A 56,831-nucleotide genomic window follows, 5' to 3' on the forward strand; every position below is an offset into this window, starting at 1 on the left:
GCGCTTGTCGTCCCTGGAAGCGGAATTGATTGGCTTGACCAGGGACGCTGAAGCGGCGGAATCCCTGAAGAAACGTTCAGTCAGGGACGCTACACAAAAACGACGCGCTGCCGACCAGGCCCAGAGGCGCGTAGACCGGCTGGGCTAGGTCTCTTTCTTGCCGACGGACTCTTTCAGGTGACGGGTTGCGGGCCCTTCCAAGTACTTGCCCTCAGGTGTGAACCGGGAGCCATGCAACGGACAATCCCAGGACTTCTCGGCGTCGTTCCAGCTCAGGAGACCGCCCAGATGCGTGCACAAGGCAGAGACTCTGCAGACCTTCCCCGCCACAGTGGACACGGCGGCCGGATCACCCTTGTACAGTCCGACGACGCCCGTCCCCTCCGGTGGGCGGGTTTCGTCGGTGATCTCGGGGTTTCTCCTGACCTTGGCTTTGTCCTCGATCATCCGGCGGGCAACGTCCGCATTGTGCCGGACACCCTCAACCGCGCCTTTCGGTGAGGTGACGCGATGATGGATGACGGTGGCCCAATCGGACTGGCCTCCCAGGATGTCCGAGGTGATGGACAGTGCTGCCGCCACCCCGTTACTCATCCCCCATTTGTTATAGCCCGTGCCGAAGAAGATCCGTCCGTGTCCGCGGGGAAGTTTGCCAAAGAAAGGCATCAGGTTGGTGGCCCGGTAGTCCTGGGCAGACCAGGTGTGGGTGACTTCAGCGCCAGGGTAGTGCCGCGTTGACCATCCGAGCAGGTCATCCAGGTGCGATTGCGGCGATGCGGCCCGGCCACCCGCATGTCCGTGGCCGCCCACCAGGAGCAATTCGCCCTCGGGAGTGGGTTGAGTGCGCTGGGACCGGGTGGGTGAATCGATGGAAAGATACATCCCTTTCGGAATATCTCCAGGTACCTTCAAGGCAGCCGCGTAGGACCGGTTGGGCTCAAGCTTGGCAAAGTACAGGCCGCGATCCAGGATCGGGGTCCCCGTAGCCAGCACCACGGTGTCCGCTGTGAAGGTGCCCTTGGGCGTGGAGACTTCCAAGGGCTGCTCCGAACCTACCTTCTGGACCTGCATGTCCTCGACGATCATGCCGCCATGCCCGCGGAGGTCCCTGGCGAGGTTTTCCAGCACGTCCATGGGGTTGATCTGCACCTGGTTTTCGAGCTCCAGCGCCTCCACCACGGGGAACGGCAGGCCGGCATCACGGCTGAAGTGCACGTCCAAACCTGCGTCGCGTGAAACCGCAGCCTCTTTGCGGAGCCGCTGGCCGCCGTCGTCCGTGGTTGCGAACGTCACCGCGGTTCGGCGCTGGAACGGAGTGCCCTGCTGCTCCATGTACTGCGTCAGCCAGGCTTGGCCGGACTTGTTGGCCTCCACATAGGCCTGCACCACTTTCAGGGGGTACTGGCCACGCAGGGCGGACAGTACACCGCCTTGCAAGAGGCTCAGTTTCCCTGTGGTGTTGCCGGTGGTCACGGCACCCAGCGTTCTGGCCTCGAAAACCACCACGCGCTGGCCCGACCGGGACAACAGCAAGGCCGTCACCATTCCAGTGAGCCCTGCGCCTACCACTATGGTGTCGAAGTGCTTTTCCTCAGGGATGTGGTCGGAGGTGAAGCGCATCTCCCGGTCCAACCAGAGCGATTTCATCGATCAGCCTGCCTCTCACCTCAATGGCATGTGGTGAGGGAAACGCTAGGCGGGTCGCTGGTGCTTATCAAGGGGTGGCGGTGCCTGCCGCCAGGGCCGCGGCGTGCCGTAGCTCCGGATCCGGGTCTGCGGCCCACCGTCCCAGTACGCGTTCAGCGCGTTCCTTCGCCTGCCCCTCCAGGCGTGCCATCAAGGGACGCACCACATCCTTCGCGAGGGGATCCACCAGTTCGCGGGTCCCGGCCTGCCTGATGAAACCTTCAATGCGGGTCAGGTCGGTGTTGACCAGGATGCCGACTTTGGTTTGCAGCAGGACCACTGCTGCAAGGCGCCGTTCAAAGACCGGCTCCGCGTAGAGCTCCGAACCTAAGGCAGTGACGTCGTCATGGTCCAGGTTCTTGTACCGCTTGAGCGTATCCCTCACCGTTCCCCGCACGGCGCCCACGGATGCGCCATACACCTTCAGTGCCCCGCCCAGACGCTCACTGGCCTCTGCAGCTTTCTCCCAGGTGGATTCCATCTGCAGGGTGTGGTCCATGAATTCACCGGCTTCGCTCACCCGTCTATTTTGTCAGTGCCTCCGCTTAGCGTGGTCACACCAGCAACCGACAGGAGCACCATGCCGTCCCAAGAGCTCGCCACCGAAGCATCATTTCCGGGTGTCCCGGCTGCTTCGTCCATGCCCGACTGGTATCCCACCTTGCTTCACACCGTGGCACAAGAGGTCCGCGTTGGCAGGACCCGGGCGATGGCAGCGGCCAACAGTGAGTTGTTGAATTCGTACTGGAGCATTGGCCGACAGCTCGCCGAACGCGAATCCGAGCAAGGATGGGGCGCCAAGGTAGTGACCCGCTTGTCTGCCGACATCCGGACCCGGTTCCCGGAAGCGAAGGGCTTCTCCCCCAGAAACCTGAGGTACATGAAGAGCTTCGCCCAGGCCTGGCCCGATTTCCCAATGTTGCAAGCACCGCTTGCAACATTGCCCTGGTACCACCAGATCGCACTCCTGGAAAAGCTCGACGACGCCGCCACGCGACTCTGGTACGCAGCGGCGGCTGCCCAGCACGGCTGGTCCCGCAACGTGTTGACCCACCAGATCTCGACGCGCTTGCACGAACGCTCGGGGCAGGCCATCACCAACTTTGCCTCCACGATGATCCCAGCCGATTCGGACCTGGCGCAGCAGGCGACCAAGGATCCCTACGTCTTCGACTTTCTGTCCATGAGTGATCGGCACACCGAACGGGACTTGGAGCTGCAGTTGGTGAAACACGTGGAGAAATTCCTGTTGGAGCTGGGCCAGGGGTTCGCCTTTGTCGGCGAGCAGGTCCGATTGGAGATTGCCGGCGACGAGTTCTTCGCAGACCTGCTGTTCTACCACTTGAAGTTGCGCTGCTACATGGTGATTGAACTCAAGGCCGTGAAGTTCGAACCCGGGTTCCTGGGGCAGCTGGGCATGTACATGGCGGCAGTGGACGACCTCATGGCGCACCCCGAGGACAAGCCAACTATCGGACTGCTGCTGTGCAAGGAGAAGAACAGCGTGGTGGCCGAGTACGCACTGCGTGGATTCAACGCTCCTGTGGGCATTGCGGAGTGGAAGACATCCCTCCCGGACTCACTCCCCGACGAGTTGGTGGCGAGCCTGCCGAGCATCGAAATTCTGGAGGCAGAGCTGGCGAGTGAAGCTGCGCGGTTGCAGGGTTAGGTTCCCGCGTGGTGCGGCCTAGACGTTGTCCTTGAACCAGGCCAGGGTGTCGTTCCACGCAGCGGTTGCCTGCGCTTCGACGTATCGGTCGCCGGTGTCGTTGTGGAAGGCGTGATCCACGCCGGGGTACACCTTGAGTTGGTGCTTGACCGTTGAGGCGTTCAAGGCTTCCTGAAGTTGGGGCATAGCGCCGGTGATGCGGGCGTCATTCTCGGCGTAGACACCAAAGACCGCCGGTTTGATGGTGGGAACCTTGGCCAGGTCCGGTGCTGGACCGTAGAACGCGGAGGTGGCTTTGAGACTTTGGATCTCGGTGCTCGCCTGCCAGGTGATGCCTCCGCCGAAGCAGAAGCCGACCATGGCGATCCGGCCCTTCTCCACGAAGTCCTGGCCGTTGAGGTACTCGAACGCGGCTTTGAAGTCGCCCACATGCCTTTGCGCACCAGCCTGCGTCAGTGCACCCGGGACGGCATCCGGGTCCATATTCGCTGTGCCGCCCTCCCTGCTCAGTAAGTCCAGCGCCAACGCCGCGTAGCCTTCCTTGGCGAAGCGCCGGGCGACGTCGTGGATGTGCGGTGTGAGCCCACGGTTTTCGTGGCAGATCAGGACGCCGGGTCCCTTTTGACTGCCCTCGGGCCGGGCCAGGTAAGCGCTGATTTCCGTCCCGTTGGAGTCAAACTTCACGGTTGCTGTCATCAATCCTGCCGCACCCTCAGGGACAGAGAGTGGGCTCTTGGCGTTGGGAACGGCCATTGTAGCGGTCCCTGCAGATCCTGGCTCAGACGCCGACGACGTCGCGGGCGAAGGCGTTGGCATCGGATCGGTTGTCGCGGGAACCTCTTCCGGAGTGCAGCCCACCAGGGTCATGGCAGCCGCAGCCGCCGTCATGCTTCCCATGATGAATGCCACCCGCCGGGTGAAGGTCTTGTGCGACATGTCCCCCGAGCGGTAGTCATCGTAGAACTCTTCGATCAAGTACTTTTCGAACTTCTCCAGCTGCGCCATGGCGAACCTTCCGACGATGTCGCGTATCCTCCCCTGATGTAAAGACGCAGACAAGGGCGGGAGGGTTCAGACCGAGTCCGCCGGCACCTCCCCCGGGCAACCGACCTAATAATGTCAGTGCCCCCTGCGAGAGTTGGGGCATGAAGCAGATCCGGGAAGGGCAAGCGAAGTCGGCGGCGTTGTCTGCTGCGCCGTTTCTTGCTGTTTCCGGGGATGTGGGCCGGACTGGCACCATCAGTGGTGACCTGATCGGTCAGTTGCGGGTGTTGGAGGAAATGAAGTCGGCTATTTCCGGGTTGCAGGCGCAGATTGCTGTGGCGTTTGATCTGGCGCAGCGGGCTGAGCAGGCCGAGGCCGGGATGCCGGCGGCGGAGCGTGGCAAGGGTGTCGGGGCGCAGGTGGCGTTGGCGCGGCGGGAATCACCCAACCGTGGCTCGAGGTTGTTGGGCCTGGCCAAAGCCCTGGTGACGGAGATGCCGCGGACCCTGGCGGCGTTGAACAAAGGCCTGCTCAACGAATGGCGGGCGACGCTGTTGGTGAAGGAAACAGCGTGTTTGTCCGTGGAGGACCGGGCCGCGGTGGACGCCGAACTCGCCCCTGATACCGGGACGTTCGACGGTGTTGGTGACCGGGCCCTGGTCGCCGCCGTGAAAGCGGCCGCGTACCGCCGTGATCCACGGTCAGTTGCCCAGAGGGCCAGCCATGCCGCGACGGAACGGACCGTGAGTCTGAGACCGGCACCGGACACCATGACCTACCTGACCGCGCTGCTCCCGGTCGCCCAGGGCGTGGCAGCCTATGCCGCGTTGACCCGGGCCGCTGATGCCGCCCGTTCCAGTGGTGATCCCCGTGGCCGTGGCCAGGTCATGGCCGACACCCTGACCGAACGCATCACCGGCACCCCGGGCGGGGTCGCCGGGGTTGAACTCCAGCTCGTCATGACCGACCGGACCCTGTTCCAAAGCGACTCCGAACCCGCCCGGCTCCACGGCTACGGCATCGTCCCGGCGGAGTGGGCCAGAACCCTCATCGGTCCGGGAGAACAGACGCAAGGACGCAGGCAGGGGCCAACGGGACAGCGACCGTTACCCCAGCGTGCCCCTTCAGCCAGCCAGGAAGTCCCGGCAAGCCGCGGGTCCTCGCCAGCACGGACAACACCGACGGGCAGTCAGTCGGGCCATGGGCCGGTGCCGGAGGAAGATCACGACTTCGCGGTCTGGGTCCGGCGGCTTTACACCGCACCCGGGAGCGGGGAACTTTTGGCGATGGGCTCCAAGGCCCGGCTCTTCCCGCACCGACATCGGCGGTTCATCCAAGCCCGCGACCATACCTGCAGGACGCCTTACTGCGACGCGCCCATCCGGCACATCGACCACATCGTGCCCTGGCACTTAGGCGGCACCACCACCCTGGACAACGCCGCAGGACTCTGCGAAGCGTGCAACCACACCAAAGAAAACCCCGGCTGGACCGCCACCCCCCTGCCCGCAGAAACCCTCCCCGCAGACACCCACACCCTGCACATCAGCACACCCACCGGACACAGCTACCAATCCAAAGCCCCGCCACTCCCCGGACACCGACCCTCCAGAACGTGAACCAGACAAAAGAAAGGCGGACAGCGATTGCTCGCTGCCCGCCCTGAATTGAACGACTGCTTAGAACTCCCAGTCCTCATCCTCCGTGTTGACAGCCTTGCCAATCACGTAGGAGGAGCCCGAGCCGGAGAAGAAGTCGTGGTTCTCGTCGGCGTTCGGGGACAGGGCCGACAGGATGGCCGGGTTCACGTCGGTGACGGAAGCCGGGAACATGGCCTCGTAGCCGAGGTTCATGAGGGCCTTGTTGGCGTTGTAGTGCAGGAACTTCTTAACGTCTTCGGCCAGGCCGACACCGTCGTAGAGGTCATGTGTGTACTGGACTTCGTTTTCGTACAGCTCGAAGAGCAGTTCGAACGTGTAGTCCATGATTTCCTGCTTGCGGGCGTCGGAAACCTTCTCCAGGCCCTTCTGGAACTTGTAGCCGATGTAGTAACCGTGCACGGCCTCGTCACGGATGATGAGGCGGATGAGGTCGGCCGTGTTCGTGAGCTTGGCGCGCGAGGACCAGTACATGGGCAGGTAGAAGCCCGAGTAGAACAGGAAGCTCTCCAGCAGCGTGGAGGCAACCTTGCGCTTCAGGGGATCGTCGCCCTGGTAGTAGTCCATGACGATCTGCGCCTTCTTCTGCAGGTTCTCGTTCTCGAGGGACCAGCGGAAGGCATCGTCAATCTCCTTGGTGGAGCACAAAGTGGAGAAGATGGACGAGTAGGACTTGGCGTGCACCGACTCCATGAAAGCGATGTTGGTGTACACGGCTTCTTCGTGCGGGGTGATCGCATCAGGGATCAGCGAAACGGCGCCGACGGTGCCCTGGATCGTGTCCAGGAGAGTGAGGCCGGTGAAAACGCGCATGGTGAGCTGCTGCTCATCCGGCGTCAGCGTGTGCCACGACTGGACGTCGTTGGACAACGGCACCTTCTCCGGGAGCCAGAAGTTGTTGACCAGCCGGTTCCAGACTTCCACGTCCTTGTCGTCCTGGATCTTGTTCCAGTTGATGGCCTCGACGTGTGTCAGCAGCTTGACCTTTTCGGTCATTTCATCCCCTTAAAGCGATGGTTTTTCTTGAGATAAGCCTACGACGGCGGGTGGGAACCCGCCGTCGTGCTCTTTAGTTTTGAGTGCAGCCGGGGCCGCAATTAATCGACCGATAAAGGTTGATTACAGCATGCAGCTGACGCAGCCTTCCACCTCAGTGCCCTCCAGCGCGAGCTGGCGGAGACGGATGTAGTAGAGGGTCTTGATGCCCTTGCGCCATGCGTAGATCTGCGCCTTGTTGATGTCGCGCGTGGTGGCGGTGTCCTTGAAGAACAGCGTCAGGGACAGGCCCTGGTCCACGTGCTGCGTGGCAGCGGCGTAGGTGTCGATGATCTTCTCGTAGCCGATTTCGTAGGCATCCTGGTAGTACTCCAGGTTGTCGTTGGTCAGGTACGGAGCCGGGTAGTAGACGCGGCCGATCTTGCCTTCCTTGCGGATTTCGATCTTGGCGGCCACCGGGTGGATGGAGGACGTGGAGTTGTTGATGTAGCTGATGGAACCGGTAGGCGGCACGGCCTGGAGGTTCTGGTTGTAGATACCGTGCTCCATGACCGAAGCCTTCAGCTCGCGCCAGTCATCCTGGGTGGGGATGTGGTGGCCGGCGAAGAGCTCAGAGACCCGTTCCGTTGCCGGAACCCATTCCTGCTCGGTGTACTTGTCGAAGAACTCACCGGATGCGTAAGTGGACTTCTCGAAGCCGCCGAACGTCTGGCCGGTCTCGATGGCAAGGCGGTTGGAGGCGCGCAGAGCGTGGAACAGCACCGTGTAGAAGTAGATGTTGGTGAAGTCCAGGCCCTCTTCGGAACCGTAGTGGACGTGCTCGCGGGCAAGGTAACCGTGGAGGTTCATCTGACCGAGGCCGATGGCGTGGCTCTGGGCGTTGCCCTGTGCGATGGACGGCACCGAGTTGATGTAGGACATGTCGGACACAGCGCTGAGGGCGCGGATGGACGTCTCAATGGAGCGGCCAAAGTCCGGCGAATCCATGGTCTTGGCAATGTTCATGGAACCGAGGTTGCAGGAAATGTCCTTGCCCACGGTCTCGTAGCTGAGGTCTTCGGCGTAGATGGACGGCGAGGAAACCTGCAGGATCTCCGAGCACAGGTTGCTCATGGTGATCTTGCCGTCAATCGGGTTGGCCCGGTTAACGGTGTCTTCGAACATGATGTACGGGTAGCCGGACTCGAACTGGATCTCCGCGAGGGTCTGGAAGAACTCGCGGGCACTGATCTTGGTCTTCTTGATCCGGGAATCGTCAACCATCTCGTAGTACTTCTCGGTCACCGAAATATCGGAGAACGGGACACCGTAGACCTTCTCGACGTCGTACGGGGAGAAGAGGTACATGTCCTCGTTCTTCTTGGCGAGTTCGAACGTGATGTCGGGAACCACAACACCCAAGGAAAGCGTCTTGATACGGATCTTCTCGTCAGCGTTCTCGCGCTTGGTGTCCAGGAAGCGGTGGATGTCCGGGTGGTGGGCGTGCAGGTACACGGCCCCTGCACCCTGGCGGGCACCGAGCTGGTTGGCGTAGGAGAAGCTGTCTTCGAGGAGCTTCATCACGGGGATGACGCCGGAGGACTGGTTTTCAATCTGCTTGATCGGGGCACCGTGCTCGCGGATGTTGGTGAGCGAAAGAGCCACACCGCCGCCACGCTTGGAGAGCTGAAGGGCAGAGTTGATGGCGCGGGCGATCGACTCCATGTTGTCTTCGATGCGGAGCAGGAAGCAGGAGACGAGCTCGCCGCGCTGCGCCTTGCCGGCGTTGAGGAACGTGGGGGTAGCCGGCTGGAAGCGGCCGTCGATGATTTCGTCGACGAGGCGGTTGGCCAGGTCTTCGTCGCCACGTGCCAGGTGCAGGGCAACCATGCAGACGCGGTCTTCGTAGCGCTCCAGGAAACGCTTGCCGTCGAAAGTCTTCAGCGTGTAGGACGTGTAGAACTTGAAGGCGCCGAGGAAGGTCTCGAAGCGGAACTTCTTCTTGTACGCGCGGTTGAAGAGGTCGCGGATGAAGTTCATCGTGTACTGGTCGAGGGTCTCGCGCTCGTAGTACTGGTTCTTCACCAGGTAGTCGAGCTTCTCTTCCAGGTCATGGAAGAACACCGTGTTGTTGTTCACGTGCTGCAGGAAGTACTGGTGCGCAGCTTCACGGTCGGCTTCGAACTGGATCTCGCCGTTGGGGCCATACAGGTTCAGCATGGCGTTGAGCTCGTGATAACCCAAGCCCTTGAAAGCCTCAGGCAGCGGCTTCTTGACCGTGTCCACAGCGCCCCCGGTTACTTCTGTTTCTGCGACAGTTGTGTCCAAAACTTTTCCAGCCCTTCGTTGACCCGTTGAACGTCTTCCGGCGTCCCCATGAGTTCAAATTTGTAAAGATGCGGCACCTTGCACTTAACGGAAATGATGTCCCCCGCTGCGCAGTAGTTGTCCGCGAAATTGGTGTTCCCCGCTCCGATAACACCGCGGATCAGTTCCCTGTTCCCGTGATCGTTGAGAAATCTGATGACCTGCTTCGGCACCGAGCCTTCGCCGTTTGTTCCGCCGTAAGTGGGCAGTACAAGGACGAAGGGTTCGAGGGCCCGCAGCGGAGCATCCTGGGCATACAGCGGAATGCGTGCTGCATCCGTACCCAGTTTCTGGACGAATCGTTTGGTGTTCTCGGAGGTCGAGGAAAAGTAGATGAGGTGACTCCTCGTGGTCACAGCTTCCGCAGCATCGCGTACGGGTGCCGCTGCCAGCGGTGCCATGGGAGTCACCTCGACTACATAGGAATTCTTAGTGTGCTGTGGTGGCGAAGTTTGAATGAAACTTAGGCCACGGAGGAAACGGCCTGGGCCAGTTCCTCGATCTTGTCCGGGCGGAAACCAGACCAGTGGTCCTGCTCGGTGACGACAACCGGAGCCTGCATGTAACCCAGTGCCTTGAGGCGCTCGAGGGCCTCGGCATCCTGGGAGATGTCGACACTCTGGTAGGCAATGCCCTTCTTGTCGAGTGCCCGGTAGGTTGCGTTGCACTGAACACAGGCCGGCTTCGTGTAAACCGTTACGGTCATGATCCCTGTCCCCTTAGTTGAAGTCTGTCGCTCTTCGTATCTGGCGGGCTCAACCGGAACTAGCTACTGAATCCGATACCGGCCCGCGGGCTGCCGTGACAGCCAACACGCTCTGATTTTGTCTTGTGCTGGTTTCCCGCTCAATCCGTAAATCGATACTACATGTAGTGCAAGCGTCGAACTGGAACCCCAAGATGATGTATTACAAGTATGTCATTCAATCCACTGCTCGTCCACAGGCGAGGGCCCTCAAAATGTCCGTGATTCCGCCAAATTGATAGATGTCATCCACACCCTGTGGACTACTTAGCCACATTTAATCTCCAGCGTGTCGCCGGGATACGGCGTGTCGTGACACTTTGAAAATGTGGCGTGGCGAACAGCTAAAATCTGCTGATGGTCAATCTCCTCCACCTCCGGACGCTCATGGAAGTCACCCGTTTGGGTTCCTTTGCTGCCGCCGCCGCCCAGCTTGGCTACACAGCCTCGGCAGTCTCCCAACAGATGGCGGCGCTGGAACGCGATACCGGCGTCGAGCTTTTCCAACGGTCGGCGCGGAGCGTTGTTCCCACGGAGGCTGCCGTGACCATGACCCGGCACGCATCGAAGGTACTGACCGACGTCGAGGCCCTCATGGCTGCGGCTTCACGAACCAACGACTCCCCCGCGCAGGAACTGAGGCTTGGCATCTTCCCCAGCCTTGCCACCTACGTGTTGCCGGAGATCCTCCGGAACGATCGGTGGAACGGGCTGGGCATTGAGCTCCGCGTCTCCGTGGCGGAACCCGCCCAAACCATCCAGGGCCTGCGCAGCGGCGGCGAATTGGATGTGGCGCTGGTCTATCAGGTGGGGCAGTCCGGACTGGCCTGGCCGCATTCCCTGGAACGGCAGTGGATCGGGGACGACGACTTCAGGGTGGTGCTGCCGGCGTCCTGGAAAATCCGGGAGGATGCCGAGATAGAAGCCGCCCATCTGTCCGACATGCCGTGGATCGTCCACCACCCCGGCACCAGCGACGCCCTGGTGATTGAACGCCTGTTTGCCAGCTGCAACCTCCACCCGCGGGTGGTGGCCTACAGCGACGATTTCCACGCCAGCTTGGAGATGACCGCCGCCGGCCTGGGTGCCTCGCTGGTACCCGAACTGGCGCTCCGGAACCGGCCATCCGGCGTCGTGGTCCTTGACGTCCCGGACATTCGCTTGGCGCGTAACGTCTTCGCCCTGCTCATCAACGAAAAGCGGACCGCTCAAGTGCAGTTGTTCACACAACTGCTGGCCGACACCCTCCGGGAAACCTCCGGCAGGAGCGGACTTCACCCCCTGAAAACCGCGCCTGTCAAGGGTCCGCAACGGCGCAGGTGAAATATCCCCAAGTGCTGGAACCCGCCGGTTGATGGGGTTAGATTGATCACATGGGCAAGGTAGCGAGCAAACATTTTGGGGAGATCGAGCTCAATCACGGGCGTGAACATTGCTTCGTCGCGAGACACGAACTCGCCGGCAACCAGTTGGAGCTGGACCTCAATGTCACCGCGCACGACCACTTCGATGAGGCCGCAATGCGCAAGGTGGACTACAGGTTGCGCTTCCTGCCCGAACTGGTGGACCAGGTCAGGGAAATGATTGCCGACGAGCTCGACCAGGACGGCACCAATCCGCAACAGTTCCTGCACTTCCATAGCTCACAGCTCAAGGACGAGCAGCTGGAATCGGTCTTCGGCGTCCGGGACAAGGGCCAACTGACCAATGATGTGTTCCTGAAAGCTCTCAAGCTCGGCCACGTGGCCATCTACCCCGGTCAGCCGGAGCGGTATTTTGTCCTGGACTTCACCCTCGGATCCCATTTCACGGACGAGCTCCTGGTAGTCGCAGCCGACGAAGACGGCGTGGTGGATGACGAAATCCTTTGGGAGTAGCAAGCAACGCTTAACGCGAACGACGGCGGCCGGTCACCTTTTGCGGTGATCGGCCGCCGTCGTTGTTGTCCGCTATGGGTCCAAGGATTCGTGAACTTTGTTCGCCAAAAGGGTCACCATGGTTTGTCAACGCGCGGGCCGTCATCAGGACTGCGCAGGTATTCTCCGCGTTCCTGCCCCTCCGAGCGTTCCCGTTGGGCTTGTTGCGCGCTTTCCTCCAGCCGTTTGAGTTGTTCCTGTGGAGGCGAGGACGGGGATTCGCCGGAAGGCTGCTGCGCCTTGCCGCTTTGCGGCTTTCCCTCGGCGATTTTGTTCGTGAGCCGTTCCTCCGCCGCGTCAAGGGCTGCGCCCTCCCCTGCAGCGTTGGCGGGACCAACAGCATGGCAATGCGGCGGAGATCCTTCCGCGGCAGCAAGTCCTTCCGCAAAAAGCCGGGTCGCAGCGTCACCGCCCCCGGCCGCATCCCCCAATTTCTCGATGCTCAGGACAAGGTTGACCCGGACTTTGCACTCGTCTTCACCGGGACCGAGCCGCAACGCTGTCTCGAAGTCTTCCCGTGCGGCAGCGAAGTCACCCGCCAGCACCCGGGCGTCCCCGGAGGCGAACGGCGCCTTATGCGGCTCCACGAAGTTGACTACATGGAGCCAGGAGGCAGCCCGGGCCACGTCACTTCCCTGACCGGCAGCGTAGGACTCCGCGGCTGCACCACCCAGGAGGCCCACGCTCAGGAGTTTCGCGGCAACTGCGAGCGCCAGCAGGGCCGGTGGCGCGGACCACAGCGCAAGGTGGAGTCGCGGTCGTCGTGCGTTGTGGGTCATGGGGTGCGCTCCTTCGGTGCTGCAGGCCGGAGGTTCAGGAGTGCGGTGAGGTGGCGCAGTGGTTCGTGCAGTGCCAGCAGGAAGGCGGCCAGGGCGAGCAGCCAGTAGAGCTCAATGCGTCCGGGGGTGTCCGCGTCGCTGATGGTGAGGGCACCTGGCTGGGTTTTGCCGAGCATGTCCGATGGCGGCTCTGTCCCGGTCCGGTGTGCGTAGGGGAGGCGGAGTTGCTCGGCGATAGCGCGGAGTTGGTTCTCGTCAATGCGCGAAACGGCTTCCTGTGGGGTGTCGGAGCTGCGGTCCTTGAGGTAGCCGGCGTCCGCATCCGGGGTTTCCTTCATGCGTCCGCCCTGAGGGGTGCCGTATCCAAGGACCGCTCCCCCGGCTACGTTGGCGGCGTCCATGGCCGGCGGCTGCTCTGCGCTGGTGTTTTCGCCATCGCCGGCGTAGAAGACCAGTGCAGGCCGGCCAGGGTGTTGCTCCTTGGTTGCCGCAAGCCGCTCTTTGAGCAGCTGTGCTGCGCCGGTGACGATGCTTCCCTTGGCGTATCGGGGGTTCTGGGGTTGGAGTGTGGTCATGGCAGTCTGCAGCGCGGTGGCGTCTCGGGTGAGGGGCATGCGGACGGTGGCCTTGTTGTCGAACGTGATCAGGGAGAATTTGGCACCGGCGAGCTCCTTGGCTATCGCCATCACGTCGCGTTTGGCCCCCGACAGCCGGGTAGCGGAGCCGTTGTAGTCTTCGGCTGCCATGCTGGTGCTGGTGTCCACCACGAAGAAGACATCCATCTCCGCGGCGGCGGTGTTGGCCTGTCCACCGGGCCAGCCTGGCCTTAGCATGGCGAGGAGCAGAAGCACGACGGCGACGCCCCGCAACGCAGCTGGCCTCGCTTTCCGTGTCAAGGCCAGCACTGTGAATACCAGCACGGCGGCGAGGGCCAGGACCAGCAGGGGCCAAGGAATGACCGGGGCGAAGGTCATGGTTCCAGCCTCCAGCCGAGTACCAGCATGCCCGTTCCGGCAACCAGGGCGATCCCGAGCGGCCAGGCAGGAGCATCGGCTACCACTGCCTGGGGAGCTGCACGGTAGCTTGTGGCTTCTGTTTCCTGCACTTTCCCCACGATGCCCGGCACGGCCTCCGCGCTGTCTACGGTGAAATAGGCGCCCTCGGTACGCTCAGTGGCGGCCCTGAGTTGGGCGCCGGGTTCATCGGGTTGGTTGCCGTAGTCCATGTCGCTGGGGTTCAGTGCATAGACTTTTACTTTTTTGTCGGCGGCCAGTGCTGCCGCTTCCTCCAGGCTGAAGATCGGCTCGCCGGAGAGGAAGTTGTCAGTGGCCAGCACCACGGACCGCGAGCGCTGGGCCCCATCGGTGCCTGTGTCATCGGGAAAGCTCTGCACGCAGGATGCCAGGCCGTCGCCGATCAGTGAGGAGCCTGCGCCGTTCCACGTGCCGTCGAAGAAGGATCCTGCCCCGCTGTCCAGGGCTTCCTTGGCTTCGGCGAGCTGTTCGGCGGCATAGTCGTAGTCATCCGTGAGGGGAAAGAGTTGCACGCTGCTGCTGTCGAAGATGACCATGCCGATCCTTTCGCCGTCGAACTCCTTGGCGAGTTCCTGGAACACGGTGGCTATGGCGGCATCGGTGCTGGTCATGGATCCGGACACGTCCAGGCACAGCACGATGTCCCTGTTCCGGATTTCCGGCTGCTCCGTGGTGCGCAGGATGGGCCTGGCGGCGGCTGTAGCGGTGGCGGCGAGGAACACGGCGCCCAGCACCACCGCCACCATCAGCCGCAGGCGGTACCTGCGTAGTGCGTGCTGGTACTCCGGCAGGTCGGTCAGGCGGTCGCCGTGCGCGACGGGCCGGGTCTGTGGGGGACGACGACGGCGGTACAGCCAGGCGCTGATGGCCACCGCTGCTGCGGCAAGGGGAAGGATCCACCCGTAGCTCAGTTCCATCCGATCACCACCTGTCGCGCAGCCTCTGCTGAGTGCCCCACGGGGTGGAGTGGCACGCGGGCGAATTCGTTGGGGTAGATGCCCGCGATTCCTGCAGCAAGTTCCTCGAATCCTTGGCGGCGGAGATCTTCCAGCGTCATGGACGTGACGGGCAGCCCCGTGGCTGCCCCGGCGAACTCCCGCACGAGGAAGCTGAGTCTTTGGTGGGCGTCGCGCACTGGTATCCGTCCGGCGTCGGCGTCTTCTGCTGTGGCGTTGATGGCCGTCAGGCACGCGGAGCGCAGGGATTCCAGGTCCTGCTGTGGCGGTCCTTGTCCGGCCGGCGGTCTCCGGCGCGGGGGCCGGAAGATCCAGGCGTACCAGGCACCCACCACCAGGACTATCAGCAGGCCGGCCCAGAACCATTGCGGCTGGTACTGCAGCGGCGCGTAGAAGCCGGGATCATCCTGCACGGTGGCCACCCCGAGCGGTACCCCTGGCAGTTGTCGCACCCGAACGGTGCTTCTCAAGGAGTGCAAAGACGGCAGGCAGGACGTCCGCGCTGCCTGAGGTTTGTTCCTCGGCGATGCCCAGTCGGCGGAAGAGGGAGCTGCGGTGTTCTCCGCGTTCGGCCATGGCAGCTTCATAGGCCGCCCGGACCTTGCCGTCGGCGGCCAGCGGGATGGGAATTCCCTGCCCCGTGCCCAGATCCTTACTGTTCGTGGCACCTTTGTCTGCCACCGGTGTGAGGTTCGCGTCCCGGACGGTGAGCCACAGGACTTCGTGCCTGGCTCGAAGCCTGCGCATCAGGCCCTCAGTACGGGAATCGGGCATGAACTCGTCCGCGACGGCTATAACAAGCAGGCGCCCCTTCAGGTATCTCAGGACGTAGTCCAGTTGCTCCGCGAGGGAACTGGCCGGTCCGTCCACGGCGACGCCCGCATCGACCTCCTGCAGCAAGCGTTCCAGGTGCTCCTCGCCGCTGCGGGGCGGGACATACCGGGTTGTGGTCTCGTTCCCGTGCAGGAGGCCGACGTCGTCACCATGGCGGCACGCAAGATACCCCAGCACTCCGGCTGCCTGCACAGCAATGTCCTTCTTGGGTTCACCAGACAAAGCCTGGGCAGCCATGGTCCGTCCGGTGTCCACGAGCAACAGCACCGAGTGCCGGCGAACTGCCACATACCGCTTGACCAGGGGCGATCCGTGCCGTGCGGTGGCTTTCCAGTCAATATCCCTGACTTCATCTCCAGGAACGTAGGCCCGCAGCTCATCAAAGTCCAGGCTGCGGCCTTTGAAAACGGAGCCGTATTCGCCGTCGAGCAGGGTCAGGGTCCTCCGGTGGGCGAAGATGAACATCTTCGACTTAACCCGGCGAAGCAGGCTGGGCACGCGCAGTCCCCGCTACGGTGTCTGGACAGACGCCACGACGGCATCAATGACGGTTTCCACCGGGACACCTTCAACCACAGCATCGAACCCGAGAATGATGCGGTGCCGCAGGATCCGGTGTGCAAGGCTCTTCACGTCCTCGGGAATCACGTGGTCACGGCCGTTCAGCAAGGCCAGGGCCCTGGCTGCCTGGCTGAAGGCAATGCTGGCCCTGGGGCTGGCACCGAACTCCACCAGGTCGGCGAGCCTGGGCTCCAGATATTGGGAAGCATTGCGGGTGACGTAGGCAAGGCCCACGATGTACCTGACGATGGCGGGGTCGATGTAGACCCTTCGCACGAGTTCTTGGACCTGGACCACGGCGTCCAGTGAGGCAGCAGCCGGCGGCTTCTGGTCGGCGTTGAACACCCCGGCGTCAATCCGGCGGATGACTTCGGCTTCCTCGGCCGGGCTCGGGTAGTCCAGAACGTCCTTGAGCATGAAGCGGTCCATTTGGGCTTCGGGGAGCCGGTACGTCCCTTCCTGCTCAATCGGGTTCTGTGTGGCCAGCACCAGGAACGGCTGCGGCAAAGGGTAGGACTCGCCACCGATGGACGTCTGCCGCTCCTGCATGGCCTCCAGCATGGCACTCTGGGTCTTCGCGCTGGATCTGTTGATCTCATCCAGCAGCACAATGTTGGCATGGACCGGGCCCAACTGAGTGACGAATGTTCCCTTGGCTGCGTCGAAAATCTGCGTGCCTGCGATGTCGCTGGGCAACAGGTCCGGAGTGCACTGGATCCGGCGGAACTCCGCGCTGACCGATTCCGCGATCGCCTGGGCCGCCGTGGTCTTGGCAAGGCCCGGCACACTTTCAAGCAGCACGTGGCCGCCCGTCAACAACCCGATGACCAACGTCTCGCGAAGCCTGGCCTGGCCCACCACTTTGTTCTCAAAACTCCGGATGATGCTGCCCACGAGTTGTTGGGCACGGGCCATGTCCGGTGCGTCGATTCCGGCCGTGGCTGTGGTCTGCTGCACTCGTGGTCCCCTCGCTGGCGTCTGGCGTCTCCCGGCAGGCAGCCGGCTAAAAAGCCGGGCATCAGTGCTTACGCCTGCATGGGCCACTCTATCCAAGTCTGACCTGTTCAGGGCAGCAATGGGGACCCCTCCCCATGCAGCCCTCCGAGGTCTATCCTTTTGCCATGCATCAGCTACCAGCCGCCTATCAGAAGTACCTCGCCGCCCAGGACCAGCACGTCATCGACGCCGTTCGGCCCGTCCTCCTGCAATCAGCCGCCGACGAACGCCACGGGGTCCGGATCACCTTTAACCGGGGACCCACCGGACATCAGGCCCACTTGGATGAGTCCATACCGTACGGCGAGATCATCGAGGACATCGACTGAACGCCGGCCACCCCCTTCCCATCTCCAGCTAGCCCTTCATAGCTCCAGACAGGGCAAAGGAGTTCCCCATGCCCCGGGAAACCAGCGCGTAGAGCAGGAGCACCGGGACCGAGTACAGGATGGAAAAAGCAGCCAACTGGCCGTAAGCGATCGCTCCGTGCTGGCCGAAGAAACTGAAGATGGACACTGCCGCCGGTTGCTTGCCCGGCGACAACAACAGGATGAAGGGAACAAAGAAGTTTCCCCACGCCTGGATGAAGACGAAGATGAACACCACACCGAGCCCCGGCCTCATCAGCGGCAGGACAATGGTGCGCAACGCGGTCATGGCCGACGCCCCGTCCATCCAGGCCGCCTCCTCCAGTTCCAAAGGAACCGAGTCCATGAAGTTCTTGGTCATCCAGATCGCCATGGGCAAAGTAGTGGTCGCCATGAAGAAAATGGTCGCCGCCATGGAGTCCAACAGTTGCAGCTGGACGAACAACCCATACACGGGCACCATAATGGCCGTCACCGGCAGCGAGGTGCCGAACAGCACCGTGTACATGAACGGCTTGTTGAACCGGGACTGATACCTGGACAACGGATACGCCGCCAGCACGGCAGCAAGGAGGTTCACTGCAGCCGTACCGGCGGACAACCACAAGCTGTTTGCCAACGGCAGAAACAGCAGCTCAGGAGTCAGCACCGCACTGAAGTTGAGGGTCGACGGCGCCGATGGCACCTTGGTCTGGTATACGGCCTGGGGGTCGACGGCGGCCAGCAGCAACCACAATAATGGCGCCACAAAGCAGACACCGATCGCGGCCAAGGCGATATCCGCACCCAACCTGGCCCTGGAACGGGAGGCGCCACCCGTCGTCGTGACTTGTGCTTTCCCCCGCGCTCGCAGTTCCTTGGTGGTCATGGGCGACGCTCCCTCAGGAGCCGAACGTAGACGGCACCGAACACCATGCCCAACAAGATCAGGACCGACGCCACCGCTGTTCCATAGCCGATGTCGCCAAACTTGAACGCCTCCTGGTATGCCAGCACCGGCAAGGTAGTGCTGGCGTTGGCAGGTCCGCCCGCCGTCATCACCCAGATGAGGGTGAAAACGGCCAATGTCTGGAGCGTAATCAACATCAGGTTGGTGGTGATACTGCTCCGGATCAAAGGCAGGGTAATAAAGGTGAGCCTCTGCCACCCCCGGGCGCCGTCCATGAGCGCGGCCTCGGAAATATCCCGGGGCACGTCCGCCAAAGCCGCCCGGTACACCAGCATGGAGAAAGCGGTGCCGCGCCAGGTGTTCGCCAGGATGATCGCCACAAGGGGGAACGAATACAGCCAGTCCACGCCATGGATACCGACGATGCCCGCCAGTTGGTTCAGCGTTCCGTCCCGGTTGAAGTATGCATACGCGGCAAACGCGGCCACAATTTCCGGAAGCACCCAGGCCGCAACCACAGCTGTACCCACCAATGACGAGACTACTTTCCGTGAACGCGTCATCAGCAGTGCGATCAGCAGGCCCAGCACGTTTTGCCCCAACACCGCCGACGCCGCGACAAAGACAACGGTCAGCCAGGCCGACAGCGGAAACGAGTCATCGCTGAACATCCGGGCGTAGTTGTCGGCGCCCACCCACTGCGGGTCCTGCGCAGCTTTGCCCGTCAACGACGCGTTGGTGAAAGACGCGTAAAACGACCACGCCACCGGGGCCACCAGGAAAAGCAGGAGCAGCAGAATCGACGGAACTACCGGCAGGAGCCGCAGGACGCGGCGGATGGTCATTTCTCCAGGACCTTGTCCTCACCCACAAGCTTCCGGACGGTGGCATCGTATTCTGCTGCGGCGTCCTCGGGGCTTTGCTTGCCGGTTATGACTGACTCCGTGGCCACCTGGACGGCGGTGGAAATCTTGGGATAGTCAGCTGTGGCGGGCCGGTAATGCGTCACGGCCACCAGGTCTGAGACATCCTTGACGAACGGGTTGGCTGCTAAATAATCGGCTTCCGCGGCGACATCGGTCCTGACGGCAATCTGCGAATTGTTGATGTCGTAGGCCAACGCGTTCTTCTTGTTCAGTGCAGTGGTGAGGAACTGGAAGGCAAGGTCGGGGTTCTTGCTCTTGGCACCCACCGCCAGCGTCCAACCACCGGACATGCTGACACCTCCGGGCTCCTGGCCGTTCCTGGTGGGGAACATAGCGACGCCCATGTCCTGCTCATATCCTGCCCACTCGTATGCCCCACCCTTTTGCCAGAACGACGGCGTGTAGGAACCTTCCACGGTGGCCGCCAGTTTCCCTTGCGGGAACCACTCGCCAAAGACCTTCTTCCAGACGTTGGCATCCAAGGCCTCGGCGGGGCTCACTGCGAGTTTTTCGTCGTAGAGGGTCTTCAAGAACGCCAGGGAGTCAGTAAATCCTTGGGAACCGACCACCCACTTCTTAGCGTTCTCGTCATACAACGTACTGTCTGTCCCGTAGAGGAGTTCATAGAAGCCCTGCATGACTGTGCCCTCGCCGGTCCCCTTGCCTGCGTACATGTTGAAGGCGATCACGTTGGGATCGGATGCCTTCACGGCACGGGCCGTGGTCAGGATGTCATCCCAGGTCTTTGGCTGCCAGGGCAATGAAATGCCCGCCTTTTGCAGGACTGCCTTGTTGTACCAAATAGCTCTGGTGTCCGTACCGAGCGGCACCGCATAAATACTGCCGTCATCTGCCCGGCCGGCCGCTTTGGCTGCTTCGTTGAACAGGGACCAGTCGTCCCACTTCTCAAGGTAACCATCGAGCTTAAGGAGGTACCCGGCGTCGACGTCCGAGCGGACCTTGAAGGTGTCCTCGTAGAAGACATCCGGCGCAGTGTCCGTGGAACGCTGCGCCAGGGCAAGCTTGGTTCCGTAATCGTCATCGTTGGCCTGAATGGGCTGAAGCTCAACGGAAATCCCTGAGTTGGCTGCCTCGAACTCCTTCTTGGCGTCCTGCATGACGGCGTCGAGGGCGGTAAAGGCATCCGTTTTCTGATAAACGATCTTCAGCGTCTTATTCCCGGCCGCGTCAAGGCTAGGCGAACAGGAGCTGGCTGCCACAAGGACGGCGGCGGCTGAAGCGAGGGCGGCAAACTTCCCCGCCACGCGCTTCATACTACCTAACTTCATTGGGCGGCCCATGGTGCTCCAATCCGTCAAACGTCGTGCTGAATCAGCCTTCCAGAAGGAGCCGCTGGGCCCGCGGTGCCAGCATGTGCTCCAGGACGAGACACGCGGCACCGATTGCGCCGACGTCCTCGCCCACTCCGGTTCCTACAACTTCGAGGTCATGGATCATGCGGGCAGCGTTGTTCCTGTCCAGCAGTTCGGGAACCCGCTCCAGGAAGTAGGGTGACATCCGGCCCCAGAAGGGACCACCGAAAACCACGCGCTCCACATCCAAGGTATTGGTCACTACGGACACGGCACGGGCCACGAGGGTAGCCGACTTGTCCAGGATGGCAATCGCTTTTTGGTTCCCGGCGTCAGCTTGGTCGCACAGCTCGGCAAAACGCTCTTGGACCTCGGGACCGTCTGCCCCCTCACGGTGACCGTCCAGGACACCGGCTGCCTCGGCCTCAGCCACCAGGACCTGAGGGATGCAGGAGGACTTAACGCATCCGTGCAGTCCGCAATCACATAACGGACCGGAAGGATCAACCACAATGTGGCCGATTTCGCCGGCGTTGCCGGAGGTTCCACGCACTACTTCATCATTGAGCACGATTCCGCAACCGATGCCGGTACCCATGTACATGAAAACAAAGCTGCCGGCGCCGCTCGCGCCACCTGCCCAGGTCTCGGCAACAGCTGCGCTGGTGACGTCCTTGTCAACGAGGGTCTCCAGCCCGGTGGCTTCGCTCAAAGCCTCGCGGATGCGCACCCGGTTCCACCTGGTCAGCAGGGGCGGCTCCACCACGGAGCCTTCATCCAGGTCAATGGGTCCGGGGACGGCAACGCCAAGACCGGCGATCTTGGATGCATCCACTCCCGACTCTTCGACCAGGACCTGGATTTGCGCGGCGATGCTGGTGATCACGTCGGCGGGGTCCCCGCCCGGGGTGGACATCCGGGAATGCCTGACGACGTCGCCCAAGAGGTCAAGAACCACAAAGGTGATAACGGCCGGGTCCAGATGGACACCAACGGCATACATCCCAGCCGGGTTCAACCGCAGGATGGTCCGCGGCTTGCCCGGCCCCGATCCTTCCTTGCCGGCCTCGACGATCAGCTTTTGATCCAGCAGGCGCCGGGAAATATTGGAAATGGTTTGGGGGGAAAGTCCAACAATCTGTGCCAGCTCCACGCGGCTGAGCCCCTGCGCTGACCGCCGGATCGCCTCCAGAATGACGGTCAGATTGAAGTCCCCCATACGGGGTAGATTCGTTCCGCGCCTCGGTGTCGGCTGCCGGATCTCAGTCACTGATGCCCCTCGTCATTCGGAAAAACTTCGTCGAATTTAGTCTCTGTCTGCATCGTACGATACCCACAGCCCCACAGGTACGAGCACACGCTGGCGACGAAGTCAGGGGTTGGTAACGATGCCACTGAATTGTATGCGACAGCTTCCTGGACCGTGCCTTGATGACGGTGAATTCAGGATTTGAGGCTGCGTGTCACCGTGAACTTAGGGTTGCGGCCTTCCTCCGATGTCGGCCCTATGAGCCGTTCCAGCGCACCCCGGTACTGCAAGTGACTGTTGTAGACGGTCCACAACTCCCCACCTGGCGCCAGCATTCGTCCTGCGGCTTGGAACATCTTCAGCGCAGCGCCTGCATGGACGCTGGCCCCTACATGAAACGGCGGGTTCAGCAGGATGAGGTCCGCACTGCCAGGTGCAAGCGTGGACATCGCGTCATCATGAAGGATGGCCACCCGGTCCCCCACCCCATTGGCCTCCGCAGTACCCCGGGCCGAGGCAACAGCAGCCGCTGATTGGTCCGTTGCCACCACGCTCGCCTGCTCATGGCGCCGTGCATACATGGTGGCCAGGATCCCCGTGCCACATCCCAGGTCCACCACCCGCCGGGCAGGCGGCATCCGGTCCAGGAAGGTCAGCAAGAAGCGCGTCCCAATATCCAGACGGGCCCCGGAGAAGACGGCGCCATGTGCGCAGACCGTGATTCCCAATTCCTGCAACGGTTCAACAACGGGGAACGGCGGCGCGTCCCGAACCGGTTGGGGATCCCTGGCAATGAGCACCCTGGACTTCCGGCGGGCAAGTTGTGGTTGGACAGAGGAGAAGTACTTCTCCAGGACTGAATTCATCCCGGTGGACATATGCTTGATGCGGCCGCCTGCCAACACCACCGTATCCGGCGCTGCGAAACGGGCAACGGCGTCGGCGATTTCCTCCAACTCAGCAAGCGACTTCGGCAATTGAACAAGTACCAGCCCTGCATTGCTGAGCAGATCCGGGCCTAGACCATGCTGTGTGAAACGGCCCTCAAGTCCTGCTGTTGCTGCGTTGCGCTCCAACGCGAGCCGTCCCGTGAAAAGATCCTGGTGAACACGGACGTGCCCGACGCCGAGTCCCGCCAGTGCACCCAGCGTCAGGGCACCGTAGCGGTCGCCAATAACGACAACTCCGGTGTGTTGGCCCACCATTTTTGCCGCTGTTTCCAGCAGAATCCGGTCAGTGGCGTCGTAGGCCTGCAAATTCTCCGCTTCGACGTCCGGAAGCCTGCTCAAGGAGCCAAAGAGGGATTCCAGTTCCAATGCCGTCACGATGGAGGTTCTCACTTTCGTTGCGATTTTGACTCGACTTTGTCATTGCTTGGGAGGAACCTGAGAGTGCAGCACGTAAACACCTGGTCGTCCCGTCAGTTTGGTAAAACCCATCACAGAGGCGGCCGGCACACGTCGCGGTGACCAAGGAGCCAGGCACCGGGACCATCCGTCATCCGGCTCCCCCTCCCCTGCGAGAAGCCATGAGTGTCAATGTTGTCACGAACCTTGAAGTAAAGTCCCATAACTCTCCCGACGAGACGCGCCGTCCGGATAAGACCGTCCTGGACCTCGTCACCGTAGGCGAATACACAATCGGCCGTATGACCTTTGAGCCCGGTTGGACGTGGGCTGACTGCATCAAACCTGTAGTGGGCACCGACTCCTGCCAGTTGAGCCATGTTGGATTCTGCGTTTCCGGAAAGCTGGACGTTGAAACCGACGACGGCGGCCAGATCAGTATCGCTGCCGGCGACTCCTACACGATCCCGCCGGGCCATAACGCCCACGTGGTAGGCGACGAACCGTTCCAAGGTGTCGAGTTCGTCAGCGGCGCCGAGTTCGCACGTCCCCCTGGATAATTTGAGCGGCTATCAGGACATGCAAAAAGACCCCGCTCGGATGAGCGGGGTCTTTTTCCGAAGTGGAGCTGAGGGGACTCGAACCCCTGACCCCCTGCATGCCATGCAGGTGCGCTACCAGCTGCGCCACAGCCCCGGATTTGCTGGTTTTCCGAAGAAGTTTTTCTCTTCCCGTCGAAGCAACTCGTCAATACTAACCACAATCCATCGAGAAGCGAAATCGGTCAACCGTGAACTGCGTCACCCCGAGCCGCTCCTATCAGGTATACCCGCGCGTCTAATCCAGTGAACCCGGCAGCCGAGGCGCGCTGGACGAATCCGCCGCGCCTCCCCCCAAACCGGCTGCCTGGGAGCGTGCCGTCATCCAGCACCGCCCCTGATGAAGTCTAAGATCGATACTTCCAGAAACCAAACCGTCCAGTCGGTTTATTTGAGCGACCCGACTTTGCCCGGTGATAGCGTTATGGGGTTCCAGAGGCGCCACAGCCAGCATCCCGTGACAGAACAACCGGCCCCACCACATCGCTCGAAAGGTCAGCCACTACCAATGCAGCAACGTGCGCAGGACACCCGACTGGCAGTCATTGAAGGCGCAGCCCGTGTCTTCGCGGAGATTGGGTACGGAAACGCCAGCCTGGCTGACATCACCAAGCGCGCGGGCGTGACCAAAGGCGCACTTTACTTTCACTTCACGTCCAAGCGTGAGCTTGCCCTGGCTGTCATCGACGAGCAACACGCCCTGGTCCAGTCGGCGGGTTCGGAGATCGCTGCTTCCAACAACACTGCGCTGCAGAAAATCATCGGCCTCTGCAGGATGTTCGGGCAGCAACTATTGGATGAACCGATAGTCCAGGGCGGGATACGGCTCACATTCGAAGCCTCCGCGTTCCAAGCTGACGTTTCCGGCCCTTACCAGGACTGGATCAACACCGTCCACCAGTTATTGGCTCAAGCCCGGACGGAGGGGGATGTCCGCGCCGATCTGGATGCCGCAGCCTTCGCCCGCTACTTGGTGGCATCATTCACCGGGGTCCAGATGGTCTCCGAAGTCCTCACTGCGCGGGAGGATGTCATGGCCAGGATCGAACAAATGTGGGAATTCATGCTGCCGGCCCTGACATCAGGCGCAAGCCACCAGACACAAAGTCCGCCACTCGGTGATGACCCAACCGCTTGAGCCCGGGAACAGCAGCCGAATCAATAAACTCCTGGTACAGCAAAGGGTCCTGCTCTCACTGACGAAAGCAGGACCCTAGGTGGTGGAGCTGAGGGGACTCGAACCCCTGACCCCCTGCATGCCATGCAGGTGCGCTACCAGCTGCGCCACAGCCCCATATTCTTGCTGCTTCACGTCCAGCATTTCAGCCATCCGCGCCGAAGCAACTCAAATATCTTAGAACAGCATTTCCGAAAATTCCAAATCGGGCATATTCGGTTGCCAGTACTGCCTAGCGCTCTGAGTCCTCCGCGGAAACAGCCTTGGCGGAGGCATCGTCACCGAGCTCCAGATCCACCACAGGGCAGTCCTTCCACAGGCGCTCCAGTGCATAGAACACGCGATCTTCGGCGTGCTGGACGTGGATCACGATGTCCGCATAGTCCAGCAAAACCCAGCGGCCTTCGGAGCGGCCTTCACGACGCACGGGCCGAAGATCCTGCTTGAGCAGTTCTTCCTCAATGCCATCGACGATTGCGTTGACCTGGCGCTCAGTGGGAGCAGACGCAATCAGGAAGATGTCAGTGAGCGCCAACCGCTCGCTGACATCAAGTGCAACGATGTCTTCGGCGAGCTTATCGGCCGCTGCACGCGCGGCGTGACGGGCGAGAGTGATGGATTGTTCATGTGCAGACACGGGGACTCCTTGTTGTGGCCTGTGGCCTTGTTGTGGCGTTTGCCGAGATAAAGCGGAACTAGCCGCTGGTGATCATGATGATGCCGACGATGAGCGCAACCAGGCCCAAAGCCAAAACACCGTACTGCAGCAGCCTGTTGCGCTGAGCGCGTGCCAGTCCTGCAGTATTGACGTCCAACGGATCAAGTCCGTAAGCCGTACTGGCAGAAACGGGCGGGCGCTGCGTCTCTTCGCTGCGCTCCACTGGTGGAACAGGCTTCTTCCTGGCGGACCTGGCTACAGCTTCCGCACGGGCAAGAACTCCTGCGCGGCCCCGGGAACCTGGCTTCTTGACCTGCGACGGGTCATCCAGAGTTGGACCTGCCGAGGTGATCAACGGCACGAATGTGGTGCTGGGACGCTTCATGACCGGACGCTCAACACCAGGAACCTTGACGAACTCCAGCGGAGTCACCATGGCCAGGTTGTTGGCCGTGGAAGGACCAGACGTGGCCGCCGGAGACTTTGCCTGCTCTACCTTGCTCTGCTCAGCCTTGTTCTGCTCGGCAAGCTTCTGCTTGGCTGCAGCGCGCTTGTTCAACACCGCCGCACGTTCGGCCAAGGCAATCTGCTCCGCCAACACCGTTGGATCAACAGCCAACGGGTCCTGCTCGGCAATGTGTTCCAGCTTGGACGTCTGGTTTTGAACCTGCGCCGCGATCAACTCACGGACAGCAAGCGCCTGCTCAACGGACATTCCGGACTCCGTGGCAGCATCCGGAGCTTTGTCCATGGGCGTGGACTTGCCTGCGGGAGTTTCGTCATCCGCTGGTGTGCCCTTGTCCTTGGGGATGCCGTTGCCGGCCCCGGCTTTGGCAACCTCGGGCTTTGCTATGCCGGACTTGGCAACTCCAGGCTTTGCATCCGCGGACTTCGGAGCGTCGGCATTTCCGACGCCATCCGACGGAGCACCTGGCTTTGCCGCTTCCTGCGTGGAACCCGGCACTGGAACGATAGGGTTCATTGACGTGGCAACTTCGGCCTGGAGCTGCTGAAGTCGAAGCTGGCGCCGCGTGGGAGGCCCACCTCCGGAGAGCTGTTCTTCCTTGTCCGCAAGCTCCTTGATGGTCCTAAGAGCTGCACGGTCACGCGCCCGGACCTGCGAGGAACGCTCCTGCGCTGCGGTTCCTACGGCATCCACCGGACCATCAGCGGCACGGCGGTTACGGGCGGCGGGACGGTCAGACCCAGCCGGACGGTCAGCACCAGCAGCGGCACTTGTGGCGGGGGCCTCGGGATCCACGCCGGCTTTTGCCGGCACCTTTGGCTCCGCGGCAGGTTTCGGCTGCGCCTTCGGTTCCGCGGTGGCGTCCGGTTGCGCCTTCGGCTCCGCAGGGGCGTCTGCCTGCGCGGTGGTGTCCGGCTGCGCAGTGGTGTCCGGCTGCGCAGTGGCGTCCGACTGCTCTTCCCGGGCGCGGCGAAGCTCACGCCTGCTGCGGATGGGTCGCTGTTCCTGGCTGCTCATTCAAAACTCATTCAGTACGTGCTTGGTCGTCTGATCCGGACAGTACGGGCGTCAGCTCCCCTGCCACGGGCTGGGGCGCGTAAAGACCATATTTGGCGATATATTGCACCACTCCGTCCGGCACCAAGTACCAGACGGGGTTGCCTGCGCCCACGCGGATCCGGCAATCCGTGGAGGAGATCGCCATAGCGGGGACTTCGAGCAAGCTGACGTCGTCAGTCCGTCCGAGGTCGTTCAGTTCATGTCCGGGCCGGGTCACGCCGACGAAGTGCGCCAACGACCACAACTCGTCCACATCTTTCCAGGACAGGATCTGGGCCAGGGCATCCGCACCGGTGATGAAGAACAGGTCCGCGTCAGGACGCTGGGCCCGCAAATCGCGCAGGGTGTCTATGGTGAACGTGGGGCCGGGACGGTCAACGTCCACCCGGCTCACTGTGAACCGCGGGTTGGATGCTGTGGCAATGACTGTCATCAGGTACCGGTGCTCCGGCTCGCTGACAAGTTTGTGCGACTTCTGCCACGGTTGCCCCGTTGGCACGAAAACCACTTCGTCGAGTCCGAACTTGGCTGCTACTTCACTGGCAGCCACAAGGTGGCCGTGATGGATTGGATCGAATGTTCCACCCATCACGCCCAGCCGAAGCCTGCGCCCCGACTCCCCACGTGGTGTTGCGGCAATAATGTTAGTGGCCCTGCCCGTGGGTGTGCTTGTTCGGGTGCTGGCGGTGCGGGTCTGCGTGCTCTTCAACAGCCTCGTGGCGGTTGCCCAGGTTGGTGTAGGAGAGGGTGACGAACAGGAGGACCAGCATGAGGGCAAACATCACGATGCCGAAGACCCACGGCTCTGCCCACAGGGGTGCGAGTTCCTCGTGGCCGCCGCCTTCAGTTTGGGCGGCAATGGACGTGGCGATCTGCTGAAACAGCATCTTCTCCCCTAGTTTGGTTCTCAAATGTTTTGCACGGCGGGGCATCCCGACGTTCCGGACTTCTGTTCTATGTTACAGCGTTGCTAGCTGCGGACTTGGCCTTCGCCCTGGACGATCCACTTGGTGGTGGTCAGCTCCGTGAGCCCCATGGGACCGCGGGCGTGCAACTTTTGCGTCGAAATACCCACCTCGGCGCCGAGGCCCAGTTCGCCGCCGTCGGTAAACCGTGTGGAGGCATTGACGATCACGGCAGCGGAATCAATCTCTGCGATGAACTTCTCGGCGTTGGCCAGGTTGTTGGTGAGGATCGCTTCAGTGTGTCCCGTGGTCCACGTGCGGATGTGGTTGACGGCCTCATCCAGGCTGTCCACCATGGCCACGGCGAGGTCAAGGTCCATGTATTCAGTGGCCCAATCGTCGTCGTCAGCGGGAACGGTTTCAATCTCCGGGCCCAGGGCAGCGGCGATCCTCTCGTCCACATGAAGCGTCACCCCTTGTGCCCGCAATGCCTTGGCAACAGCAGGAAGTGCCGTTGCGCCCGAGTGCACCAGCAGGGTCTCCACGGTGTTGCAAACGCTGGGACGCTGCGTTTTGGCATTGAGGAGAATTTCCACGGCCATTTCTTCGTTCGCCGACTCGTCGATGAAGATATGGACGTTGCCTTCACCGGTTTCAATAACGGGCACGGCAGAGTTGGTGACCACTGTCTGGATGAGGTCCCGCCCGCCCCGCGGAATAAGGACGTCCACGCGTCCGCGGGCACGCATCAGCACGTTGGCACCTTCGCGGCCGTACTGGTCCACGGTCTGGACGGCATCGGCCGGCAGGCCCACCGAGTCCAGTGCTTCCCGAAGGATTCGTACTAAAGCCTCATTGGTATTCGCAGCAGCTGACCCGCCACGAAGAATCACGGCGTTGCCGCTCTTCAGGGCCAAGCCGGCGATATCCACGGTCACGTTCGGGCGAGCCTCGTAAATGGCGGCCACAACGCCCATGGGTACGTTGACTTGCCGCAGACGCAGACCGTTGGGGAGCGTCTGCCCGCGGACGACGTTGCCCACGGGATCCGGCAGGCCCGCCAGGTTCTCCAGGGCCGCAACCAAGCCATCGATGCGTGCAGGAGTCAGTGTGAGGCGGTCCAGGAGTGCAGCGGTGGTACCATTGGCCCGGCCTGCGGCAACGTCCTTGGCGTTGGCCTCCAAGACATGCTTCCGGTTCTCCACCAGGGCTGTTCCGATGGCACGGAGCGCACGATCCTTCCATGCACGGTTCGCCTGGCCCATGCGGCGGGCAGCCTTGCGGGAACGGTCCGCAATGGCATGAACGGCGGCCTGGACATCCTCCGGGGAGAGCGGAACGCCGCCTGCCACAGGGTTCTCCGGCGTGTGTCCGGAAACACCGGAAACGTCGGAGATCACAGGGGCATCAGGGGTCAGCGCTTCAGTCATGCTCCAAGTTTAGATGAGCGGGGCGCCCGCAGGAGCACCAGATCATCAACATGAACAACTTCGCGGTCGTAACCCCGGCCCATTGCCTGGCCGAGCTCCTGGGTAGTGCGTCCCAGCATGCGCGGGAGTTCCTCCGAGGAGTAGTTCACCAGCCCACGCGCCACCACGGTTCCGTCATGGGCAACCATCTCCACAGGATCGCCGGCTTCGAAATCACCACTGATCTCCGAAATGCCCGCAGGAAGGAGTGACCTGTGCCGTTCGCGCACTGCTTTAACCGCGCCGTCGTCGAGCATTAAGCGTCCCTGAACCGTCGCCAGGTGCGCCAGCCACAGGAGGCGGACCGGCTTGCGGTTGCCATTGACGGAGAACCAGGTCCCCACGTCCTCCCCCGCCAAGGCGGCGGCGGCGTTGGCCGTGGACGTTACCAAAGCGTGGATACCGGAGCCGGCAGCGATCGACGCCGCCTCAACCTTGGTCATCATTCCACCGGTTCCGACGCCGGCCTTGCCGGCCTTGCCGATGGTGACGTCCTCAAGGTCCTGAGGACCCTGAACCAACGGAATACGCTTGGCGCCCTGGGAGGGCGGTCCGTCATAGAGGGCGTCGACGTCGGACAGCAGTACCAGCGCATCAGCGCGGACCAGGTGGGCCACCAAAGCGGCCAGTCGGTCGTTGTCGCCAAAGCGGATCTCGTGCGTGGCCACGGTGTCGTTCTCATTGACCACGGGCACCACGCCAAGGTTGAGCAGACGGTCCAGCGCCCTGAAAGCGTTGGTGTGCTGGGTGCGGCGCATGAGGTCGTCCGCGGTTAGCAGCACCTGGCTGACGGTGACGCCGTGGGCACTGAACGCCTGAGTGTAACGGGCCATGAGCAGTCCCTGGCCTACACTCGCGGCAGCCTGCTGCGTGGCCAGGTCCTTGGGCCGTTTGGCCAGACCCAAAGGGGCCAGGCCCGCAGCGATGGCCCCCGAAGAGACCAGAATGATCTCGGTGCCGGCATTGCGCTTGTCCGCCAGGGCGTCCACCAGTCCCGCAAGGGATTTCTCGGAAATACCGCCCTTGATGCTGGTCAAGGAAGAGGACCCTACCTTGACCACAATCCGCTTGGCGGTGGCGAGGGCCTGGCGCTCCAGGCCTTCGGCCATGGCCGGATCGTCGACGGTCCTAGTCGTCATCACCGGCGTCCAGGGTACTCTCCCTCATGGTCTGTGCGCGGCGGCCGCTGACGGATTCAGTCCAGATGCCGGCCTTGCGTTCTGCTTCAAGCTCTGCACGGGCTGCTGCCTTGGCTTCGCGGCGCTCAAGCTGCTCATCGCGCTTCTGCGAACGCGTAGGACGGTCGCCGATGTCCGCAACGCGGATGTCGGTGCCGCGGGGGGTTGCCAGGAGTTCGGCACCGGCCATCATGGTGGGCTCCCAGTCGAACACCACGCCATCGTCTTCACCGATGACCACGGTGTCGCCGGGCTTGGCGCCAACCTTGAAGAGCTCAGTTTCCACGCCCAGCTTGGCCAGACGGTCGGCAAGGTAGCCGATGGCTTCCTCGTTGGTGAAGTCGGTCTGCTTGACCCAGCGCACAGGCTTTTCGCCCAGTACGCGGAAGAGCGGTTCGAGGTTCTTTTCTTCGCGGCGGATCTTGAAACCGGACTCGTTGACTGCACGGGGCCGAAGGACGGGCGGTGCAACCTTGGGAGGTGCGACTGCCACGGCGTCGCGCGCAGCCTTGACGATCTCGGCCATGGCAAATCCGAGCTGGCGCAAGCCCTCGTGGCTGGTTGCCGAGACTTCGAAGACCCGGTATCCCCGCGCTTCCAGGTCCGGACGAACGAACTCGGCCATGTCCTTGCCATCGGGCAGGTCAACCTTGTTGAGGACAACCAGTTTGGGACGCTCGTTCAGGGGAACAACTTCGCCGTCAACACCGGCGTAACTCATGTCTACCGCGTACTTCTCCAGCTCGGCCTCAATGATGGCGAGATCGGACAGCGGATCGCGGTCCGACTCCAGGGTTCCGCAGTCAAGGACGTGAACCAGTGCCGCACACCGCTCAACGTGCCGCAGGAAGTTGTGCCCGAGTCCCTTGCCTTCGCTGGCACCCTCGATCAATCCGGGGACATCTGCAATGGTGAAACGGACTTCTCCCGCCTGGACCACGCCGAGGTTGGGAATGAGGGTGGTGAAGGGGTATTCGGCGATCTTCGGCCGGGCAGCCGACATGGCTGCGATCAGGCTGGACTTGCCGGCCGAGGGGAAGCCAACCAACGCGATGTCAGCAATGGACTTCAGTTCCAGGACGATGTCGCTGGATTCGCCTTCGATGCCCAGCAGCGCGAAGCCGGGCGCCCGGCGCTTCTGGGAGGAAAGGGAAGCATTGCCCAGGCCGCCTTGGCCGCCTGCAGCTGCGACGTATTCAGTGCCCTCACCCACGAGGTCAGCCAGGACTTCGCCGTCCTTGGTCTTGATGACGGTGCCGTCGGGGACCGGAAGAATCAGGGTCTCGCCGTTCTTGCCACCGCGCCAGTCGCCCATGCCCGGGCCACCATTGGTGGCGTGGCGGTGGGGTGCATGGTGGTAGTCCAGCAGGGTGGTGGTCTGGGCGGACACCCGCAGAATGACATCGCCGCCATTGCCGCCGTTGCCGCCGTCGGGGCCACCGAGCGGCTTGAACTTCTCCCGCTTTACAGAGACACAGCCGTGGCCGCCGGTTCCGCCGGATACGTGCAGGACTACCCGGTCTACAAAGCTCGCCACGTGGATCTCCTCAGTTGCTGTCTTACTTACAGCGTTTGTTGCTGTTGCCAGCGCTGTTGCAAAACCAGTGCGCTAAAGCGCCCTAGTCGATTGTAATGCGGTTAAAAGAACGGTGGAGCGGGCCGTTTGGCCCGCTCCACCGGTTCAGAACTTGTTTTTACTCTGCAGCTGCAGCAGCAACGATGTTCACTACGCGACGTCCGCGGCGAGTACCAAACTCAACCGAGCCGGCCTGCAGGGCGAACAGGGTGTCGTCGCCACCGCGACCTACGCCTGCACCGGGGTGGAAGTGCGTGCCACGCTGGCGAACGATGATTTCGCCTGCGGAGACTACCTGACCACCGAAGCGCTTGACGCCCAGGTACTGTGCGTTGGAGTCACGACCGTTGCGAGTGGAACTCGCGCCTTTTTTGTGTGCCATGTGAAATGCCTGCCTCTAAATTTCTGGGGAAACTGAAAAACCTGAACAGCGGGTAACGAAAGTTACGCGATGCTGGTGATCTTGATCTTGGTCAGTTCCTGACGGTGACCCTGACGCTTCCGGTAGCCGGTCTTGTTCTTGAACTTCTGGATGACGATCTTCGGACCACGGAGGTCCTCGAGGATCTCAGCCGTAACCTTGACGTTGGCCAGTTCCGCAGCTGCGGAGGTGACCTTCTCGCCGTCTACCAGGAGCAAGGCGGGCAGCTCAAGCGTGCTGCCGGCTCCACCGGGGACGCGGTTAAGCGTTACGTAGTCTCCAACGGAAACTTTTTCTTGGCGGCCGCCTGCGCGGACAATCGCGTACACCACTTGGGTACTCACTTCTCTCGACGTTTATAACTAAATTTGCGTGCGGAACCTGGAACCGAAATCAGGCTTGGTTCGCGCTGTGCCTCAACGCCGTGGACTTCTGATCGAAGTCCGCGAGTCATCCCTTGAACAATTCCAAGGGGCATAACCCAAGTGTTGGCGTAAGCACCGAAGATCAAGATTACGCTAGTTTGACCCTCGGCTGCAAATGAGGCCGGGTCCGGAGGCTACCACGTGACTTGCATCACCAGTTGTAACGGACTCTCCCGGCACCGTGCCCATACAGCCTACAGGGTTTGGAGCGATTAACGTGATTTGACCCGCGACGCGCTGAGGCGCCTTGGGACCCGGGGATAAAAAGCCCGCACTGAAACGGTCAGGCGAACAGCCGCGGAGCGTCGAAGAATGCAGTCTCATAGCGGCAGGACTGGGCAAACGCCTCCAGCATGGACGCCCTCTCGCCCTCGGAAGCTGCCGCCGCAGCGGCGTCCGTGAAATTGATCGCATTCCTGGTGGCGGCAGCAAACTCTTCATCGGCGTAGGTCCTGAGCCAGTCCGCGTAGGGATGCGCTGCCGGGGCTCCCGCGTCCACGAACGATGCGTGGAGCTGCTGGCCCACCTCTGCGTAGAGCCAGTAGCACGGCAGGATGGCCGCCAGCACCACGGCGTAACTGCCGGCGGCCGAGGATGCCAGCAAGTGGTCCACATAGGACTTGGTGACGGGTCCGGTCACCGGGGATGCCTCGCGGGTACTGAGCCAATTCCTGTGCAGTTCCGATTCGACCTCAAGGCACTGCTGTGAGGCTTTCGCCCAGAACAGTTGTTCCTCCTCCGTGGGCGCAAGGGCGCCCGCTCGCGCCAGGACCCTGGAATACCCGTTGAGGTAGATGGCGTCCTGGGCAAGGTAGTAACTGAACGCTGCTTCAGGGAGGTCGCCCGACTGCAGGCCGTCGATAAAGCTGAGCTTGTGGATTGCCGCGAGTTCCGGAGCGGCTTCCTTCCACAGCGCCGCGGCGAATTCCCCCGGCCTCAGGACCTGATGGTGGTGAAAATGGTGGACCGGCCCATTTCCCTTGCCTACGTCGAGGCTGTCCGAATGCAGCAACGCCTGGAGCAACCACGGCTTGACCTCGCGCAGGGAAGCTTCCCAATCGCCGGTGCGGGCCTGGACTGTGGCCAGAGCGGACGACAACGAACAGCCCGTGCCGTGGCTGTTCTTCGTTTCGATGCGGGGTCCGGCTACCTCAATGACATCCTGCCGCAGGAGTCCGCTGGTGTTGACCAACGCGTCCGGGCATTCCGTCCCTGCCAGATGTCCGCCCTTCACCAAAACCGTGGTGCCGCACTCAGCAGCCAGCCGCTTGCCCTGGTTCAATGCCGACTCCCAATCAGCAGCTTCAGGCTCCCCCAACAGCATGGCAAGCTCCGGGAGGTTCGGGGTAATAAGGTCTGCCAACGGCAGGAGGGCGCGCAGTGCCTGCTCGGCGGACCCTCGAAGGAGGCGGTCACCGCTGGTGGCCACCATCACCGGGTCAAGGACCACGACGGCGGGACGCACCGCCTCAAGCCAGCCGCGGACCTCATCGATCACCGCAGCGTCACCGAGCATTCCGATCTTGACGGCATCGATGGCGATGTCCGTGCTGATGGCTTCCAATTGCTGTCGCAGGAACTCCACGGGTGGAACGTGCACGGCACTGACACCCAGCGTGTTTTGGGCCGTCAACGCGGTGACCGCCGCCATGCCGTAGCCCCCCTGGGCGGCAATGCTCTTCAGGTCTGCCTGGATACCGGCACCGCCGGAGGGGTCCGATCCCGCGATACTCAATACACGGGGCGTTTCGCGGCCGGAAACAACCAGAGGGTACACGGAAGAATACGACGATGACGTCATGGGGACATCCCTTCGCCGGTGCTAACCGGACAGGTTCAACGGGTCTGGATCTCAGCCTGGCCCAATGCCCGGCACCCCGTGTCAGTCCACCAGCGTAGCCGGGATGCAGCGAAGCCTGGGAACTGCGCCACGCACAAGACCGGATATGACCGCCGGGAGAGGACAGCAAAGGGCCCTGCAGTACCCGCCTGTGACGGTGACTGCAGGGCCCTTGCGGATCAGATGCTAGAGCTCCGAAGCGGGAACGCCAACCCCAAGGATGATGGGTTCCTCGGACGCCACCTTCTTGGCAGGCTCCGCCGGCGCTTTGGCCTCATGTGCCGTTCCGCGCGCTGCCGTAGCTGTTACCTCGTGGTGCTCAACGCTGGTCTCATTGGCTGCGCCCTGGGCACGGCTGGCACTGCGGTTGCGGCGCCCCCGACGTGACTTCGAAGCCGACGCGGCTTCAGGGTCCTCATCTACGTGCCCCGCCACGGCGGCTTGCGGCGCAGCGGCTGCCTTGGAAGGAACCACGGTTTCGGGCTTTGCCTCGGGTGCCGCGCCAAGGTGGGAGAACGCTTCGGCCAGGAGATCCAGGCTCATGGCGGGCTTGGCGGCAGGCGGTTCCTCGTGGTGTTCCCCGAATGGCAGGGCCACCTCGTCCCCGCCGAATCGCAGAACCGGAGTGGACCGTGCCTCCCGAACCGGTGCTTCGCGCTCTGATTCGTGGTCGGCGTGCTCTCCGGCCTGGGGCTGTGAGGCAACAGGCGCCTCGTGCTGGCCGCTTGCCCGCGCCTGCTCTTCTGCACGGTGGACTTCGTCATCATGAAGGTGGGCAGCGTGGGCGGCAGCAGCGATCGTCGCCAGCGCAGCCCGGGTTGCCTCTGCCTTGGCCTGCTTTGCCGGATCCTGCGGCTCGGAGGCCGCGGGAGGTGCAGCAGGGGCGGAGGCAGTGGTGTGGACCGGCGCGGGAGCCTCGGCGACAGCCTGTCCCCCACCCTTGCCACGGCGCCGCTTGCGTTCCGTCCGGGCGGTGGGTTGCTGCGCCTCAGTGTGCGGGCGGTGGTGCTCGGCGGCCACGACGTTGGCGCGGCGGTGCTCCACGGGCTCGTCGTGGGTGACCACGCCGCGGCCGGCACAGTGCTCGCACTGCTCACCGAAGACCTCAAGGAGGCCGGTACCCATGCGCTTGCGGGTCATCTGGACAAGGCCCAATGACGTCACTTCAGCCACTTGGTGCTTGGTGCGGTCGCGGCCAAGGCACTCAACCATGCGGCGGAGGACGAGGTCGCGGTTGGACTCAAGGACCATGTCGATGAAGTCGATGACAATGATGCCACCGATGTCACGCAGGCGAAGCTGGCGAACAACTTCCTCAGCAGCTTCGAGGTTGTTCTTGGTGACGGTTTCTTCAAGGTTTCCACCGCTGCCGGTGAACTTACCCGTATTGACGTCCACCACGGTCATGGCTTCGGTGCGGTCGATGACCAACGAGCCACCGGACGGGAGGAAGACCTTGCGTTCCAGTGCCTTGTGGATCTGCTCGTCAATGCGCCACGCACCGAAGATGTCCTGGTCCTTGGTCCACTTCTCAAGGCGGCCCACAAGGTCGGGGGCAACGTAGGTGACGTAAGCCTCAATGGTGTCCCAGGCGTCGTCGCCGGAAACGATCAGCTTGGAGAAGTCTTCATTGAAGACGTCACGGACCACCTTGATGGTCAGGTCCGGTTCGCCGTAGAGCAGTTCCGGTGCCAGGACCTTGGTGGAGGAAGCCTGGCCTTCGATGCCTTCCCACTGGGCGCGCAGGCGGTTGATGTCATGCGTGAGTTCTTCTTCCGACGCACCTTCAGCAGCCGTGCGGACAATGACGCCGGCGTTTTCCGGCAAACGGTCCTTCAGGATGCGCTTGAGGCGGTTGCGTTCGACGTCGGGGAGCTTGCGTGAAATGCCGGTCATGGAACCACCGGGCACGTACACCAGGTAGCGGCCGGGCAGGGAGATCTGGCTGGTCAGGCGGGCACCCTTGTGGCCTACGGGGTCCTTGGTGACCTGGACCAGGACGGAATCGCCGGACTTCAGCGCATTCTCGATCCGACGCGGCTGGCCTTCGAGGTTAACCGCATCCCAGTTGACTTCACCTGCGTACAACACGGCGTTGCGGCCGCGTCCGATGTCCACGAAGGCAGCTTCCATGGACGGCAGGACGTTCTGGACCTTGCCCAGGTAGACGTTGCCGATCAGGGAGTCCTGCTGTGTCTTGGAGACGAAGTGCTCGGCAAGCACGCCATCTTCCAGAACGCCGATCTGAATTCTGTCGTCGCGCTGGCGGACAATCATCTGGCGGTCCACTGATTCGCGGCGGGCCAGGAACTCGGCCTCAGTGATGACCTGGCGGCGGCGTCCGGTCTCACGGGATTCGCGGCGGCGCTGCTTCTTGGCTTCAAGCCTGGTGGAGCCCTTGACGCTGGTCACGCGATTGGAGGGAGCAGTTTCCGTGATGGGGCGGGGAGCGCGGACGCGGGTCACCGTGTTGGGCGGATCGTCGTCCGAGCCGCCGGTCAGTTCAAGGTCCTGGTCGCCACGGCGGCGACGACGACGTCGACGCGAAGTCACCCCTTCGTCGGAGGCTTCAGCAGTGGGAGTTTCCTCGTCCTCGGACTCGGCTCCATCTTCGGTTTCACTCTCTTCGCGTTCGGTCCCGCGGCGGCCGCGGCGGCCACGGCTCCGGCGACGGCGGCGACTGCCGGCATCTTCCAGCTCATCCTCGGCACCGGTCCCGGCTTCTTCCGCGGGCTCCTCTTCCTTCTCCTCCACCGCGGCAACGCGGGGAACAGTAGTGAGGTCCGGCGCCTGGAAAATCATGGACGTGATGGAGACGGGCTCCAGGAAGAGCGAAGCAGAGCCTGCAGCGGCGGCTTCCTCGTCTTCGGGGGTTGCCTCAACAGGAGCCGCATCAACGGCAGGTGCTTCCGCAGCAGGCGACGCTTGCTGGGAGGCGGCGTCCGGCGTCGTGGTTTCCACAGTGGCTTCAACTGTGCTTTCCGCAGCAACGGCTGCTGCTTCGGTGGCGGGCGCCTCGGCTTCAACCTTGGGCTTGGCAGTACGACGACGGCGGATCGGCTTTTCGGGGGCGGGCTCGGCGGCGGCTTCGGGCTGGGTCTCTACAGCGGCTTCCGGCGCGGCAGCAACGTCGTCACCCAAGCCGGGCAGTGGCTCAGCGGGTTCTGCCTTTTTACGGGAGCGGGTACGGCGAACCGGCGCAGCGGGGGCCTCCGTTGACTCAGGAGTCTCCGTCGATTCAACGACGGGCGCTGCTGCAGCCTGCACCTCTGCATCAGCTGCAACTTTGGGCGCAGCCTTGCGCCGGGTCCGGGTGGTTTTCTTTGGCGCTTCCGCTGTTTCCGCGGGAGCTGCCTCGTTATTAACGGCTACAACCTGGTCATTATCCATATGTGGCAACACTCCTGCCCCAGCGACACCGCCACATCCGGCGCCCAGTGGGGCAAATATTGTCAAAACCCGCAGGCGTTGACAGAAGTCGGTAGTATGCTCTCCGGTTCGCACCATCATTGGGGTGCGGCAGCCCTGGAAAGCCGGCGCCATTGTTCTGAAACCCGTTGTTCTGCTGCCACAACCAGGTGCCGTCCATTGTCATGGCGGGCCCACCAAGGATCACGTGATCCAGGCATGCCCAGCTCATACTGGCGGTCTTGGGAACAAAGTCACCGGACCGGATTCCGAATGTGGATCGGGTTCCGGCCATGTTCATTCTCTCACACCCGTTCACCTTCCTACGGTAGGCCGCTGTGTCGCAGCTCCTGGGGAGCAGGCACAACCAGAAGCTTGGGGGCTCCGTCCAGCCTCCGGAGTTACAATCCTCCCAAGAGCCCATACCGGCGTGGCCGGACCGTACGTTGAAAAGGACCAGATCCGCGATGCCGAGCACAGCCAGGGAAAACCTGGCCAACCAATCCACCAAGTCCGTGGAGGTTTCCTCCACGCAGGCAGGTCCGCACCAGGATTCACTCCCCCGGACAGTCCGTGACAAACCCTTTGCCTGGCTGATGCTGATCACCGGTGTGATCGGCTGGGTGGCGTCCGGAGCCTTGGTTCTGGAGAAGCTTGAAGTACTCAAGGACCCCAACCACGTGACCGTCTGCGATGTGAATCCCTGGGTCTCCTGCGGCGCGGTCATGCAGACACCTCAGAGTTCCGTGTTCGGGTTCCCCAACATGTTCATCGGCATCGTTGCCTTTGCCGTCATCATCACCACGGCGATGGGCATCCTCGCGGGGGCCAGGTTCTCACGAGGCTACTGGCTGGGGCTCCAGGCAGGCGTTACGCTTGGCTTCGCTTTCGTTGTCTGGCTGTGGTCCCAGGCCCTCTACGCCATCCACGTGCTCTGCCCGTTCTGCATGGTGGTGTGGGCGGCCATGATCCCGTTGTTCGTGTGGGTAACCATCCGCAATGTCACCCACGGAGTCATCAAGGCACCACCGGCGTTGGCAAAGCTGCTGGGCGAGTCCGGCTGGATCATTGTGGCACTCCTGTACGTAGCCGTCATCGCCACCATCTTCTTCTCGTTCATCCACATCTTCGTGGGGTCCTCCGCTTAGGTAAAACCCTCGCGAGATGACAGAAAAGGCCAATGTTCGTGATGAACATTGGCCTTTTCTGTAGTTTCGGCGAGGCGTGACTAGCCTGCGAACCAGATTTTGATCTCGCGCTCAGCCGAGTCAACCGAATCCGAGCCGTGAACGAGGTTCTGCTGGACTGCCAGGCCCCAGTCGCGGCCGAAGTCACCACGGATGGTACCCGGTGCCGCCGTGGTGGGATCGGTGGTTCCAGCCAGGGAGCGGAAGCCTTCAATGACACGGTGGCCCTCGAAGACGGCCGCGATGACCGGTCCGCTCAGCATGAACTCAACCAGTGGCTCGTAGAACGGCTTGCCCACGTGCTCCTCATAGTGCTGCTCCAGCAGCTCGCGGGAGGCGTTGACCTTCTTCAGCTCCGCCAGGGTGTAACCCTTGGCTTCGATCCGGGCGAGGATGGTTCCGCCCAGGTTGCGGGCGACGCCGTCGGGCTTGACCAAGACGAGGGTCCGTTCAATGCTCACAGTTGCTCCAATGTGGTTGGTCGGGTGGTTTTCCCAGCCAGTTTACGGGGTTTGCGGGCCTGCTTCGTCACTGTGGGCAGCATCCCATTCCGCCTGCTCACGGTCCCGCTGGGCTACTTCCCGGTCGATCCTCATGCCGGCCCTGATCCCGTACCACCAGCAGATGGCGAACAGGATGCCCACAATGAACATTGTTGGCTCAGCAAAGCCCGTCAGGATCAGCACCAGCTGCAGCCCCCAGCCAACGGCGATCCCCCAAGGCCTGGACAGCACAGCGCAGGCGAGAACCAGCGCCACGCTCAAGGCGATGCCCACGCCCAGGATGATGCCGGGAGCTACTTCCCCGCGCCTCAACCCGAAGACCGCCAGGGTGCCGAAGAACGCGACGAAGGCTTCCAGGAGGAGCACGGTGGATGCGAACATCACTTTGGTTGAGCGGCGCTTCTTAGGCATGCCGGGGCGCCATTCACGCTGCGCCTTGGTCATCTTAGCCATCTTTAGGCACCGGCCTTTCCGAGCAGGATCCTGGCCTCGGCCACCACCGTGATGGAGCCGGTCACCAGGACGCCGCCGGCGAGGTCGTCGTAGGATTCCGCACGCTCCACGGCCCATTCAAGGGCGTCGTCGAGCTTCTCCGCGATGTGGATGTTGTCCTCGCCGAAGCCGAGGTCGACGGCGAGTTCGGCCAGTTCCGCCGCGGGAACGGCACGTGCCGAGTTGGATTGCGTGAAGCAGAATTCCCCGGCAAGTCCACCGAGGGAATCCCTGAGGGTCTTCAGGATCTCCTCCGCGTCTTTCTCGCGCAGCACTCCCACCACCACCACGAGCTTGCTGAAGCTGAAGGCCTCCTGGATGGCCTCGGCTGAGACGCGGATGCCGTCAGGATTGTGCGCAGCGTCAACCACCACGGTAGGCGCCGTGCGGACAACCTCCAACCGCCCTGGCGACGTCACGTTGCCGAACGCTTCCTTGAGGACCTCAGCATCGAGTTCCTTCTCTCCCCCGCCGAAGAAGGCTTCCAAGGCAGCAACGGCGACGGCAGCATTTTCAGCCTGGTGGGCGCCATGGAGCGGAAGCAGCAGGTCCTCGTACCGGCCGGCAAGGCCTTGGATGGTCAGGACCTGTCCACCAACAGCCACTGCGCGGGACTCAACACCGAATTCAACGCCCTCGAACCGGAACGGCACCTCCACTTCGCGGGCTTTCTCCAACAGGACCTGCGCGGCATCCACCGGCTGGGCGGCGCTGACCAGGAACCCGCCGGGTTTGATGATGCCGGCCTTCTCATAAGCGATGTCCTCGGTGGTGTCGCCCAGGAGATCCGTGTGGTCCAAAGAGATCGGCGTGATGACCGAGACTTGGCCGTCGCCCACGTTGGTGGCGTCGGTGATGCCGCCCAACCCGACTTCCATGACGGCGACATCAACCGGCTGGTCCGCGAACACGGCAAAGCCCAGAATGGTGAGGCACTCAAAGTACGTCAGGCGTGGCTCGTTGTCTGCCTCGAGCTCGCTGTCCACGATTTCCAAGTACGGGCGGATTTCGTCCCAGATGCGCACGAACGTCGCGTCCGGCACGGGTTCGCCGTCGATGCTGATGCGCTCGGTGACCTTGGACAAGTGCGGGCTGGTGTAGCGGCCCGTGCTCAATCCGTGGGCACGGAGTCCGGCCTCGATCATGCGGGCCGTTGACGTTTTGCCGTTGGTGCCGGTGATGTGGATGATCGGGTAGGCCTTGTTCGGCTCCCCCAGCACATCCATGGCACGGAACAAGGGAGCCAGGCGCGGTTCCATCTTGTTTTCCGGAGCACGGCCCAGAAGTTCGGCGTAGACGCTTTCTACCGAGAATTCGTCAGTCATGATTCAGGCTCCTGCCTTGGTGACCGTGACCTGCGGTTCGTCGACGCCGGCCAGCAGAACCTCCAGCTCAAGGGTCAGCGTTTCTGTCTTCACGAGCTCCGCATTGGCTTCCAAGGCGTCAACGACGTCCTGCGCGGCCTCCACAGACGTGCGGATGCGGTCACTCACGTTGAGTCCAGCGTCCTTGCGGGCCTGCTGGATGGCGCGGACCATGTCCCGGGCCAGCCCTTCCGCGGCAAGCTCCGGGGTGACCTCGGTGTTGAGGACCACAAAGCCACCGCCAGGAAGTACCGCTACTGCAGAGCTGCCGCCGTCGGCCGCTTCGGCAACCACAGTCTCCAGCGTGTACTCGTGCGGCTCGAGCTCGAGGCCACCGGCAACGACAACACCGGCATCATTGACAGACCAATCGCCGGACTTGGAGCCCTTGATGGCCTGCTGGACGTTCTTGCCCAGGCGCGGTCCGGCAGCCCGGGCGTTGACCACCAGCTTCTGCTCGATACCGAATTCCTCAGGCGAGGCAGTTGCCGCGTCCAGCAGGCGGACGGACCGCAGGTTCAGTTCATCAGCGACGACGGCGGCAAAGCCTTCCAGCGCGTCCGCCCCAGGTGCCACAACGGTCAGTTCCTGCAGCGGCAGGCGGACGCGCAGGTTGGCGCCCTTGCGCAGGCTGGAACCTGTGGAGCAGATCTGCTGCACGCGGTCCATGGCCTCCACCAGCCCAGCGTTGGCAGGGAACAAGGACGCGTCGGGCCAGTCAGCCAGGTGCACGGAGCGGCCACCTGTCAGACCACGCCAGATCTCCTCGGAGACCAGCGGCAACAACGACGCCGACACCCGGCACACGGCTTCCAAAGCCGTGTAGAGCGCGTCAAAGGCGTCAACATTCTCGTCGAAGAAGCGCTGGCGGCTGCGGCGGACGTACCAGTTGGTGAGCATGTCCAGGTAGCTGCGCAGTTGATCGCAGGCACCTGAGATGTCGTAGCTGTCCAGGCTGGAAGTGATGTTCCGGACCAGGTCTCCGGTGTTGGCCAGGAGGTACTGATCCAGGGTGTCGGCGTAGCCGTCGTACCGCAGCTTCGCTTCGTAACCCGTACCGCCGTTCGATGCGTTGGTGTACAGCGTGAAGAAGCTATAGACGTTCCACAGCGGCAGGATGACCTGACGGACGCCGTCGCGGATACCTTGCTCGGTCACCACGAGGTTCCCACCGCGAAGGATGGGGCTGGACATGAGGAACCAGCGCATGGCGTCGGAACCGTCGCGGTCCAAGACCTCGGACACGTCCGGGTAGTTGCGCAGGCTCTTGGACATCTTCTGGCCGTCGGAGCCCAGGACGATGCCGTGGCTGATCACATTGCGGAATGCCGGGCGATCAAACAGCGCGGTGGACAGGATATGCAGCATGTAGAACCAGCCGCGCGTCTGTCCGATGTACTCCACGATGAAGTCCGCCGGGTTGTGGGTGTCGAACCACTCCTCGTTCTGGAACGGGTAGTGCACCTGTCCGTACGGCATGGAGCCGGAGTCGAACCAGACGTCCAGGACGTCCTCGACGCGGCGCATGGTGGACTGGCCCTCTGCCGGCGAACGGGGGTCGTCCGGGTTGGGACGGGTCAGTTCATCGATGAACGGACGGTGCAGGTCCACCTGGCCCTCGTTGTTGACCGGAAGGCGGCCGAAGTCGGCCTCCAGGTCCGCCAGCGAACCGTAGACGTCGGTGCGCGGGTACTCGGGATCATCCGACTGCCACACGGGGATGGGTGAGCCCCAGTAGCGGTTGCGGCTGATGGACCAGTCGCGGGCGTTGTCCAGCCATTTGCCGAATTGGCCGTCCTTGACGTTGCCCGGGATCCAGTTGATCTCCTGGTTCAGCTCGGACATGCGGTCCTTGACCTTGGTGACCTCCACGTACCAGGAGGAAACTGCCCGGTAGATCAGGGGATTCCGGCAGCGCCAGCAGTGCGGGTAGCTGTGCTCGTAGCTGGCCTGGCGGACCAATCGGCCATCGGCGCGGAGCACTTGGGTGATGGGCTTGTTGGCGTCGAAAACCTGCAGGCCAACGATGGATGCCAGCTCGCCGTGGGCAAACAGCGGCAGGAACCTGGCGCCTTCGTCCACGGAGAGGACCACGGGGATGCCGGCGTCTTCACAGACCTTCTGGTCATCCTCACCGTAGGCCGGAGCCTGGTGGACGATGCCGGTACCGTCCGTGGTGGTGACGTAGTCGGCCACCAGGAAGCGCCAGGCATTCTGCGTGCCGTACTTCTCAGTATCCGCAAAGTCGTTCCACAGCGGCTCATACTCAAGGCCTGCCAGCTCGGCGCCTGTGTGGGTGGAGACAACGGCGGCAGTTGCGGCAGCAACGTCGTCGTACCCCAGGTCCTTGGCATAGGAGCCCAGCAGGTCAGAGGCGAGCAGGAAATTGCCCGTGACCGGAGCCTCGGCCGATGCCGCTTTGACGCCGTTGGGTCCTGCGGGCAGGACCGCATAGGAGATGTCAGGTCCGACGGCGAGCGCCAGGTTGGTGGGCAGCGTCCAGGGCGTGGTGGTCCAGGCGATGGCCTGCACACCTGCAAGGTCCTTGGAGAGACCGGTGTCGCATGCCTTGATGGGGAAGGTGACCGTGACCGTCTGGTCCTGGCGGTTCTTGTAGACGTCGTCGTCCATGCGAAGTTCGTGGTTGGACAGCGGCGTCTCGTCCTTCCAGCAGTAAGGGAGGACGCGGTAACCGTTGTAGGTCAGGCCCTTTTCATGCAGCTGTTTGAAGGCCCACAGCACCGACTCCATGTACTCGACGTTGAGGGTCTTGTAGTCGTTCTCGAAGTCCACCCAGCGGGCCTGGCGGGTGACGTAGGCCTTCCACTCGTTGGCGTACTTCATCACGGAGGCGCGGCAGGCGTCGTTGAATTTGTCGATGCCCATGGCTTCGATCTGGGTCTTGTCCGTCATGCCCAGTTGCTTCATGGCTTCGAGCTCTGCGGGCAGGCCGTGGGTGTCCCATCCAAAGCGGCGCTCCACCCGCTTGCCGCGCTGGGTCTGGTAGCGGCCTACGAGGTCCTTGGCGTAGCCGGTCAGGAGGTGGCCGTAGTGCGGGAGGCCGTTCGCGAAGGGAGGGCCATCGTAGAAGACGAACTCGTTGCTGCCGTCCTTACCCGCATCACGTTGGTCGATGCTGGCTTGGAAGGTGCCGTCTTCGTCCCAGTATTTGAGGATGCGTTCTTCGATCTCCGGGAACTTCACGGAAGCGGACACGCCGTGCGTGCCGGACGAAGACGCTGAGGCCTTGGGGTAGTGGGTCATCTCATATCCTGTGATAGCTGGTTGACTGTCAGGATGCGAGGACGGCGTCGATGTTTGCTGTTGTTCAGTCACAGCAACACCGGTACCGCGGTACCACCTCACTTACCGAAACCTTGGCGACCCCTGGGTAAGGGATAGCTGCCGGCTCCGGCCTCTCATTACTGCTGTGACGGGCTTACCCGTCCGGTTCTACTGGGCGCCTGCCACCTTGCAGGTGGCCAGCGCTGTTCTTCCGGAAGCTCACCGGTGATGGCCGGGTCTATGCTGGTCCCCCAAGTCTAGCGGCAGCGAGGTGCCTCCCTCTACCCGGAGTTCATCCCATGGATGGAGTCCGGTGGCGCCGCTGGTACATAGACTCGTCCCCATGACGCTTCCCGCTCCTGCACTTCCGGAAACCCGCCGTCCCCGGCGGCCGGCATCCCTCGCGTGGCCGGTACTGGCCCTGGTGGTGTCGCTGCCGGTTGCGGGGCTGTCAATATTCCGTGCCATCCCTGCCGAATGGCCTCTCCTTGTGGTGCAGTTGCTGTCCTTCACGCCGTGGATGGTGCTGCCCGCGGCGCTTGCCCTGGTGCTTGCTGTGGTGGGGCGGCGTCGGTGGGTCATCATCACGACGGCGGCGCTGTTGGCGGTTCAGCTGTTTTGGCTGTTCCCGCTGGACCACGGAAAAGCGGAAGCACTGCCGGCCGGTACGGCCACGGCATCGCTGAAGGTGATGAGCCTCAACTCCGAGTATGGCGAGGCGGACGCGGCGACCATTGTGAGGCTGGTCCGCGAGAAGGGTGTCCAGCTGCTGACCATCCAGGAACACACCCAACGGCTTGAAGACGCGCTCAGCTCAGCGGGCATGGAGGACGTGCTGCCACATCTCCTCAGTCAACCCAACGACGACGCGTCCGGTGGCGCGGTGTATTCCGTGTTCCCGCTGGAGGCGGTGGGGCTGCTGCCTGACACCCCGTTCCGGATGGACGTGACCCGGGTACAGGTCACGGATTCCGGTGCTGGTTCCACGGCGGTGCTGAACCTCACCAACGTCCATACCCTGCCACCGGTAGATGAGCGGATCGGGCAGTGGCGCAGTGATTTGGACAAGCTGGCCCGGCAGGCGTCCCGGCCCGGGAATCACCTGTTGGTGGGCGACTACAACTCAACGTACGATCACGCCGAGTTCCGTTCGTTGCTCGACAACGCCTTGGACGGTCAGCAGGCGGGCACGAAGCTCGTCGACGTCGGAACAGCTTCCGGTGGGCGGCTCTCCCCCACCTGGCCCATGGAGGGACCGCCGCTGCCGGGCATCGTCATCGACCACATTGTCACCTCGCCCCGGATCAGCAGCAGCGGCTACGCGGCCCTCCACGTTCCGGGCACCGACCACGCCGCCATCCTGGCAACGCTCAGCATTCCTGCCGGTTAACTTTCCTTGCGGATCAACTTGTAGTTGGCAGCCTGGGCTACCGGACGGATCACGATCTGGTCGAGGTTGATGTGGTGCGGCAACGACACTGAGTACGCCACTACGCCTGCCACGTCCCCGGCGCTCAGCGGCTTGTCCACACCGGCATATACCTTGGCGGCCGCGTCTTTGTCGCCCAGCCGGTTCAGTGCGAATTCCTCGGTATACACCAGACCTGGAGCCACCTCGATCACCCGGATGTTGTTGCCTACCTCTTCCAGGCGCAAAGCATTGGTCATGGCGTGCTGGGCAAACTTGGCGGCGTTGTAACCGGCCCCGCCCTCGTATGCCGACAGTCCGGCCGTGGAGGTCAGGTTCAGGACCGTACCTTCGCCGTTGTCCCGCAGCATGGGCAGGAATGCCCGGGTGATCTTCATGGTCCCCAAAACGTTGACCTGGTACATCCACTCCCAGTCCTCGGTGTCCGCATTGGCGATGGTGTCCGCGCCGCGTGCACCACCGGCGATGTTGATGAGGGTGTCAGCACCTCCGGCCGAGGTCACGGCCTCCAGCAAGGCGGCGACGTCGTCGTCGTTGGTGATGTCAGCCGGGAACGGCACGGCGCCGGTTTCAGCACCCAGGGCCTCGAGCCTGTCGGCCCTGCGCGCCACGGCGAAGACCGTCCAGCCCGTGGACGCCAGGGCCCTGACGGTGGCTTCACCGATGCCGGTGCTTGCACCGGTGACCACGGCCGTCTTGTTCGTTCCGGAATTCTGTCCTGTGGGGGTGCTGTGCGCTGCCAAAGTCATGGCACCACCTTATCCGGGGTGCCCGGTCCTTCCCCGGCGGGCTGTAACCTGCGTTGATTCAGCCATGAAACAATTGATCCATGGCTGAATCAACGCAGGGTACAGACACGCCCGCCACCAACCCCATCAACGTTCCCGACAAGCCGGCCCTTGAAGGCCTTGAGGCTGCCTTGACGCGGCGCTGGCTGGATGAAGGAACCTACAAGTTCAACCCGGACACCACCCGGGAGCAGGTCTACTCGATCGACACTCCCCCGCCCACGGCATCCGGCTCGCTTCACGTGGGCCACATGTTCTCCTTCACCCAGACTGACGTCCAGGCCCGGTACATGCGCATGACCGGCAAGAACGTCTTCTACCCCATGGGCTGGGACGACAACGGCTTGCCCACCGAGCGCCGTGTCCAGAACTACTACGGTGTGCGTTGCGATCCCGCCATCCCCTACCAGGCCGACTACACGCCGCCCGCACAGCCGGCCAAGAACCAGCGGGACTTCGACGTCGTATCGCGCCGGAACTTCATCGAACTGTGCGAGGAACTCGCCGTTGAGGACGAGAAAGTCTTCGAGAACCTGTTCCAGACCCTCGGCCTGTCCGTGGACTGGGACCTGACGTACCGCACCATTGACGACACCTCACGTGCGGTCTCACAGCGCGCCTTCCTCGCGAACCTTTCTGCCGGTGACGCCTACATGGCCGAAGCGCCGACGCTCTGGGACGTGACGTTCCGCACGGCTGTTGCGCAGGCTGAACTTGAGGACCGCGAAGTTGCAGGCGCCTACTACCGCTACCCCTTCTTCACTGAAGACGGCGAAAAGATCTTCATCGAGACCACCCGCCCGGAACTGCTGGCCGCCTGCGCGGCCCTGGTGGCGAATCCCGACGACGAACGGTACCAGCCGCTGTTCGGCAAGACCGTGAAGTCCCCGCTGTTCGACGTCGAACTTGAGGTCAAGGCCCACCCCCTCGCCAAGGCGGATAAGGGCTCCGGCATTGCCATGGTGTGTACTTTCGGCGACCTCACCGACGTCACGTGGTGGCGCGAACTGCAGCTGCCCACGCGTGCCATCATGGGCCGCGACGGCCGCATCATTGCCGATACCCCGGATTGGATCACCACCGACGCCGGCAAGGAAGCCTACGCTGCGATCGCGGGCAAGACCGCTTTCTCTGCCAAGGAAGCCGTCGTTGAACTCCTCAAGGCAGCGGACCTGCTGGACGGCGAACCGAAGAAGATCACCCACCCGGTGAACTTCTTCGAAAAGGGTGACAAGCCCCTCGAGGTTGTTACGTCCCGTCAGTGGTACATCCGCAACGGTGGCCGCGATGAGGAACGCCGCGAACGCCTGATCAGCCGGGGCCAGGAAATCACCTTCCACCCTGCTTTCATGCGGTCCCGCTACGAGAACTGGATCGCCGGCCTGAACGGCGACTGGCTGGTTTCCCGCCAGCGATTCTTTGGCGTACCGATCCCCGTCTGGTACCCGTTGGATGCCCAAGGCAACCCGGATTACGACAACCCCATCCTGCCGTCGGACGACATGCTGCCCGTGGACCCTGCGGCGAACGCTGCTCCCGGCTTCGAGGAATCGCAGCGTGACCAGGCCAACGGCTTCACAGGTGACGCCGACGTCCTGGATACCTGGGCCACGTCCTCGCTCACACCCCAGATTGTGGGCGGCTGGAGCCGTGACGAGGACCTGTTCTCCAAGGTCTACCCGTTCGACCTCCGTCCGCAGGGCCACGACATCATCCGCACTTGGCTGTTCTCCTCTGCCGTTCGCGCTGATGCCCTGCAGAAGAATGCCCCGTGGAAGCACGCGGCCATCTCCGGCTGGATCCTGGACCCGGACCGCAAGAAGATGTCCAAGTCCAAGGGCAACGTTGTGGTGCCCACTGATGTGCTCAACGAGTACGGTTCCGATGCCGTCCGCTACTGGGCCGCTTCTGCCAAGCTCGGCGCGGACACTGCCTACGAAATTGCGCAGATGAAGATCGGCCGTCGGCTGGCCATCAAGCTGCTGAACGCCTCCAAGTTCGTGCTCAACCTTGGTGCCACCGAGAACTCCGTGGTGTCCGCTGACCTCTCGGTGCTGACCAACCCGCTGGACCGTGCGCTGCTCGCGCAACTGTCCGACGTCGTTGCCCAGTCCACCAAGGCGTTTGAGAACTACGACTACGCCCGCGCACTCCAGATCACCGAGTCCTTCTTCTGGCAATTCACGGACGACTACGTAGAGCTCATCAAGGACCGCGCCTATGGTGCCGCCGGGGAGACCGAACAGGCTTCCGTCCTCGCTGCTCTGGCGACAACACTGGACTCGCTCCTGCGTCTCTTCGCACCGTTCCTGCCCTTCGCTACCGAAGAGGTCTGGGGCTGGTGGCGCGCAGGATCGGTCCACCGTGCAGAGTGGCCCGCCGCCCTGGAAATCACCGACGGCGACACCACGATGCTGGGCACAGTGGGCATCGCCCTCAGCGGTATCCGCAAAGCCAAGTCCGAGGCGAAGGTCAAGCAGCGCACGGAGGTGCTCGCTGCTTCCATCACGGCCCCGGAGGTTCTGGTGGCCCAACTAAAAGCCGGACTGGGTGACTTGAAGGCAGCCGCCAACGCGCAGGAAATCACGCTCCAATCCGGTGAAGGCGAACTGACCGTCAGCGACGTTGTCCTGGCACCGGCCGAGGAGACGTCCGCGTCCCAGTCGTAGTACCGGAAGTCACTGCGCCCATAGATTTTGGGCAAAGGGGAAGCCCCATCAGCGTTTTGCCGTTGGTGGGGCTTCGACTTTTCGGCTGTCTGGTGATGTCTTGACAGTCTGGCGGAATCCTAGGAATTTCAGGTCTTCCTACCTCATCACTGGTAGCCTGCTTCCAACTTTGCCAAAGGCTGCGTTGGTTGCAATCACTGAATCTTTGGTTTCCGTGTCCCTCTTCTTTCGAAGTGGGTAAGAACCATTGTTGTCCCGCTGAAAGCAATGCACAAGACCCCTGGAAGAACTACAAACCTGTAGTTCTCCTGCGCTCCGGGGGTTACCTGTGGCAGAGTATTGACCATGCCGGAACTCCCCGAAGTGCACGGTCTGTGCATGTATCTGGACACCCAACTCCGTGGAGCCGTGCTCAACGAGGTCCGCATCAATTCCTTCTCCGCACTGAAGACTGCTGATCCTCCATACAGCGTCCTCGAAGGCAGAAGCGTCCAGGGTGTACAACGCATCGGTAAATTCGTGTGCCTTGATGTTGATGGCCTGTTCTTTGTCTTCCATCTGGCCAAGGCCGGTTGGGTCCGCTATACCGAGCACCCTTCGTCTGCGGGATTGCGGATGGGCAAAAGCAACATCTCTGCAAGGCTCCTGTTGCACCGCCCTGCCGACGAAGCCCACATCGGTGTGGATCTGACGGAAGCCGGAACCAAGAAGAGCCTGGCCATCTACGTGGTGCGCGATCCCCACGACGTGCCGGGAATCGCCACTCTGGGACCAGAGCCCCTCAGCCCCGATTTCGACCTTGGCGCGCTGGCGGCGATCCTTGGATCCAGTTCACAACAGATCAAGGGATTGCTTCGGAGTCAGGGCGTCATTGCCGGTATAGGAAATGCGTACAGTGACGAAATCCTGCACGCAGCAAAAATCTCCCCTTTCGCCAGCGCCAAGTCCCTGGACCAGGCCACAGTGGTGCGGCTCTACGAGGCCATGCAGGAGATTCTGGTGGGAGCTGTCAACGCAGCCGCCGGCAAGCCGTCCAGCGAACTCAAAGACACCAAACGCAGCAACTTCCGGGTGCACGCAAGGACAGGCCTTCCTTGTCCGGTGTGCGGGGACATAGTGAGGGAGGTGTCCTTTGCGGACACCTCCCTGCAATACTGTGCCACCTGCCAGACCAATGGAAAGATCCTTGCTGACCGGCGGACATCGAGGTTCCTGAAGTAACCTGCTGGTTGAGTCCGGGAAGCCTCTTGAGCCCGGGAAACTAGTTGAATTCGGGGCTTTCGCTGCGGCTGCGCTTCAACTCGAAGAAGTGCGGGTAGCCGGCCAGGGTCACCGTGGCATCCCAGATCTTCCCCGCTTCTTCACCGCGGGGAATGCGGGTCAGTACGGGACCGAAGAAGGCAGTTCCATTGAAGGCGACGACGGGAGTTCCTACATCCTGGCCTACCAATGAGATCCCGTCCTCGTGGCTCGAACGCAATTGGGCATCGTATTCGTCCGTGCCAGCGAAGCGTGCCAGATCAGCCGGCAGGCCTACCTCGGCAAGGGCCTTCTGGACGACCGATGCCCGGTCCTTGTTGCCCTCGTGGTGGATCTGCTCCCCCATGGCGTCATACAACGGCTTGACGTAGTTGGCACCGTGAAGTTCCTGGGCGGCGATGATCACGCGTACAGGTCCCCAGCTGTCATCCATCATTGCCCTGTAATCAGCAGGAAGGTCCCGGCCCTCGTTGAGGACGGAAAGGCTCATAACGTGCCATTCAGTCTGGATGCCACGTACTTCCTCCACCTCGCCAATCCAGCGCGACGTGATCCAGGCGAACGGGCAAACGGGGTCAAACCAGAAATCGGCCTTGTTGACGGTCCGTTCAGGCGTGGACTTTTCGGGCATAGGGAACTCCTCGGAAAAGGTGGGAAGCGTGGTATGGCGAGCGGTTCACCGGAACCACTCCTTGTCTAGGCCAACAGACTGCTAGGCCGACTTATTCCGGCGCTTGGCCACCACGTCATGGGCGATCATGGTGGGCTGGGCCTTCTTCAACACAACATCGGCCGTGATGACCACCGTGGCTATGTCATCCCTGCTGGGGAGATCGAACATGACCGGCAGCAACACTTCTTCCATGATGGCCCGGAGTCCACGGGCGCCAGTGCCGCGTTCGAGCGCTTGGTCGGCGATGGAGTCCAAGGCGTCGTCTTCGAACTGCAAATCCACGCCGTCCAGCTGGAACATCTTCTGGTATTGCTTTACCAGCGCGTTCTTCGGAGTTGACAGAATCTGGATGAGGGCAGGCCGGTCCAAATTGGAGACGGTGGTGATCACGGGGAGCCGGCCAATGAATTCCGGAATGAGGCCGAACTTCAGCAGGTCCTCCGGCATGACTTCGCCATAGGTGTCCACGTTGTCCCGGGCCTCGTTCAGCGGTGAACCAAAGCCGATGCCCTTCCGCCCGGACCGTGAACCAATGATGTCCTCAAGGCCCGCAAAAGCGCCGGCCACAATGAAGAGTACGTTGGTGGTGTCGATCTGGATGAATTCCTGATGCGGGTGCTTGCGGCCTCCCTGAGGTGGCACGGAGGCAACGGTTCCCTCAAGAATCTTCAACAGTGCCTGCTGTACACCTTCACCGGATACGTCGCGGGTAATCGACGGATTCTCACTCTTACGCGAGATTTTATCGATCTCGTCAATGTAGATGATGCCCTGCTCGGCCTTCTTGACGTCGTAGTCCGCAGCCTGGATGAGCTTGAGCAGGATGTTCTCAACGTCCTCGCCGACGTAGCCGGCCTCCGTCAGGGCAGTCGCATCGGCTACGGCAAAGGGAACATTAAGGCGACGGGCCAAGGTCTGGGCGAGATAGGTCTTGCCACAGCCGGTGGGGCCGATCAGGAGGATGTTGGATTTTGCGATCTCCACGTCCTCGTGGTGCGAGCCCTCGCCGAGGCTGCCGGTCTTGGGTGCATGGCCGGCCTGGATCCGCTTGTAGTGGTTGTAGACAGCCACCGCCAGCGACCGTTTGGCGGGTTCCTGGCCAATGACGTATTCCTGCAGGAAGTCGAAAATCTCACGGGGCTTGGGCAGTTCGAAACTGCCGAGATCGGAAACTTCAGCGAGTTCCTCTTCAATGATCTCGTTGCAAAGCTCGATGCATTCATCGCAGATGTACACACCGGGCCCGGCAATCAGCTTCCGCACCTGCTTTTGGCTCTTTCCGCAGAAAGAACACTTCAGCAGATCCGTGCTCTCGCCAATCCGAGCCATGTGGGAATCCCTTCGTTGCATGCGGGTGGTGCGGCTCCGCGCCGTACTCAAGTGTGCGGCCAAGCCGCGGCTGGCACCACCGTGACAACATCCACTCTAGGTCACAATGGGCTGCTTGGGTGGAAACAGAACGCCGGTGCGGTCCATATTTCGTGAACCGCACCGGCGTCGAATTCCGTGTGCTACCGGGTGATCGCCTGCGGCTTGATCTTCCGGGAGTCAAGAACCTGATCGATCAGGCCGTAGCTCAAGGCATCAGCAGCCGTGAGGATCTTGTCACGCTCGATGTCGTTGTTGACTTGCTCCGACGTACGGCCGGAGTGGTGTGCCAGCGTGTCCTCAAGCCACGTACGCATGCGCATGACTTCCGCAGCCTGGATTTCGAGGTCTGAAGCCTGCCCGCCCTGGCCACCGGAGAGGGCCGGCTGGTGGATCAGGACACGAGCGTTCGGAAGTGCCAGTCGCTTGCCCGGGGTACCTGCAGCAAGCAGGACTGCAGCTGCACTGGCAGCCTGGCCCAGGCATACCGTCTGGATTTCCGGACGGATGTACTGCATGGTGTCGTAAATGGCCGTCATGGCCGTGAACGAACCACCCGGCGAATTGATGTACAGGGTGATGTCGCGGTCCGGGTCCGTTGACTCAAGGACCAGCAACTGGGCCATGATGTCATCGGCGGAGGCGTCGTCGACCTGGACACCGAGGAAGATGATGCGGTCCTCGAACAGCTTGGTGTACGGGTCCTGGCGCTTGAAGCCGTAGGGCGTGCGCTCCTCGAACTGGGGCAGGACGTAACGGCTGGACGGGAGATTACCGGCAGACCATCCGAAGTTGTAGTTCATGTTCTTTACTCCTGGGGTTTCAGTGGTTCTTTGTGCCGGTTAGTTTTCGGAGTTCGACTCTGCGCCCGACTGGTTGGCCGTTCCGCCACCACCGGCAACAGAACCGGCATGCGCCGAGATCTTGTCGAAGAAGCCATATTCCAACGCCTCGGCAGCCGTGAACCACTTGTCGCGGTCGTTGTCCTTGAGGATGGTCTCTACGGACTGACCGGTCTGCTCAGCCGTGAGTTCGGCCATGACCTTCTTCATGTGGAGGATCAGTTCAGCCTGGATCTTGATGTCCGAGGCCGTGCCGCCGATGCCGCCGGAAGGCTGGTGCATCAGGATGCGGGCGTTGGGTGTGGCGTAACGCTTGCCCTTGGTGCCGGACGACAGGAGGAACTGGCCCATGGAGGCAGCCAAGCCCGTAGCGACGGTGACGACGTCGTTCGGAATGAACTGCATGGTGTCGTAGATGGCCATGCCGGCCGTCACGGACCCACCCGGGGAGTTGATGTACAGGTAGATGTCCTTCTCCGGGTCTTCGGCCGAGAGGAGGAGGAGCTGGGAGCAGATGGCGTTGGCATTCTCGTCACGGACTTCAGAGCCGAGCCAGATAATGCGCTCTTTCAGCAGGCGGTTGTAGATGTAGTTGTCCTGGGCTGCGGGATCGACAGTTGCCATCCGGGGAGCCTCTGATTGCTGTGACATAAGTACTTACCTCTCGCTGGTGCCAGTGACCTCACTGAACTTCACTACTTGGACACTAACCGTTTTCCGAGGTGATTTGTTCGCCGGAATCGCGCTGTTCGCTGACGGCGCACGTCTGCGTTCAGCTCCAATGTCCAGCCTTAAAGCAAACCGGCCCCGGATCAGAAGATCCGGGGCCGGTTGAAGTCGTTGACTAGAACTTCACTGCTGCGGGGTCGTCGCTTGCTGCGGCGTCGGCTTCCTCAGCTGCCTCGACAGCGGCGGCCTCTTCGGCTGCTGCTTCACCGGCAGGACGAACGAAGTCGGTGAGGTCAACCTTGTTGCCCTCGGAGTCGACAACTTCTGCCTGGCCGAGCACAACTGCCAGCGCCTTGCGGCGACGGACCTCGGAAACCATCATGGGAACCTGGCCGCTCTGATCAATGATCTGGGCGAACTGGTTGGGGTCCATGCCGTACTGGCTTGCGGTGGTGACGATGTAGTCGATCAGCTCGTTCTGGCTGACATCCACTTCTTCCTTGTCCGCGATGGCGTCAAGGATGACCTCGTTCTGGAACGCACGCTCGGTGTTGGCCTTGACCTCGGCGCGGTGCTCCTCGGTGTCGTGGTCACCTTCGCCGTGGGCGTTCTCCGGGTTGAAGTGGGCTTCGATCTGCTCTTCGACCACGGAATCCGGAACCGGAACCTCTACGAGCTCAACGAGCTTGTCCAGGACCTTGTCGCGTGCCTCAACACCCTGCTCCACAACCTTGGAGTCGGAAGCCTGCTTGGCGAGGTCCTCACGGAGCTCGGCAAGGGTGTCGAACTCGGAGGCAAGCTGTGCAAAGTCATCGTTGGCCTCGGGGAGCTCGCGCTCCTTGACAGCCTTGACAACAACCTTCACCTGAGCGGACTCGCCGGCGTGGTCGCCGCCCACCAGCGTGGTGTCGAAGATTGCCTCTTCGTCGGCTGAGAGGCCGGTCACGGCTTCGTCGAGGCCTTCAAGCATGGTGCCGGCGCCAACCTGGTAGGACAGGCCTGCCGCAGAATCGATCTCTTCGCCGTCAATGGTGGCGGTGATGTCGATGGTCAGGAAGTCATCGTTCTTGGCGGGGCGCTCAACGGACTTCAGCGTGCCGAAACGGCCACGCAGTTCGTCGAGGGACTTCTCAACGTCAGCTTCGGAGGACTCAGCGGCAGCCACCTCGACCTTGATGCCGGCGTAGTCCGGCAGCTCGATCTCGGGGCGGACATCGATTTCCACCTGGAACTTGAGCTCGCCATCGGTGGAGGTGGGGTCAGGAACCTCGGTGATTTCAACCTCGGGACGGCTCAGGGGGCGAACGCCCGTTTCCTGAACTGCAGCCTGGTACCAGCCATTGAGGCCATCGTTGATGGCCGTCTCCAGGACGTAGCCGCGGCCAACGCGCTGGTCGATCAGCTTGGTGGGAACTTTGCCCTTGCGGAATCCGGGAACCTGGATCTGCGAAGCAACGGTCTTGTACGCGGCATCGATGCTCGGCTTAAGTTCCTCAAAGGGAACCTCAACGTTGAGCTTGACCCGCGTTGCGGTGAGGTTCTCGACAGCGCTCTTCACAGTCTAAGTACTCCTGATTTTGTGGGTATGGGGTTCTGTCGCGTCCCTGAGGCGGACACAAACACAGAGTCGGGGTGACAGGATTTGAACCTGCGACTTCCTGCTCCCAAAGCAGGCGCTCTAGCCAAGCTGAGCTACACCCCGAACGCACAGGACAGTCTACGGGCAAGCGAGCCAGGAATGCACATTTGACACCGCCGCCGGAATTAGGTTTAGTTGTACCCGGCTTGAACAGCCACCGGGAAGATGTCCTGAAAAAGGATATCCGTCCTGGGGACGTAGCTTAATGGTAAAGCCTCAGTCTTCCAAACT

The 56,831-nt window shown here is 62.3% G+C and carries 51 protein-coding genes, 4 tRNA genes and 1 riboswitch (2 of these 56 only partly in view); of the genes, 13 read left to right on the forward strand and 42 right to left on the reverse strand.

Annotation, left to right across the window (positions count from 1 at the left end):
* Positions 1-148 carry the 3' portion of a hypothetical protein gene (locus ACIQLI_RS09225; RefSeq protein ID WP_400387400.1) on the forward strand. Its footprint begins 824 nt before the window's first position, so 148 of the gene's 972 nt are visible here — the last part of the coding sequence; the start codon falls outside the window, past its left edge; the stop codon is at positions 146-148.
* Here ACIQLI_RS09225 and ACIQLI_RS09230 read toward each other — a convergent pair.
* Together ACIQLI_RS09230 and ACIQLI_RS09235 are read right to left on the reverse strand one after the other, a co-directional pair.
* A complete protein-coding gene (locus tag ACIQLI_RS09230; RefSeq protein ID WP_400387403.1) occupies positions 145-1,647 on the reverse strand; it encodes an FAD-dependent oxidoreductase in 1,503 nt (500 codons plus the stop codon). The genes ACIQLI_RS09225 and ACIQLI_RS09230 overlap by 4 nt on opposite strands.
* A gap of 67 nt (positions 1,648-1,714) precedes the next feature.
* The gene (locus ACIQLI_RS09235) at positions 1,715-2,206 is read right to left on the reverse strand and encodes a DNA alkylation repair protein (protein WP_400387406.1); all 492 of its coding nucleotides are present in this window, start codon (positions 2,204-2,206) and stop codon (positions 1,715-1,717) included.
* 60 nt (positions 2,207-2,266) lie between these two features.
* Here ACIQLI_RS09235 and ACIQLI_RS09240 point away from each other — a divergent pair, with 60 nt between their 5' ends.
* Positions 2,267-3,355 carry a YhcG family protein gene (locus tag ACIQLI_RS09240; RefSeq protein ID WP_400387409.1) on the forward strand — a complete coding sequence of 363 codons (1,089 nt, stop codon included), beginning with the start codon at positions 2,267-2,269 and terminating at the stop codon, positions 3,353-3,355.
* 18 nt (positions 3,356-3,373) lie between these two features.
* On the opposite strand, the gene ACIQLI_RS09245 is transcribed toward ACIQLI_RS09240, so the two are convergent.
* Positions 3,374-4,360 (reverse strand): dienelactone hydrolase family protein, encoded by a 987-nt coding sequence (locus ACIQLI_RS09245; protein ID WP_400387412.1) that lies wholly within the window; start codon positions 4,358-4,360, stop codon positions 3,374-3,376.
* A gap of 140 nt (positions 4,361-4,500) precedes the next feature.
* Between ACIQLI_RS09245 and ACIQLI_RS09250 the strand changes: the two genes are divergently transcribed.
* Positions 4,501-5,958, forward strand: coding sequence for an HNH endonuclease (locus tag ACIQLI_RS09250; protein WP_400387415.1), 1,458 nt, complete (start codon positions 4,501-4,503; stop codon positions 5,956-5,958).
* A gap of 60 nt (positions 5,959-6,018) precedes the next feature.
* Here ACIQLI_RS09250 and nrdF read toward each other — a convergent pair whose 3' ends face one another.
* The 4 genes from nrdF to nrdH form a co-directional block, all read right to left on the reverse strand.
* On the reverse strand, positions 6,019-6,993 hold the full coding sequence (gene nrdF / locus ACIQLI_RS09255; RefSeq protein ID WP_400387418.1) for a class 1b ribonucleoside-diphosphate reductase subunit beta: 975 nt from the start codon (positions 6,991-6,993) through the stop codon (positions 6,019-6,021).
* A 123-nt stretch (positions 6,994-7,116) separates the two neighbouring features.
* Entirely contained in the window at positions 7,117-9,258 is a 2,142-nt protein-coding gene (gene nrdE, locus ACIQLI_RS09260; protein ID WP_354227265.1) for a class 1b ribonucleoside-diphosphate reductase subunit alpha, read from the reverse strand.
* An 11-nt stretch (positions 9,259-9,269) separates the two neighbouring features.
* Entirely contained in the window at positions 9,270-9,740 is a 471-nt protein-coding gene (nrdI, locus tag ACIQLI_RS09265) for a class Ib ribonucleoside-diphosphate reductase assembly flavoprotein NrdI (protein ID WP_400387421.1), read from the reverse strand.
* 62 nt (positions 9,741-9,802) lie between these two features.
* The gene (gene nrdH / locus ACIQLI_RS09270; RefSeq protein WP_011775022.1) at positions 9,803-10,045 is read right to left on the reverse strand and encodes a glutaredoxin-like protein NrdH; all 243 of its coding nucleotides are present in this window, start codon (positions 10,043-10,045) and stop codon (positions 9,803-9,805) included.
* Positions 10,046-10,441: 396 nt separating this feature from the next.
* Here nrdH and ACIQLI_RS09275 point away from each other — a divergent pair, with 396 nt between their 5' ends.
* Together ACIQLI_RS09275 and ACIQLI_RS09280 are read left to right on the forward strand one after the other, a co-directional pair.
* A complete protein-coding gene (locus ACIQLI_RS09275; RefSeq protein WP_354227056.1) occupies positions 10,442-11,407 on the forward strand; it encodes a LysR family transcriptional regulator in 966 nt (321 codons plus the stop codon).
* A gap of 50 nt (positions 11,408-11,457) precedes the next feature.
* Entirely contained in the window at positions 11,458-11,961 is a 504-nt protein-coding gene (locus tag ACIQLI_RS09280) for a DUF2004 domain-containing protein (RefSeq protein WP_172325525.1), read from the forward strand.
* Positions 11,962-12,074: 113 nt separating this feature from the next.
* Here ACIQLI_RS09280 and ACIQLI_RS09285 read toward each other — a convergent pair whose 3' ends face one another.
* The 6 genes from ACIQLI_RS09285 to ACIQLI_RS09310 are packed head-to-tail and all read right to left on the reverse strand — an operon-like array spanning position 12,075 to position 17,121.
* The gene (locus ACIQLI_RS09285) at positions 12,075-12,779 is read right to left on the reverse strand and encodes a hypothetical protein (RefSeq protein ID WP_400387426.1); all 705 of its coding nucleotides are present in this window, start codon (positions 12,777-12,779) and stop codon (positions 12,075-12,077) included.
* The gene (locus ACIQLI_RS09290; RefSeq protein WP_400387429.1) at positions 12,776-13,753 is read right to left on the reverse strand and encodes a VWA domain-containing protein; all 978 of its coding nucleotides are present in this window, start codon (positions 13,751-13,753) and stop codon (positions 12,776-12,778) included. The genes ACIQLI_RS09285 and ACIQLI_RS09290 overlap by 4 nt, the downstream gene beginning before the upstream one ends.
* Positions 13,750-14,730 carry a vWA domain-containing protein gene (locus ACIQLI_RS09295; RefSeq protein ID WP_400387432.1) on the reverse strand — a complete coding sequence of 327 codons (981 nt, stop codon included), beginning with the start codon at positions 14,728-14,730 and terminating at the stop codon, positions 13,750-13,752. Before ACIQLI_RS09295 ends, ACIQLI_RS09290 begins: the two co-directional genes overlap by 4 nt.
* Positions 14,721-15,191: a hypothetical protein gene (locus ACIQLI_RS09300; protein WP_354227065.1), complete on the reverse strand. Its 471-nt coding sequence runs from the start codon at positions 15,189-15,191 to the stop codon at positions 14,721-14,723. The genes ACIQLI_RS09295 and ACIQLI_RS09300 overlap by 10 nt, the downstream gene beginning before the upstream one ends.
* Positions 15,172-16,101 (reverse strand): DUF58 domain-containing protein, encoded by a 930-nt coding sequence (locus ACIQLI_RS09305; protein ID WP_400387435.1) that lies wholly within the window; start codon positions 16,099-16,101, stop codon positions 15,172-15,174. Before ACIQLI_RS09305 ends, ACIQLI_RS09300 begins: the two co-directional genes overlap by 20 nt.
* A 12-nt stretch (positions 16,102-16,113) precedes the next feature.
* The gene (locus tag ACIQLI_RS09310) at positions 16,114-17,121 is read right to left on the reverse strand and encodes a MoxR family ATPase (protein WP_354227069.1); all 1,008 of its coding nucleotides are present in this window, start codon (positions 17,119-17,121) and stop codon (positions 16,114-16,116) included.
* A 134-nt stretch (positions 17,122-17,255) separates the two neighbouring features.
* Between ACIQLI_RS09310 and ACIQLI_RS09315 the strand changes: the two genes are divergently transcribed.
* Complete coding sequence (locus ACIQLI_RS09315) at positions 17,256-17,489, forward strand: hypothetical protein (protein ID WP_354227071.1); 234 nt, start codon at positions 17,256-17,258, stop codon at positions 17,487-17,489.
* Positions 17,490-17,517: 28 nt separating this feature from the next.
* On the opposite strand, the gene ACIQLI_RS09320 is transcribed toward ACIQLI_RS09315, so the two are convergent.
* From ACIQLI_RS09320 to ACIQLI_RS09340, 5 genes are all read right to left on the reverse strand, one after another.
* A complete protein-coding gene (locus ACIQLI_RS09320; protein ID WP_400387439.1) occupies positions 17,518-18,396 on the reverse strand; it encodes a carbohydrate ABC transporter permease in 879 nt (292 codons plus the stop codon).
* Positions 18,393-19,262, reverse strand: a complete 870-nt coding sequence (locus ACIQLI_RS09325; protein WP_354227075.1) for a sugar ABC transporter permease — start codon at positions 19,260-19,262, stop codon at positions 18,393-18,395. The genes ACIQLI_RS09320 and ACIQLI_RS09325 overlap by 4 nt, the downstream gene beginning before the upstream one ends.
* On the reverse strand, positions 19,259-20,617 hold the full coding sequence (locus tag ACIQLI_RS09330) for an extracellular solute-binding protein (RefSeq protein ID WP_400387589.1): 1,359 nt from the start codon (positions 20,615-20,617) through the stop codon (positions 19,259-19,261). Before ACIQLI_RS09330 ends, ACIQLI_RS09325 begins: the two co-directional genes overlap by 4 nt.
* Before the next feature lie 58 nt (positions 20,618-20,675).
* Positions 20,676-21,875 (reverse strand): ROK family protein, encoded by a 1,200-nt coding sequence (locus ACIQLI_RS09335; protein WP_354227079.1) that lies wholly within the window; start codon positions 21,873-21,875, stop codon positions 20,676-20,678.
* 224 nt (positions 21,876-22,099) lie between these two features.
* Complete coding sequence (locus ACIQLI_RS09340; RefSeq protein WP_400387444.1) at positions 22,100-23,245, reverse strand: class I SAM-dependent methyltransferase; 1,146 nt, start codon at positions 23,243-23,245, stop codon at positions 22,100-22,102.
* A gap of 188 nt (positions 23,246-23,433) precedes the next feature.
* Here ACIQLI_RS09340 and ACIQLI_RS09345 point away from each other — a divergent pair, with 188 nt between their 5' ends.
* Entirely contained in the window at positions 23,434-23,811 is a 378-nt protein-coding gene (locus ACIQLI_RS09345) for a cupin domain-containing protein (protein ID WP_089595289.1), read from the forward strand.
* A 63-nt stretch (positions 23,812-23,874) separates the two neighbouring features.
* On the opposite strand, the gene ACIQLI_RS09350 is transcribed toward ACIQLI_RS09345, so the two are convergent.
* Positions 23,875-23,947, reverse strand: a tRNA-Ala gene (locus ACIQLI_RS09350).
* A 411-nt stretch (positions 23,948-24,358) separates the two neighbouring features.
* Between ACIQLI_RS09350 and ACIQLI_RS09355 the strand changes: the two genes are divergently transcribed.
* On the forward strand, positions 24,359-24,988 hold the full coding sequence (locus tag ACIQLI_RS09355) for a ScbR family autoregulator-binding transcription factor (RefSeq protein WP_354227084.1): 630 nt from the start codon (positions 24,359-24,361) through the stop codon (positions 24,986-24,988).
* Positions 24,989-25,068: 80 nt separating this feature from the next.
* Here ACIQLI_RS09355 and ACIQLI_RS09360 read toward each other — a convergent pair.
* The 12 genes from ACIQLI_RS09360 to ACIQLI_RS09415 form a co-directional block, all read right to left on the reverse strand.
* Positions 25,069-25,144 (reverse strand) — tRNA-Ala (locus ACIQLI_RS09360).
* Between the two features lie 115 nt (positions 25,145-25,259).
* Positions 25,260-25,664, reverse strand: coding sequence for a ribosome silencing factor (gene rsfS, locus ACIQLI_RS09365; protein WP_026542411.1), 405 nt, complete (start codon positions 25,662-25,664; stop codon positions 25,260-25,262).
* A gap of 58 nt (positions 25,665-25,722) precedes the next feature.
* A complete protein-coding gene (locus ACIQLI_RS09370) occupies positions 25,723-27,168 on the reverse strand; it encodes a hypothetical protein (RefSeq protein ID WP_400387448.1) in 1,446 nt (481 codons plus the stop codon).
* A 7-nt stretch (positions 27,169-27,175) separates the two neighbouring features.
* Positions 27,176-27,850 (reverse strand): nicotinate-nucleotide adenylyltransferase, encoded by a 675-nt coding sequence (gene nadD / locus ACIQLI_RS09375; RefSeq protein WP_375154237.1) that lies wholly within the window; start codon positions 27,848-27,850, stop codon positions 27,176-27,178.
* A gap of 4 nt (positions 27,851-27,854) precedes the next feature.
* Positions 27,855-28,097: a hypothetical protein gene (locus ACIQLI_RS09380; RefSeq protein ID WP_089595294.1), complete on the reverse strand. Its 243-nt coding sequence runs from the start codon at positions 28,095-28,097 to the stop codon at positions 27,855-27,857.
* 83 nt (positions 28,098-28,180) lie between these two features.
* Positions 28,181-29,545 carry a glutamate-5-semialdehyde dehydrogenase gene (locus tag ACIQLI_RS09385; RefSeq protein ID WP_400387451.1) on the reverse strand — a complete coding sequence of 455 codons (1,365 nt, stop codon included), beginning with the start codon at positions 29,543-29,545 and terminating at the stop codon, positions 28,181-28,183.
* Positions 29,542-30,723: a glutamate 5-kinase gene (gene proB, locus ACIQLI_RS09390; RefSeq protein WP_400387454.1), complete on the reverse strand. Its 1,182-nt coding sequence runs from the start codon at positions 30,721-30,723 to the stop codon at positions 29,542-29,544. Before proB ends, ACIQLI_RS09385 begins: the two co-directional genes overlap by 4 nt.
* The gene (gene obgE / locus ACIQLI_RS09395) at positions 30,713-32,299 is read right to left on the reverse strand and encodes a GTPase ObgE (protein ID WP_400387457.1); all 1,587 of its coding nucleotides are present in this window, start codon (positions 32,297-32,299) and stop codon (positions 30,713-30,715) included. Before obgE ends, proB begins: the two co-directional genes overlap by 11 nt.
* Before the next feature lie 157 nt (positions 32,300-32,456).
* Positions 32,457-32,720, reverse strand: coding sequence for a 50S ribosomal protein L27 (gene rpmA, locus ACIQLI_RS09400; RefSeq protein WP_024816903.1), 264 nt, complete (start codon positions 32,718-32,720; stop codon positions 32,457-32,459).
* 62 nt (positions 32,721-32,782) lie between these two features.
* Entirely contained in the window at positions 32,783-33,091 is a 309-nt protein-coding gene (rplU, locus tag ACIQLI_RS09405) for a 50S ribosomal protein L21 (protein ID WP_024816904.1), read from the reverse strand.
* A 376-nt stretch (positions 33,092-33,467) separates the two neighbouring features.
* A complete protein-coding gene (gene thiD, locus ACIQLI_RS09410; RefSeq protein ID WP_400387460.1) occupies positions 33,468-34,985 on the reverse strand; it encodes a bifunctional hydroxymethylpyrimidine kinase/phosphomethylpyrimidine kinase in 1,518 nt (505 codons plus the stop codon).
* A riboswitch (TPP riboswitch) is annotated at positions 34,976-35,074 on the reverse strand. Its footprint overlaps the gene before it by 10 nt.
* A 136-nt stretch (positions 35,075-35,210) precedes the next feature.
* Complete coding sequence (locus ACIQLI_RS09415; protein ID WP_400387463.1) at positions 35,211-38,414, reverse strand: Rne/Rng family ribonuclease; 3,204 nt, start codon at positions 38,412-38,414, stop codon at positions 35,211-35,213.
* Positions 38,415-38,899: 485 nt separating this feature from the next.
* Between ACIQLI_RS09415 and ACIQLI_RS09420 the strand changes: the two genes are divergently transcribed.
* Positions 38,900-39,580 (forward strand): vitamin K epoxide reductase family protein, encoded by a 681-nt coding sequence (locus ACIQLI_RS09420; RefSeq protein ID WP_400387465.1) that lies wholly within the window; start codon positions 38,900-38,902, stop codon positions 39,578-39,580.
* 80 nt (positions 39,581-39,660) lie between these two features.
* On the opposite strand, the gene ndk is transcribed toward ACIQLI_RS09420, so the two are convergent.
* From ndk to ileS, 4 genes are read right to left on the reverse strand one after another with little or no spacing between them, the layout of a single operon-like run.
* Entirely contained in the window at positions 39,661-40,080 is a 420-nt protein-coding gene (ndk, locus tag ACIQLI_RS09425; RefSeq protein WP_089595301.1) for a nucleoside-diphosphate kinase, read from the reverse strand.
* 42 nt (positions 40,081-40,122) lie between these two features.
* A complete protein-coding gene (locus tag ACIQLI_RS09430; protein ID WP_400387468.1) occupies positions 40,123-40,575 on the reverse strand; it encodes a DUF4233 domain-containing protein in 453 nt (150 codons plus the stop codon).
* A gap of 2 nt (positions 40,576-40,577) precedes the next feature.
* Positions 40,578-41,939 (reverse strand): bifunctional folylpolyglutamate synthase/dihydrofolate synthase, encoded by a 1,362-nt coding sequence (locus tag ACIQLI_RS09435; RefSeq protein WP_400387471.1) that lies wholly within the window; start codon positions 41,937-41,939, stop codon positions 40,578-40,580.
* 3 nt (positions 41,940-41,942) lie between these two features.
* Positions 41,943-45,242 carry an isoleucine--tRNA ligase gene (gene ileS, locus ACIQLI_RS09440; RefSeq protein ID WP_400387473.1) on the reverse strand — a complete coding sequence of 1,100 codons (3,300 nt, stop codon included), beginning with the start codon at positions 45,240-45,242 and terminating at the stop codon, positions 41,943-41,945.
* A gap of 364 nt (positions 45,243-45,606) precedes the next feature.
* Between ileS and ACIQLI_RS09445 the strand changes: the two genes are divergently transcribed.
* On the forward strand, positions 45,607-46,653 hold the full coding sequence (locus tag ACIQLI_RS09445; protein ID WP_400387476.1) for an endonuclease/exonuclease/phosphatase family protein: 1,047 nt from the start codon (positions 45,607-45,609) through the stop codon (positions 46,651-46,653).
* On the opposite strand, the gene ACIQLI_RS09450 is transcribed toward ACIQLI_RS09445, so the two are convergent.
* On the reverse strand, positions 46,650-47,441 hold the full coding sequence (locus ACIQLI_RS09450; protein WP_400387478.1) for an SDR family oxidoreductase: 792 nt from the start codon (positions 47,439-47,441) through the stop codon (positions 46,650-46,652). The genes ACIQLI_RS09445 and ACIQLI_RS09450 overlap by 4 nt on opposite strands.
* An 80-nt stretch (positions 47,442-47,521) precedes the next feature.
* Here ACIQLI_RS09450 and valS point away from each other — a divergent pair, with 80 nt between their 5' ends.
* Both valS and ACIQLI_RS09460 read left to right on the forward strand, forming a co-directional pair.
* Positions 47,522-50,149 carry a valine--tRNA ligase gene (gene valS, locus ACIQLI_RS09455; RefSeq protein WP_400387481.1) on the forward strand — a complete coding sequence of 876 codons (2,628 nt, stop codon included), beginning with the start codon at positions 47,522-47,524 and terminating at the stop codon, positions 50,147-50,149.
* Between the two features lie 345 nt (positions 50,150-50,494).
* Entirely contained in the window at positions 50,495-51,370 is an 876-nt protein-coding gene (locus ACIQLI_RS09460) for a DNA-formamidopyrimidine glycosylase family protein (RefSeq protein ID WP_400387484.1), read from the forward strand.
* Between the two features lie 40 nt (positions 51,371-51,410).
* Here the strand turns inward: ACIQLI_RS09460 and ACIQLI_RS09465 are convergent, their stop codons facing one another.
* The 6 genes from ACIQLI_RS09465 to ACIQLI_RS09490 all read right to left on the reverse strand — a co-directional run bounded on the left by ACIQLI_RS09465 (position 51,411) and on the right by ACIQLI_RS09490 (position 56,663).
* A complete protein-coding gene (locus tag ACIQLI_RS09465; RefSeq protein ID WP_400387487.1) occupies positions 51,411-52,040 on the reverse strand; it encodes a DsbA family protein in 630 nt (209 codons plus the stop codon).
* A gap of 81 nt (positions 52,041-52,121) precedes the next feature.
* A complete protein-coding gene (gene clpX / locus ACIQLI_RS09470) occupies positions 52,122-53,411 on the reverse strand; it encodes an ATP-dependent Clp protease ATP-binding subunit ClpX (protein ID WP_354227118.1) in 1,290 nt (429 codons plus the stop codon).
* 182 nt (positions 53,412-53,593) lie between these two features.
* On the reverse strand, positions 53,594-54,253 hold the full coding sequence (locus tag ACIQLI_RS09475; protein WP_024816918.1) for an ATP-dependent Clp protease proteolytic subunit: 660 nt from the start codon (positions 54,251-54,253) through the stop codon (positions 53,594-53,596).
* Between the two features lie 39 nt (positions 54,254-54,292).
* Complete coding sequence (locus ACIQLI_RS09480) at positions 54,293-54,916, reverse strand: ATP-dependent Clp protease proteolytic subunit (RefSeq protein WP_026542390.1); 624 nt, start codon at positions 54,914-54,916, stop codon at positions 54,293-54,295.
* A gap of 220 nt (positions 54,917-55,136) precedes the next feature.
* A complete protein-coding gene (tig, locus tag ACIQLI_RS09485) occupies positions 55,137-56,519 on the reverse strand; it encodes a trigger factor (RefSeq protein ID WP_400387491.1) in 1,383 nt (460 codons plus the stop codon).
* 69 nt (positions 56,520-56,588) lie between these two features.
* Positions 56,589-56,663 (reverse strand) — tRNA-Pro (locus ACIQLI_RS09490).
* A 128-nt stretch (positions 56,664-56,791) separates the two neighbouring features.
* Between ACIQLI_RS09490 and ACIQLI_RS09495 the strand changes: the two genes are divergently transcribed.
* A tRNA-Gly gene (locus ACIQLI_RS09495) sits at positions 56,792-56,831 on the forward strand (it continues 34 nt past the right edge of the window).

Source organism: Paenarthrobacter sp. NPDC091669 (genome assembly GCF_044756725.1).
In the GTDB taxonomy this organism is placed as follows: domain Bacteria; phylum Actinomycetota; class Actinomycetes; order Actinomycetales; family Micrococcaceae; genus Arthrobacter; species Arthrobacter bambusae_C.

Coding starts and splice junctions, on each gene's coding strand:
- ACIQLI_RS09415 (WP_400387463.1), bottom strand. CDS start 38,414: ATGGATAATGACCAGGTTGTAGCCGTTAATAACGAGGCAGCTCCCGCG.
- ACIQLI_RS09285 (WP_400387426.1), bottom strand. CDS start 12,779: ATGACCCACAACGCACGACGACCGCGACTCCACCTTGCGCTGTGGTCC.
- ACIQLI_RS09370 (WP_400387448.1), bottom strand. CDS start 27,168: ATGAGCAGCCAGGAACAGCGACCCATCCGCAGCAGGCGTGAGCTTCGC.
- ACIQLI_RS09240 (WP_400387409.1), top strand. CDS start 2,267: ATGCCGTCCCAAGAGCTCGCCACCGAAGCATCATTTCCGGGTGTCCCG.
- ileS (WP_400387473.1), bottom strand. CDS start 45,242: ATGACCCACTACCCCAAGGCCTCAGCGTCTTCGTCCGGCACGCACGGC.
- rpmA (WP_024816903.1), bottom strand. CDS start 32,720: ATGGCACACAAAAAAGGCGCGAGTTCCACTCGCAACGGTCGTGACTCC.
- ACIQLI_RS09480 (WP_026542390.1), bottom strand. CDS start 54,916: ATGGCAACTGTCGATCCCGCAGCCCAGGACAACTACATCTACAACCGC.
- ACIQLI_RS09385 (WP_400387451.1), bottom strand. CDS start 29,545: ATGACTGAAGCGCTGACCCCTGATGCCCCTGTGATCTCCGACGTTTCC.
- ACIQLI_RS09290 (WP_400387429.1), bottom strand. CDS start 13,753: ATGACCTTCGCCCCGGTCATTCCTTGGCCCCTGCTGGTCCTGGCCCTC.
- ACIQLI_RS09330 (WP_400387589.1), bottom strand. CDS start 20,617: ATGAAGCGCGTGGCGGGGAAGTTTGCCGCCCTCGCTTCAGCCGCCGCC.
- ACIQLI_RS09445 (WP_400387476.1), top strand. CDS start 45,607: ATGACGCTTCCCGCTCCTGCACTTCCGGAAACCCGCCGTCCCCGGCGG.
- ACIQLI_RS09295 (WP_400387432.1), bottom strand. CDS start 14,730: ATGGAACTGAGCTACGGGTGGATCCTTCCCCTTGCCGCAGCAGCGGTG.
- ACIQLI_RS09475 (WP_024816918.1), bottom strand. CDS start 54,253: ATGAACTACAACTTCGGATGGTCTGCCGGTAATCTCCCGTCCAGCCGT.
- thiD (WP_400387460.1), bottom strand. CDS start 34,985: ATGACGTCATCGTCGTATTCTTCCGTGTACCCTCTGGTTGTTTCCGGC.
- nrdF (WP_400387418.1), bottom strand. CDS start 6,993: ATGACCGAAAAGGTCAAGCTGCTGACACACGTCGAGGCCATCAACTGG.
- ACIQLI_RS09250 (WP_400387415.1), top strand. CDS start 4,501: ATGAAGCAGATCCGGGAAGGGCAAGCGAAGTCGGCGGCGTTGTCTGCT.
- ACIQLI_RS09380 (WP_089595294.1), bottom strand. CDS start 28,097: ATGCTGTTTCAGCAGATCGCCACGTCCATTGCCGCCCAAACTGAAGGC.
- ACIQLI_RS09245 (WP_400387412.1), bottom strand. CDS start 4,360: ATGGCGCAGCTGGAGAAGTTCGAAAAGTACTTGATCGAAGAGTTCTAC.
- nrdH (WP_011775022.1), bottom strand. CDS start 10,045: ATGACCGTAACGGTTTACACGAAGCCGGCCTGTGTTCAGTGCAACGCA.
- ACIQLI_RS09430 (WP_400387468.1), bottom strand. CDS start 40,575: ATGGCTAAGATGACCAAGGCGCAGCGTGAATGGCGCCCCGGCATGCCT.
- ACIQLI_RS09465 (WP_400387487.1), bottom strand. CDS start 52,040: ATGCCCGAAAAGTCCACGCCTGAACGGACCGTCAACAAGGCCGATTTC.
- nrdI (WP_400387421.1), bottom strand. CDS start 9,740: ATGGCACCGCTGGCAGCGGCACCCGTACGCGATGCTGCGGAAGCTGTG.
- clpX (WP_354227118.1), bottom strand. CDS start 53,411: ATGGCTCGGATTGGCGAGAGCACGGATCTGCTGAAGTGTTCTTTCTGC.
- proB (WP_400387454.1), bottom strand. CDS start 30,723: ATGACGACTAGGACCGTCGACGATCCGGCCATGGCCGAAGGCCTGGAG.
- ACIQLI_RS09230 (WP_400387403.1), bottom strand. CDS start 1,647: ATGAAATCGCTCTGGTTGGACCGGGAGATGCGCTTCACCTCCGACCAC.
- ACIQLI_RS09345 (WP_089595289.1), top strand. CDS start 23,434: ATGAGTGTCAATGTTGTCACGAACCTTGAAGTAAAGTCCCATAACTCT.
- ACIQLI_RS09275 (WP_354227056.1), top strand. CDS start 10,442: ATGGTCAATCTCCTCCACCTCCGGACGCTCATGGAAGTCACCCGTTTG.
- valS (WP_400387481.1), top strand. CDS start 47,522: ATGGCTGAATCAACGCAGGGTACAGACACGCCCGCCACCAACCCCATC.
- ACIQLI_RS09335 (WP_354227079.1), bottom strand. CDS start 21,875: ATGGGGGACTTCAATCTGACCGTCATTCTGGAGGCGATCCGGCGGTCA.
- ACIQLI_RS09355 (WP_354227084.1), top strand. CDS start 24,359: ATGCAGCAACGTGCGCAGGACACCCGACTGGCAGTCATTGAAGGCGCA.
- ACIQLI_RS09320 (WP_400387439.1), bottom strand. CDS start 18,396: ATGACCACCAAGGAACTGCGAGCGCGGGGGAAAGCACAAGTCACGACG.
- ACIQLI_RS09280 (WP_172325525.1), top strand. CDS start 11,458: ATGGGCAAGGTAGCGAGCAAACATTTTGGGGAGATCGAGCTCAATCAC.
- ACIQLI_RS09435 (WP_400387471.1), bottom strand. CDS start 41,939: ATGACTGACGAATTCTCGGTAGAAAGCGTCTACGCCGAACTTCTGGGC.
- ACIQLI_RS09420 (WP_400387465.1), top strand. CDS start 38,900: ATGCCGAGCACAGCCAGGGAAAACCTGGCCAACCAATCCACCAAGTCC.
- ACIQLI_RS09315 (WP_354227071.1), top strand. CDS start 17,256: ATGCAGCCCTCCGAGGTCTATCCTTTTGCCATGCATCAGCTACCAGCC.
- ACIQLI_RS09450 (WP_400387478.1), bottom strand. CDS start 47,441: ATGACTTTGGCAGCGCACAGCACCCCCACAGGACAGAATTCCGGAACG.
- ACIQLI_RS09460 (WP_400387484.1), top strand. CDS start 50,495: ATGCCGGAACTCCCCGAAGTGCACGGTCTGTGCATGTATCTGGACACC.
- ACIQLI_RS09325 (WP_354227075.1), bottom strand. CDS start 19,262: ATGACCATCCGCCGCGTCCTGCGGCTCCTGCCGGTAGTTCCGTCGATT.